We start from the raw sequence: 55,847 nt of genomic DNA, 5'->3' as shown, positions 1-55,847 counted from the left end.
ACGTCCGGTGGTGTGGGCCGGTGGGTGGGCGGGGCGCTCGTCCCGGCGACCGAGAGCGGGCCCGGAGTCACCGATACGGGCTCGGCCGACCAGCGCTGCGCGGCGGTGCCGTCGTCGACCTTGACGACGATGTCCGCCTCCGCCTGCGCCGCGGCGGTGGTGAGCGCGAGTCCTTCGCCCCAGCGGGGCAGCAACTCCCCCTGCGCGCTGATGCCGTAGCGCACGTCGGGGCCCCGCTCGTCACCGGCCTTGGCGCAGGTGCCGAGGACGACCACGCCCGCGTCCGCGTGCGAGTCCAGGCACAGGCCGGGGGCGGCGACGCTGCTCAGCAGCCCGTCGGCCTCCAGCGTCCACCGCTGGTTCCAGGCCGAGGAGCACTCGGCCAGTTCGGTGGCGGCCCCGGCCTTCGGCTCGTCCCGCACGGCCAGGCACAGTCCGGCCGCGACGTTGCGCAGCCGGATCTCGTCGGCCGAAGGGGACGGCACGGTGAAGCGGGGTGTCGCGGAACCGTCGGGCGGGGTGCCGGAGTCGGTGCCGTGCGCCGTGTCCCGCGCGCCGGTGGACGCGGCCGGGGCGGTGCCGTCGCCATGCGACCACAGGCTGACGCCGAGCACGGTCGCGAGCAGTGAGGCGGAGACGAGGCCGAGGCCGGTGCGCAGCGCCCGGGACGACCGCGGGCCGCCGGAGGCTCGGCGGCCCTGCGCGGCGAACCGGGACAGCGGCCAGCCACGGCCGCCGCCGCCCGGCCGTCTTCCACCGTGCCGGCCGGAGCCCTTCGTGCGCGGGGTCTGTCCGGCGCGGCCCGGACGGGAGTCGTAGTATCGGCGGGCGCCCCAGCCGAGCACCGCCTCGGCGAGCAGCACGCCCGGCGCGTTCTCCAGCAGGCCGAGCTGCGCGGCGGCGTCCCGGCAGTAGCGGCAGTCGTCCATGTGCCGCTTGACGTCCGGCAGCAGACCGCCGCCGCGGCGGATCGGTGCCTCCAGCAGCCGGTTGTAATACCGGCAGTCGTCGCCCGTCGCGAGTTCGCGGTGGGCGCGCAGGCAGCCCTCGCGGAACTTGTCCCGGGCCTCTTCCAGCGTGCGGAAGGCGGTCTCCTCGTCCATGCCCAGCAACCCGGCCGGGACATCGAGCGGTTCGGCCTCGACCTCGGTGTGCCACAGCAGGCACCGGGCGGCCGGGACAAGGTTCTCGAAGGACCGCTGGGCGAGCCGGCGGTTGTCCGGGACCAGGGACGCGGCGGCCCGCATGCCCCGGCCGCCGGCGGGTTTGTGCAGCTCGGGCAGCGCGGCGGATATACGGTCCTCGGCGGCCCAGAGCCGGACCGTGTCCCGCACGGTCAGCAGCAGCCGGGGGCGCAGCGCGACGCCGGGCTCGCCCACGGTCAGCCGGTCGAAGACCTGATGGAAGGCGGCCGAGGTCACCATGGCCGCGAGGGGCGCCGACGAGGCGAGGCAGATCACCGCGTAGTCGTGGACGGGTTGCCAGTGGCGCGCGATCAGCAGGGCGACGCAGTGGGCGACTTCCTCGTCGGTGCTGCCGGTGAGCCGGGCGGCGATGGATTCGTCGGGCTCCCCGGGGACCCAGCCGGGCGGCGGGCTGGGGGGACGAGAGGGGTGGGGGGTGGGCACGAAAGACTTCCTTTGGTACGTACCGGTGTGGAGCGGGCCCGCGGGTCTGGCACACGGCCGGCGGACGATTCGGCTCGACTCCCCAACTGTCTCTTCAGAACCGGCCCTTGCCCACGCACGGACCGCTCAGCCTTGCACAGCTCATTGACGCGCAACAAGACATGCAGACAACACGGGCATCATTGACGGAAATTCAGGAAGCGGGACGTCACCGGGGGCATGCGGCAAGGGCTGTCAGATCTCCCAGGAGCGCAGGCGGTCGGCGGCGCCGTAGACGTCGGTCTTGCCGGACATCAGGTCGCGGGTGAGGTCGACGAGGGCGCCGTAGGGCGGGTCGATGCCGACGCCGCTGACGTACATGTAGGCCACGGCCGTCGCGCAGGCGAAGCGGGCGTTGGCCGACGGCAGGGGTTTGAGCAGGGCGAGGGTGTGCAGCAGGGCGGCGGCCCGCCAGGCGGGATCGGAGTCGACGCCGAGACGCGGCGGGTCGACGCGGTGGCGGGCGACGGCGGCCACCAGGGCCGAGAAGTCGTCCACCGCGGGCTGGTCCGGCAGGACTTCCTCGTGCCGCTGGAGCAGCCAGGGCACGTCGATGTGGATGACGGTCGTCATCGGTCAGGCTGCCCGCCCCTCGCCCTTCGTGGCCGTCTCGTCCTCGGGAAAGGCCGTCGCGAACTCGTCCGCGTGTGCGGTGAAGAACCGCCGGAAGGCCTCGGCACCCTCCTGGAGGGCCCGGTGCCGGGCTATGTCCGCGGCGGCGGCCTCGCGCACGAGTGCCTTCATCGACGTGCCGCGTTCCTTGGCGATCTGGCGCAGGTCCTCGAGCTCGCGGTCGCTGAACTCCACATTGAGAGCTGGCATGACCCACACGGTACCGCGCGGGTACTTTCCCGTAAATACCCGCTGGTCACGGCGATGAGACGGTGGTACCGACGGCAGGTCCGCAGCCGTGGGGGGCAGCGCCGCCGCGCCACTGGGGGGGCGCGGCGGCGTTCCTGCTGGTGGTCCGGCCTAGTGGCCCTGGTCCGCCGCGAAGGAGGCCATCCAGGCCAGCGCCGCGTTCCAGTTGATGGCCGTCTCGTTCGTCGACCAGGACTCGATGTCGTCGATGTAGCAGAACTGGCCCACGCAGCCCTGGAGTTTGCCCTGCGCGTACGGGTCCTGGATGCTGGAGTTGGCCCCGCCGGAGACGGTGCCCCTCGGCGGGTTCGGCAGGCTCGGCTCGAGCTCGTGGGCGTACCAGCGGCTGTGCTGGTTGTGGGAGCTGACCGTGCCGTAGCCGGTGACGTAGGAGATGTTGAGGGCGTTGCGGCCCAGGATGTAGTCCATGCTCTGCACCGCGCCGTCGCGGAACTTCGTGGCACCGTCGAGGTCGTAGGCGGCGGCGAGGACACGGGCGTTGTTGAGGATCTGGCTGTTGGAGCCCCAGTCGTACATGTTGCCGGCGGGCGCGTACGGCATGCCGTAGGGCTGCGCCTTCAGTGTGGCCAGGTACTTGCCGGCGCCCTTGATCACCGACTGGCGCACCTTCTCCCGGCCGGGCAGCCTGCTCGGGACGGTGGCGAGGTCGAGGCGGGCGGGCACCGCGGTGGCGGCCCAGTCGAAGCTGACGTTCCCGAAGATGTCGGCCGTGTGCAGGGGCGACTTGGTCACGTAGTCGGCGAACTGCCGCTCACCGGTGGTGAGGTACAGCTCGGCGGCCGCCCAGTAGAACTCGTCGGTGGCGTTGTCGTCGGGGTACGCGCCGCCACCGATGCCGTCGTCCGGGTCGGGGTACACGGCGGGGTGGGCGAGCGCGGCGGACCAGGCCGTGCGCGCGGCCCGCAGGGCCTTCGCCGCGAAGGCGCGGTCGTAGGGCTCGTAGAGGCGGGCGGCCTGCGCGGCGGTCGCCGCCAGGTTCAGGGTCGCCTGGGTGGTCGGCCGGTGCAGTTCGCGCTTCTGCGGGTCCTGGCTGGGCAGCAGCGGCAGCCCCGTCCACTGCTCGTCGTGGACCTTGCTGTGCGCCATGCCGGCCAGCGGCTGCCCGGCCGGCACCTGCATCCTCAGCAGGAACTCCAGCTCCCAGCGGGCCTCGTCCAGGATGTCGGGCACCTTGTTCCCGCTCTCCGGGAGGGCGAGCGTCCGGTCACCGAGGCTCGCGGGCCGGGCGGTGCGCGCGTGCAGGGTGCGCTCGTAGGTGCTCAGCAGTCCCCAGGTGGTGATGCCGCCGTTGACGACGTACTTGCCGTGGTCGCCGGCGTCGTACCAGCCGCCGGTGACGTCCAGTGTGTAGTCGCACAGGCCCGGTTGGCAGGGCACCTTGGAGTCGCCCTGGTTGGGGGCGGCGTTCAGATGGCCGGCCTGGCGGCCGTAGCCGGGCCGCAGGTCCTCGCGGATCGGGATGCCGCTGCGCTGGGTGTAGTAGTACTTCAGCGAGTCCAGGCGGAGCCGGTCGTAGACGCCGTCGCCGATGTCGAACGGGTGGCTCGTCTCGCCGTCGGCGACCAGGGTGAAGCCCTTGCCGCTCCCCCGGTAGGTGCCGAAGTCGATCGAGTGCACCCTCTGCCCGGAGGAGACGTCCGTGCCGCGCGGTGCGCTCCAGCCGTGGGCCACGTCCTTCCCGCGGGCGTCGCGCAGCCGCCAGGGCAGCTTGGCGCCGGCGTCGGTGACCAGCGTGGCGTTCTTCGGCCCGCCGGGCAGATAGCCGACCTGGTTGACCCTCACCCGCGGCCCGGTGTCGGGCTCGTAGACCTCCGGCGCGACCCCGCCGAGGAGTGACACGTCGTCCAGGCAGAAGCGCCAGGGGTCCGGAGTGCCGCCGAGCTGGAAGGCGACCTGACCCTGGGTGGTGTCCACGGGGGACGTGAAGGTGTAGGAGTAGACGTTGCCCGAGACGCTCAGCTGCGGGCTCACCTCGAACCAGGTGTCGTACGGCGCCACGGAGAGCCCCGCGAGCGCCCGCACGACGTGCGCGTCGGGGGTGCCGGTCGCCGAGAACGACAAGCGGTAACTCTCACCCTTCACCAGGGTGATGTCGTTCTGTCCGACGGCGGCGTCCCAGCGGTTGGCGGTGCCGCCGGGCACGTCGGCGCACAGCCGGCCGTCGGAGAGGCCCGCGGTGACGTTGCTGGTCGTCCACCACGGCTCGGTGGTGGTGTCGAAGGTGCCGTTCCTGACCTGCTCGACCTCGTCGGCCAGGGCTTGCGGGGCGGACGGCAGGGTGGCGAGGGCCGCCGCGAGCAGGGCTGCCACGGACAGCAGGGTGGTTCTGCGTCGTTTCACGTCTGGGCTCCTCGGGGGAGGGTACGGAACACCTATGGGAGCGCTCCCAAGGGCGGACGCACCATGCTTGTTGCAGCCATGACATCCGTCAACGGTCCTGACGGGACGTATTGCCTCCGTGCAGGGGGTCGCCGTCCGTACGGCGCCGGTACGCACTAGGCTGGGACGGAAGTGACGCACCTGTTAACTGTGAGTGTGCGCGATGGAGTGGCGACGATGAGCCCCGTGTATCCGTTCGACGACGCGGCCACGGCCCGGGCTGTCGTCGACGAGCACGGCGTCCTCGTCGACTGGAACGAGGGCGCGCGCCGGCTGCTCGGCTGGGCGCCCGAGGAGGTGCTGGGCGAGCGGGCGGCGAATCTGCTGGACGACGGCCCGGTCGTGGCCCTTCCCGACGAGCCCTGCTGGAACGGCACGCTCACCGTGCGGCACCGCGACGGGCGGGCGCTGCCCGTCTGGATCCTGGCCCACCACCGGCGCCCGGAGGACGGCGGCAACTGGCTTCTGGTCACCCCGCTGGAGGGCGGCGGCCCCCCGGACCCCGACGACCCGCTGGCCCGGGCCGAACTCATCCAGTCGCCCTGCGCGGTGGCGATCTACGACGAGCGGCTGCGGCTGCACGGGATGAACGCCGCGATGGCGGACGTGGTCGGGATGCCGGCCGACCGGCTGAGGGGCCTGCGCATCTCCGAGATCGGCGGCCGCCGGCAGAGCGAGGACTTCGAGTGGCACATGCACCAGGTCCTCGCCACCGGCCGGGGCAACGACGTGCGGACGTATGTGCCGATAGGCGGCAACGGAGAGGTGAGCGCCTGGCTGGCCCGGATGTCCCCGATCACCGACCGGCAGGGACGGGTGCGCGGGGTGTGCGTCGCCGCGCACGACTTCACCGAGCAGTACCGGGCACGCGAACGGCTCCAACTGGTCAACGAGGCGAGCGTGCGCATCGGCACCACCCTCGACGTCGCCCGGACGGCGCAGGAACTCGCCGACGTCTGCGTCCCCGCCCTCGCGGACTTCGTCAGCGTCGATCTGCTCGATCCGCCCGAGCACGGCGGGGAACCCCTCACCGGACCGGTGACGACACCGGTCGTGCTGCGCCGGGCCGCCCACGCCTCCATCAACGCGGGCAGTCCCGAGGCACTCGCCGTCACCGGGCGGACCGAGCTGTACCCGGCCACCTCGCCCCAGGGCGCCTCCCTGGTGACCGGTCACTCCGTGGTGATCTCCAAGGAGTCCGGCGACCTCGACAAGTGGCTGTCCTGGGACCCGGTGCGCCGCCTGCACTCCCAGGAACTCGGCGTCCACGCCGCGATGTCCGTGCCGATCCGGGCCAGGGGCGTGACCCTCGGGGTCGCCGTGTTCAGCCGGTTCCGGCAGCCCGCCTCCTTCATGCCCGACGACGTGCTGCTGGCCGAGGAGGTCACGGCCCGCGCCGCCGTCTGCATCGACAACGCCCGCCGCTACTCCCGCGAACGGGAGACCGCCCTCGCCCTCCAGCGCAGCCTGCTGCCCCGCAGCCTGCCGCGCACCGCCGCGGTGGAGGCGTCCTCCCGCTACCTCCCGGCGGCCCGGGCCGGGGTGGGCGGCGACTGGTTCGACGTGATCCCGCTGTCCGGGAGCCGGGTCGCCATGGTCGTCGGGGACGTCCTCGGGCAGGGTGTGCAGGCCTCGGCCAGCATGGGCCGGCTGCGCACCGCCGTGAGCACCCTCGCCGACATCGACCTCGCCCCCGACGAGCTGCTCACCCATCTGGACGACGTGGTGGCCCGGCTGTCCGCCGAGGCCGGGGCCGAGGGACGGCCCGGCGAGGTCGGCGCGACCTGCCTGTACGCGGTGTACGACCCGGTCTCCCGGCGCTGCACGCTCGCCCGCGCCGGGCACCCGCCGCCGATGCTGATCCCGCCGGACGGCCCGCCCCGCCGGGTCGAGCTGCCCTCCGGACCGCCCCTGGGCCTGGGCGGACTGCCGTTCGAGAGCGTCGAGCTCCAGCTGGCCGAGGGCAGTGTGCTGTGCTTCTACACCGACGGGCTGGTGGAGAGCCGCGAGCGGGACACCGACGCCGGCCACCGGCTGCTGTGCAAGGCCCTGGCCGCCCGCGACGGCTCCCTGGAGGAGGCCTGCGACCGCGTCCTGCGCACCCTGCTGCCCGCGGGCAGCGCCTCCGACGACGCGGCGCTGCTGCTGGCCCGCACCCGCGCCCTGCCGCCCTCCCAGGTGGCGACCTGGGACATCCCCGCCGACCCGTCGCTGGTCGCCCCGGTCCGCAAACAGGTCGTCGACCGGCTCGACGACTGGGGTCTGAGCGAGGCGGCGTTCACCACCGAACTGGTCGTCAGCGAGCTGGTCACCAACGCGATCCGGTACGGCACCCCGCCCATACGCCTCCGCCTCATCCACGACGAGGCGCACCTGACCTGCGAGGTGTCCGACACCACCCACACCGCTCCGCATCTGCGCCGGGCCAAGACCTGGGACGAGGGCGGCCGCGGCCTGCTGCTGGTTGCCCAGCTCACCCGGAGGTGGGGCAGCAGGCACACCGCCGAGGGCAAGACGATCTGGGCCGAGCTGGGCCTGCTCGACGACGAGTGAGCCCGGCCGGGTCTCAGGATCCGTCGGCCAGCCAGGGCCGTACCCGCCGGCGCGCCTCGTGCAGCCGCGACTTGAACGTGCCGAGCACAACGCCCGCCCGCTCGGCGGCCTCGGCGTACTCCAGCCGGCAGATGTCCCGGTACACCAGCGGCGCCACCAGATGGGGGTGCTCCCGCTCCAGCCGGTCCAGCGCCTCCAGCAGGTCCACCCGGGAGCCCGCGATGACGCTCGTGGTGCGCGGGTCGGCGTACGTCGCGGGCTCGATCCGCGCGGGCTGCTCGGCGGCGCGGCGCTTGAGCTCCCGGTACTTCTGGCGGCAGCAGTTGGCGACGACCGTGTAGAGCCAGGTACTGAAGAGGCTGCGGCCCTCGAAGGAGGTGATCCCGCGCGCGATCTGGAGCAGTACGTCCTGCGCGGCCTCCTCGGCGTCCTCGCGGCAGGGCAGGAAACGCCCGCAACGCCCGACCACCTCGGGCCGGACCTGCTGGAGCAGGGCCTCCAGCGCGGCGCCGTCACCGGCGGCGGCACGGCGGGCGAGGTCTTCGACCGGCGCGGCGTTCTGCACGACAAGGCCCCCATTGCGTCGATCCCGCGGCAGGCATGATAGTCGCATGCACTCCCTCGAGCGGATCGGCCGCTACCGGCTCGAACGGCGCCTGGGCACGGGCGCCTTCGGCACGGTGTGGCTCGCCCACGACGACGAGCTCGAGGCCCCCGTGGCCGTCAAGGTGCTCGCCGAGAACTGGTCCCACCGCCTCGACGTGCGCGAACGGTTCCTGACCGAGGCACGGCTGCTGCGCCGGGCCGGCTCGTCCCGGGTGGCTCAGGTCTACGACATCGGCGAACTCCCTGACGGCAGACCGTACTTCGTCATGGAGTACGCCGACGCCGGCACCCTCGACGACCTGCTCGCCGCCGGCCCGCTGCCGGTGCCCGAGGCCCTGCGGCTGACCGCGCTGGCCGCCCGCTCCGCACACGCCCTGCACGAGGCGGGCATCGTGCACCGGGACGTCAAGCCGAGCAACGTGCTGCTGCGCACCGCGCCGGACGGCACCCGCCGGGTGCTGCTCGCCGACCTCGGCCTCGCCAAGAGTCTGGCGCAGGCCTCGGGGCTGACCCTGGCGGCGGGTTCGGCCGGGTACCGGCCGCCGGAGCAGGCCGGGCCCGGCGCGGGCATCGACGCGCGGGCGGACGTCTACGGCCTCGGCGCGGTCGGCTACCGGCTCGTCACCGGCACCGTGCCCGCCGAACCCGGCGCGGTGGTACGGCCCGAGCGGCTGCGGCCGGGCCTCGACCCCGGCGTCGCGCGGGCCCTGGCGCGGGCCCTGGAGCCGGACCGCGAACGGCGCTGGCCCACCGCCGAGGCGTTCGCGGACGAACTGGACCGGCTGGCCTCGGCCCGGGCGTCCGCCGTCCGCCCGCGCGGGCGGTCCAGGGCCGCGATGCTCGCCGCCGTGGCCACCGCCGCCGTCGTCGGGGCCGTTTTCGCCCTGGTGGACCTGCCGTCCCCGGCGTCCGGGGTCGACGTCGAGGACGCCACGGGCCGGATCGCGGTGCGGGTGCCGGACGGCTGGGGGCGCCAACTGCGTGACTCCGGCTGGGACCCGGCGGCGCTGGGGCTGCCCGCCGGGCACGAGCCGGGGCTCGCCGTCGCCGTCGACCTGTCCCGGTGGCAGGACCTCGGGGCCGGCGTGAGCGGGGTGTTCGCCGGCCTGAGCGAGCACGGCGACGTCACCGCCCGCGTCGACGCGCTCGGCCATCCGGACTGCCACTACGACGGCGCCCGCGCCTACACCGGCGGGCGGTGGCACGGCCGGGTCCGGACCTGGAGCGAATGCCCCGGCGGCGGCCGGCTCACGGAGACCGCGCTGGTCCCGGCGGGCGGCGGGCAGCCGCAGGTGTACGTGCAGATCCGCCAGCACGGCGGCGGCGACGCGACCGACGGCGTACTGCGCTCCCTGCGCGTCACGTGAACCCGCAGGACCTCGTACGGGCGAGGGCGGCTTGACCCGTTCGGGCGAGAGCCGCCCGGGCTCCGCGCGGGAAGAGTCACGGGGAGAGACGCGCGGGCGGCAGTCACCGGAGAAGGGCGCTGGAAGAAGTCCCGGAAAAAAGGTGCGAACGGTCGCGAACTTTTCGCCCGGTCCGCGCATCGGACACTCATGACGACGCACCCGGCGCCGGAGGCACGCGGTCACCGCGTGCGAGCGACCCAGGAGTGTGGAACATGGCGCACAAGTCCCCGTCCGCGCGCCGGGCGGCCCTGCTCGTCGGTGCGGTCGCCGTACTGGGCCTGCCGCTGACCGCCTGCGGCCACGGCAGCGGCGCGAGCGGCGCTCCGCAAAGGGTGTCCGGCACCGCCGCTCCCGCGACCGGCGACACCACCGCCGGGACGGCCCCCGGTACGGAACCCGGCACGGCACCCGGCACGAGCTCAGCTCCCGGCGTCGGCGCCGCACCCCCGAAGAGCACGGCCACCTCCGCCCCGGGCACCGCCCGGCACACCGGCGGCACCGGTGCCTCCGCCGCGAGCACCCGCTGCCACACCTCCGAACTCAGGGCGTCGGTGGGCCGCGAGAACCCGGGCGCCGGACAGGAGAACTTCCCGGTCGTCCTGACGAACACCTCCGGCCGCACCTGCACCGTGCGCGGCTATCCCGGCGCCGCCTTCGTGGACGCCTCCGGCAGGCAGCTCGGCCCGGACCCGAAGCGGTCCTCGGGCACGCCCACCACGGTGACGCTGAAGCCCGGCCGGAGCGCCTGGGCGGGACTGACCTTCTCCACCCCGGAGTGAGCGGGGCGAGGACGGCGAAGCCCGCGTCGCTGATCGTCACGCCGCCCGACGAACGCGACCACCTCACGGTGAAGTGGACGGCCGGCCAGGTGCCCGTGGGCGGCAACGCCTCCTCGGTGTTCCTCACGGTCTTCAGCCCCGGCACCGAGCCCTGACCCGGCCCGTCCGCGGCGCTCTCGCGCGAAGGTACGGCACGGTCCTTTGCTTTGATGGGCGTGCACCATCGGTCACGTCCTGAGGAACACCGCTCTGAACACCCCGCTGGCCGAGGCACTCTCGGTCGTCCTGCTCGTCGCCGTGCTCGCCTGGGCCGTCGTCCGTCCGTTCGGCTGGCCCGAGGCGGTCATGGCCGTGCCCGCCGCCGGGATCGCCGTCGCCACCGGCGCGATCGGCCTCGACCATGCGCGGGCGGAGGCGGAGCGGCTGGGGCCGGTGGTCGGGTTCCTCGCCGCGGTGCTGGTGCTCGCCCACTTCTGCGACGTGGAGGGGCTGTTCCAGGCCTGCGGGGCGTGGATGGCCCGCCTGTCGCGCGGCCGCCCGGTGCGGCTGCTGACCTCCGTGTTCGCGCTGGCGTCCGCCATCACCGCCGTCCTCAGCCTGGACGCCACGGTCGTGCTGCTGACGCCGGTCGTGTTCGCCACCGCCGCCCGCACCGGCGTACGGCCCAAACCGCACGTCTACGCCTGCACGCACCTGTCCAACACCGCGTCGCTGCTGCTGCCGGTCTCCAACCTCACCAATCTGCTCGCGTTCGCGGCGAGCGGGCTGAGCTTCACCCGGTTCGCGGCGCTGATGGCGCTGCCGTGGCTGGTCGCGATCGGCGCCGAGTACATGGTGTTCCGGCGCTTCTTCGCCCGGGACCTGGTCGCCGCGGTGCCCTCGCCGCCCACCGGTGAACCGCCCGAACTGCCGCTGTTCGCCCTGGTCACCGTGGCCTGCACGCTCGCCGGGTTCGTCGTGGCCTCCGCGTTCGGCGTGGCACCGGTGTGGGCCGCGCTGGCGGGGGCGCTGGTCCTGGCCGGGCGGGCCCTGCTGCGGCGCAGGGCGACCGCGCTGAGCGTGGTGCGGGCCGCGGCACCGGCCTTCCTCGCCTTCGTGCTGGCCCTCGGCATCGTGGTCCGCGCGGTGGTCGACAACGGGCTCGCCGGGGCGCTCGGGCACGTCCTGCCCGGCGGTACGGGGCTGCCCGCGCTGCTCGCCGTCGCCGCGGTGGCCGCCGTGCTCGCCAACCTGATCAACAACCTGCCCGCGGTGCTGGTCCTGCTGCCGCTGACCGCACCGGCCGGGCCGGGGGCGGTCCTCGCCGTGCTGCTCGGCGTCAACATCGGCCCCAACCTCACCTACGCCGGGTCCCTGGCGACCCTGCTGTGGCGGCGGATCGTGCACCAGCACGAACACGGTGTGGACCTAAGGGAGTTCACCCGGCTGGGCCTGCTGGCCGTGCCGGCCGCGCTGGTGCCCGCGGTGGTGGCACTGTGGGGAGCACTCCAGATTCCGTGAGGGCGTAGGAGGGCGAGCGGATGCGTGTGATCACCTGGCTGGTGGAGGGCACCTGGCCCGCCTGCGTGGACGCCGTACGCACCCATGCTCCGCACGCGTCCGACGTCGTCCTGCTGCACGTCAGCGGGCCGGACGTGCCCGCCGTGGCGCACGGGGCCTTCGCCGGGCTGCTCGGCCGCGGCCGAGCCGAACGCGACCCCGGCGACCTGCTCACGGACCTCGGCGGTACGTCGGCGGCCGAACTCCTCGATGCGGCGGCGGCCCGGCTCGGCCGGCCGTGCACCCTGATGGAGCGGCGCGGGCGGGTGGAGCGCGAGGTGGTGGCGGCCGCGGAGGACGCCGACCTGCTGGTGCTCGCCCGCGACGGCGACCGCGCGCGGCTCGGCCCGCACAGTCTCGGCCCGGCCGCGCGGTTCGCCGTCGACCACGCGCCCTGTGCGGTGCTGCTGGTGTGGCCGGAGGCGGCCCCGGACCTCACGACGATGCCCCCTCCCCCGCCGCCGCGCCACCGCTGACGTCGTTCAGCGGCCGCCGCCGTGGTGGCGGTGCCGGTCCGGGTCGTCCCAGGAGCAGGGGTGGCCGTGGGAGGAGCAGCCGCCCGCGGCGGGTGTGCCGGCGTCGGCGGCCGGGGACGGCGGGGTGGTCCGGGGCGTGCCGCCGGCCGGTGTTCGCGGTTCCGCCGAGTCCGTCGGGCCGGGAGCCGGGGCCGGGGGTCCGGCCGGCGAGCCGCCGTCCAGGTCCCAGTTGACCACCTCCATCTGGAGTTCCGGCATGGTGGTGTCCATCGCCCAGCGCTGGGTGTCGCTCTTCACGCGGGTCTTGAGCACGAGGGCGCCGCCGCCGTCGGTGGCGGCGGGCGTCAGGGCCAGGTCCTGGTCGAAGCGGGGTACGAGGGTGCCCTGAAGGGTGAAGTCGTAGCGGATGTTCTTGGCGCCGGACCGGGAGACGTCCACGCAGGGGGCGAGCCGTACCGAGTAGCCGAGGTGGGAGTCCAGGCACAGGGCGGGCGCGGCGCCGCTGCGCAGCAGTCCGTCGGTCTCGTAGACCCATTGCTGGCCGGGTGCCGAGGAGCAGGCCGTCAGCTCGGTCTCGGCGCCTTCGACGGCCTTCTCGCCGACGGGGCCGACGCACAGCCCGGACGCGGCGTTGTGCAGCCGTCCGCGCAGGGTGCCCCTGGCCGCCGTCCCGGCTCCGGTCCAGGACGGTCCGGAGGCGGAAGCGCCGGTGCCGGGCGGCTCGGTGGGCTTCTGCCCTTCGGCGCGCGCGGGGGCCCCGTCCCCGGAGCCGAGCACCGCCCACAGCGCGAACGGCAGCACGACCAGCCCGCTCACCGTCGCCACGGCGATGGCCACGTTCCGCCGCCGCGCTACCCGCCGCGCCGCCTTCCGCGCCACCCGCCCCCGGCGGGCCGTCCCGCCCCCCGGTCCCGCTGCCGCGTCACCGCGCTCCGCCGGGCCCGGTTCCCCGCCCGGCCCGGCCCCCGGACCGCCCGCCGGGGTGACGGTCGGCGGGCCGGAACCCCAGGGCTCGGCGGAGGAGGGGGCCACGAAGGGCACGGCGTCGGACGCCTCCGGGACGAGGTGCCCGCCCGGGGCGGGCGGGGCCTCGTGGAGGGCGCCGGGCGCCGGCGGGCAGGCCTGATCGGCCGCCGGCGGACCGAACGATTCCGGCGGCGCGAACAGTTCGCCCTCAGCTGGTACGCCCGACACGGACTCGGGGTCGCGGGACCCGGCAGGGGAGAGTGGGTTCGCGCCCGGGGCACCACCCTGGCCCGCCGCGCCGGGCCGCCGCCCCTGGTACGCCTCGCCGGCCGCCACCGGACCGGACGGACCCGACGCCAAGAACGGGTCCCCGGCCGACGCGGACTCCGGAGCGGGACGGGTGGTGGGGAGGGCGCCGTCCTGGTCCGTCGCGCCGGGCCGCCGCCCCCGGTACGCGTCGTCGGCCGCCGGTGGGCCGGGCGGGTTCGGGGCGAAAAGGCCGTCACCTGCGGGTGTCCTGGGCCGTGCCGGTGTGAAGGGCTCGCCTGCGGTGGGCGCGGTTCGCTCGGGGGCCGGTTCCGTCGGGGCCGGGGGGCCGGCCAGGCATTGGGCGCGGTAGCCGGCCGCGCCCCAGCCGAGGACGCCCTCGGCCAGCGCGGCGCCCAGGTCTCCGTTGAACTGGGCCAGTTGGTCGGCGGTCTGCCGGCAGTGCGTACAGCCGGCCAGGTGCGTACGCAGGTCGGGGTCGACGTGGACGCCGCCGCGACGGTGGGTCACGTCGAGCAGCCGCAGGTAGAGCAGGCACTCCTGCCGGGGTGCGACCTCGCGGTGGACCTGGAGGCACTCCTCGCGCAACCGCTCCCGGGCACGCTCGAGTTCGAGGCGCGCGTCCTCCTCGTCGAGGCCGAGCAGCCGGGCCGGCACGGCGAGCGGCTCGGCCTCGACCTCGGCGTGCCACAGCAGGGCGCGGGCCGTCTGCGGCAGTCGCTGGAACGCCCGCGACAGCAGCCGCCGGTCGCCCGGCGGCAGCAGCCGCGCGGCGATCCGGTCCCCCTCGGCGTCCGCGGCCCGCAGCTCGGGGTGCAGCATCTCCCGGCGGTGGTCCGTACTCCACTCCCCCGCGATCCGTCGTACGGTGACGAGCAGTTGGGGCCGCCAGGCGGCCGTCGGACCGGACTGCCGCAGGGACTGGCCGAACAGCCGGGTGAAGGCCGCCGTGGTGAGCATGCCCGCGGGATGGGACCCGTCGGTGCACAGCCGTGCGTAGGCGAAGGCCGACTCCCAGTGCCGGTCGAGGAGTTCACCCACGGGCAGCAGCGCGGGCGAGGCGCCCGTCCACTTCCGGAGTTCGGCACTCAACTGCTCGTCCGTGGTACCGAACGGAGCGGGCGACGCGGGGGAATTGGACATGCCCGGGTCTTTCACGGCTGCATTCCTCCATACACACCGCGGACTTGGTCCATACCAAAAGTCCGTGCCGAAGAAGGCGTGCGACATCTCGAACGTCCCCCGCTCAGAGGGAGGACCATGGCCTGCTCGCCGACTGGCCACACCTTTGCACAGGCCAGCGGCGAGCAACAAGGGATCACACGGTTTTGTACATAACGCTCTCGGTGGACCCAGTTGACCTATTGTCAATTCCCGCGGATGGAATGCGATTACTACCCGATGCGCACGGCAATTTCCGCCCTCAGTGACCGCTGACGGCGTGCGGTGTGTAGGGCCCCTCCAGTTCCTCGGCCTCCTTGTCGCTCAGCTCCAGTTCGACGGCGGCCACCGCGTCCCGCAGGTGCTCCGGCCTGGACGCGCCCACGATCGGTGCCGTGACCGTGTCCTGACGCAGCAGCCAGGCGAGGGCGACCTGGGCGCGCGGCACCCCGCGGTCACCGGCGACGCGGGTGACGGCCTCGACGATGCCGCGGTCGCCCTCCGGGTAGAGCCGGCCGCCGAAGGCGTCGGTGGCGCTGCGCTCGGTGGTGGTACCCCAGTCCCGGGTGAGGCGGCCGCGGGCCAGCGGGCTCCACGGCAGTACGCCGACGCCCTGGTCCGCGCACAGCGGAAGCATCTCCCGCTCCTCCTCGCGGTAGAGCAGGTTGTAGTGGTTCTGCATGGAGACGAACCGGGTCCAGCCGTGCAGCAGGGCCGTGTACTGGGCCTTGGAGAAATGCCACGCGTCCATCGAACTCGCCCCGATGTAGCGGACCTTGCCCGCCCTCACCAGGTCGTGGAGCGCCTCCATGGTCTCCTCGACCGGTGTGTGCGGGTCCCAGCGGTGGATCTGGTACAGGTCGACGTAGTCGGTGCCCAGCCGGCGCAGGCTGTGGTCGATCTCCGTCATGATCGCCTTACGGGAGAGCCCGGCGCCGTTGGGCCCCGGCCGCATCCGGCCGTGCACCTTGGTGGCGAGGACGACGTCGTCGCGGCGGGCGAAGTCGCGCAGCGCGCGGCCGACGATCTCCTCGCTCGTGCCGTCGGAGTAGACGTTGGCCGTGTCGAAGAAGGTGATCCCCGCCTCCAGCGCCTGCCGGATCAGCGGGCGCGAGGCCTCCTCGTCGAGGGTCCACTCGTGCGCACCGCGGCCGGGCACGCCGTAGGTCATGCAGCCCAGACAGATCCGCGACACCTCGAGGCCCGTCGAACCGAGCTTCACGTACTGCATCGTTGCTGCTCCTGTCGCTGGTTCCTTGGTGCGGTTGTCCTTGGTGCGGTTGTCCCGGGTGCCTCGGTGCGGTCGCCGGTCACGGGCCGGGACTGCCCGCGGGCGTCCGCGCCACGGGCGTGTCCAGCAGGTCCAGTACCCGTTCCCAGCCGAACTCGGGCCGGCCGCCGTCCGGTGCCGGCTCGCCGGAGAACGGCTCACCGAAGCGGACCCCCATCCCGCGCAGGCGGACGAGGCTGTCCCGGTAGGCGGGGTGGGCGGCTAGGGTGTCGGAGACGCACGGCAGGACCGCGACCGGGACGCCCAGGCCGTACGTCTCGCACAGGGTGGCCAGGGCGAGGGTGTCGGCGATCCCGGCGGCCCACTTGTTGAGGGTGTTGAAGGTGGCGGGCGCCACGGCCACGGCGTCCGGCGGCGGGAACGGGCGCGGGTCGCCCGGCGTGCGCCAGGCCGACCGTATGGGACGGCGGGTCTGCGCCTCGACGGCGGCGGTGTCGAAGAAGCCGCCCATGGCGACCGGGGTCGCGATGACACCGACCTCCCAGCCCCGCTCCTGCGCGGCGGTGATCAGCTTGCTGACGCCCTGGGCGATGCCGGCGGCGCAGACGACGACGTAGAGGAAGGGTTTCCCGGGCGCCGTCCCGGTGTCCTTCGCGGGCGGCGCCCCGGAGGGCTTCTGGGCCTGTTCGCTCACCCGGGAACCCTAGTCAATCAGCCGCCGCCGGGGCCACGGGGCGACGCGACGGGCACCGGACGGGCCGGCCGGCCGCCGCGTCGGCACGGCGCCGCGGCGGCGGACCGGCGGGCGGCGCGGCTCGGCCCCCTACCCGTCCTCGGACAGCGTGATGGCACTCACGGGGCAGGCCCTGGCGGCCTCCCGGACCATCGGGTCGCCGGCGCCGTCCTCCCGGCCGGGCAACAGGTCACTGAAGCCGTCGTCGTCCTGGGTGAACACACCCGGGGCGGTCAGGGCGCACTGTCCGGCGCCGATGCAGCGGTCCTTGTCGATCTCGATGTGCATGACGGCAGCCTCTTACCAGCTGACGGGGAGTTCCAGCATCCCCTGGATGGTGTCGCCGGGTTTGAAGGGGATTTCCTCCGGTGGGGCGGCGAGCCGGAGCGTGGGCAGCCGTTCGAGGAGCGTGCGCAGGGCGATCTCCAGTTCGGTGCGGGCGAGGTTCTGGCCGAGGCACTGGTGGATTCCGAAACCGAAGGCGACGTGGTGGCGGGTCGAGCGGTGGAAGTCGAGGGTGTCGGGGGCCGGGTAGACGTCCTCGTCGCGGTTGATGACAGAGGTGGAGAAGACCACGCCGTCCCCGGCCCTGATGGTGGTCCCGGCGATCTCGATGTCCTCGGTGGCCTGCCGCAGCAGTCCGTCCGCGATGGACAGCATCCGCATCAGTTCCTCGACGGCGGCCGGCAGCAGCGCGGGGTCGGCGCGCAGCTCGGTCAGCCGTTCGGGGTGCAGCAGGAGCGTGTAGGTGCCCAGGGAGATCATGTTGGCGGTGGTCTCGTGGCCCGCGACCAGCAGGATCATCGCCAGCGCGGTCAGTTCCTCCCGGTCGAGCTCGCCTTCGTTCAGACGCTGCTGGACGAGTTCGTCCAGCAGGCCGTCACCGGGCCGGCGCCGCTTCTCGTCGATCAGGTCCTCCAGGTACGCGGCGAGCCGGTCCCGGGCGTCCTGCGTGTCCTCGGCCGCCGGTCCGCGCAGCAGCCGCCTGGACTGGTCCTCGAAGAACTCGTGGTCGGCGTAGGGCACGCCGAGCAGGGCGCAGATCACCATGGACGGCACCGGCAGCGCGAAGGAACGCACCAGGTCGGCCGGGGGTCCCTGGGCGATCATCGCGTCCAGCAGTTCGTCGACGATCTCCTGGATGCGCGGCCTGAGCTCGGTGGCGCGCCTGAGGGTGAAGCTCGGGATCATCATCCGCCGCTGGGTGCGGTGCTTGGGGTCGTCGACGCCGAGGAGCGCCGGCTTGCGGTCGCGGACCGCGGCGAAGCGGGGAGTTGTGGCCGGGAAGCCCGAGCGGGTGCGGTCCGTGGACAGGCGGGGGTCGACCAGCAGGTCACGGGCGACGGCGTGGCCGGTGACGAGCCAGGCGGGGCGGCCGTCGTAGAGCCGGATGCGGGCGAGCGGCCGTTCGGTGCGCAGCGGGTCGTACCCGGTGGGCGGGTGGTAGGGGCAGCTCCGGTCCTGGGGGAAGGAGACGGGATCTGACAGCTCGGTCAGGTCTGTCGTGTCTGTCATGGAAGACCTCGCAGACGAAGGATGCGTCGTGCCGATCTTCATTAGATGCCCGAGGCATCCAGTGCACGACATCAAGTTCGGCCAGATCGGCTACCTGCGGGATCTGGCTGGGAACCATCCATTCCGCATCGTAATTCGGTTGCCGCCGAAACGGTACGGCGTACAGGATCCGGCCATGTCCACGACCCGTGTGCTCCCGCCGCTGCCGTTTGCCGCCGACCTTCCGGCGCGGGACCGGCAGCAGCCCGGCCGTCCCCGGAGGCCCGGTCCGCCGCGGTCGTGAGCGCCGCGCTCGTCGCGGGCCTCCTCGCGGGCTACGGCATCGCCGTGCCCGTCGGAGCCGTCGCGGCCCACCTCGTCACCCTGACCGCCCGTTCGTCCCTGCGGACCGGTGTGTGCGCCGCGCTCGGCGTGGCGACGGCCGACGGGCTCTACGCCCTGCTCGCCACCCTTGGCGGCTCGGCCCTGGCCGCCGCGCTGCGAACGGTGATCGTGCCGCTGCGCTGGGCCTCGGCCCTGCTCCTCGCCACGCTGGCCGTCCGGGGCGCGGCCGGCGCGCTGCGCCGGTACCGGGAGCACCGGACGGCCACCCGGACGGCCCCACCGCCACCGAGCCCGGCCCGCGCGTACCTCGCCCTGCTCGGCCTGACCCTGCTCAACCCCGCCACGCTGCTCTACTTCGCGGCACTGGTCCTCGGCACGCACGCCACCGCACCGTCCGACCGGGCGGTGTTCGTCCTGGCGGCCTTCGCCGCCTCCACGAGCTGGCAACTACTGCTCGCGGGCGGCGGCACGCTGCTCGGCCGCGCCCTGACGGGTCCCCGAGGACAACTGGCGACGGCTCTGGTGTCCAGCGGCGTGATCATGCTGCTGGCGGCACGGATGGCGGCAGCGCCGGGGTGAGCGCACCGTCCCCGTCGCGCCGCCGCGGCCCGCGACGGCGCGATAGGGACGGTGCCGGGATGGATCGGGGCGGCGCCGATGTTGAATGGCGTGCACCATCAGTCACGGTATGCGACGAGAGGATGGCAGGCATGGCTCTTGAGGGTGTGTACGAGCCCAGCCCGGCCCAGTGGGTGCGGGAGCAGGTGGAGCTGTACGAGAGCTCGGGCGGTACCGAGGGGACCACGCTGCTGGACACGGGGCTGCCCGTGATCCTGCTGACCACCGTGGGCGCTCGCAGCGGCAGGATCCGCAAGACACCGCTGATGCGCGTGGAGCACGAGGGACGGTACGCCGTGGTGGCCTCCCAAGGTGGTGCGCCCAAGCACCCGTTCTGGTACTTCAACCTCAAGGCCGATCCCCGCGTCGAGCTCCAGGACGGTCCGGTCAAGCAGGTCATGGCGGCCCGTGAGGTCACCGGCGCGGAGAAGGCGCAGTGGTGGGAGCGGGCGGTGGCCGCGTTCCCGCCGTACGCGGAGTACCAGGAGAAGACCTCCCGGGAGATCCCGGTCTTCGTGCTGGAACCGGTCGCCGCGAACTGAGCCGCGCGGGAAATTCGGGCCGGGAGGCATGAGCCCGTCCCGTCCGGGCATGCGTGTGTCAGGCCCCGCCGCGCTCCCCCGTCGCGGCGGGGCCCCTTCGTGCCCGCACCCGGTCCGCTGTGGCTCACTCCGTGCCGCGGGCGGATTTCGGGGAACGTGTTCACCAGGACGTCCGCAGAGCAGGCCGAGCAGGCCGAGCAGGGAGGACACATGAGCGGCGGGGGCGAGGGCAACAGCGCCTACGGCCACAAGGCCTTCAAACGGTCCAGGAGCCACTTCGCGGACCGGATCACCGCCGACGGGCGGGACGGACGGCCGGTGGAGGCCGGACGGTACCGGCTGGTGGTCAGCCGTGCCTGCCCGTGGGCGAGCAGGGCACTGGTCTCCCGGCGGCTGCTGGGTCTTGAGGACGCCCTGTCCCTGGCCGTCGTGGATCCGATCCAGGACGACCGGAGCTGGCGTTTCACGCTGGACGCCGGCGGCCGGGATCCCGTGCTCGGTATCCGCTTCCTCAGCGAGGCCTACGACCGGCGGGAGACCGGCTACCCGGGCGGGGTGAGCGTGCCCGCGGTGGTCGACGTGCCCAGCGGCGAGCTGGTCACCAACGACTACCAGCAGATCACGCTCGACCTCGCCACCGAATGGAGCGCGCTGCACCGGCCCGGCGCTCCGGATCTGTATCCGCGGGCGCTGCGCGACGAGATCGACACGGTGATGGCGGAGGTCTACGAGGACGTCAACAACGGCGTGTACCGGGCGGGCTTCGCCACGAACCAGGAGGAGTACGAGGCGGCCTGCGTGGGTGTGTTCCGGCGGCTGGAGCTGCTGGAGTCCCGTCTGGCCGGGCAGCGTTACCTCGTGGGCGACACGATCACCGAGGCGGACATCCGGCTGTTCACCACGCTGGTCCGGTTCGACGCCGTCTACCACGGCCACTTCAAGTGCAACCGCTGGAAGCTCGCCGAGAACCCGGTGCTGTGGGCGTACGCCCGGGACCTGTACCAGACGCCCGGCTTCGGGGACACGGTCGACTTCGACCACATCAAGCGGCACTACTACCAGGTGCACTCGGGCATCAACCCGACCCGGATCGTGCCCCTCGGCCCCGACCTGTCCGGATGGCTGAGTCCGCACCACCGCGAGGAGCTCGGCGGGCGCCCCTTCGGCGAAGGGACCCCGCCGGGTCCCGTACCGCCCGGTGAGGAGGTCCCGCCGCAAGGACGGCCCTGACGACGGCCCGCCCCGAAAGCCTCGCCCCCGTACCGGCAAAGGAGACACCGATGGCCAAGAAGAAGCTCAAGCTCCCGCTCGCCTACCGGCCCGTCGGCTTCGTGCTGGGCTGGGCCGGCGGCGCGCTGGCGGGCCTGGCGTTCCGCGCGACGTGGAAGGCCATCCGCCACGAGGACGAGGCGCCCGAGCCGCTCGACGAGAACCGCCGCTGGGGGGAGATCCTGCTCGCCGCGGCCGTGCAGGGCGCCATCTTCGCCGTCGTGCGCGGCGCCGTCGACCGGGCGGGCGCCACCGCCGTCGAACGCTCGATCGGCGTCTGGCCCGCCAAGGTCAGGAACGACCACGACTGACCCGTAGCGCTGTGGAACCCCGGCCACCCTGGCCTGCCGCGGACCGCGACCGGCGCCGCGCCTCCCGGCACGGCGGCCGGCCGTCACCGCCCGCCCGGCCCGGCGCCGGGTGGGGTCAGCCCTGCTTGGGGCCGACCTCGGGGACGCGGCGGAGCGTGAAGGTGTGGCCGGCCGGGTCGGAGCAGCCGCGCTCCTCGTACGGGCCGGGGGCGTCCTTGGCTTCGAGCGGGCGGCCGCCGAGTTCGACGACCCGGCGTTCGGCCGCGTCCAGGTCGTCCACCAGGAAGTCCAGGTGGATCTGGAGCGAGTTCTCCGGGCGCGGCCAGCTCGGCGGTGTCGCGCCCGCGTCACGGCGGAAGGCGAGCCGCAGTCCGTCGGCGGCCCTGATCCGCACCAGGTTCGCGGTCACGTCCGTCTCCCGCGCCTGGAGCAACTCCTTGTAGAACACGGCGAGTTTCTCGGGCTCGGCGCAGTCGAGCACCACGACGCCCGCGTTCACCAGTGGCATGTCTCCTCCGTAGGGTCCGGCGGCGGGACGTGAGTGTCCAGCCGCCCTCCTTCCCGGATATCCCGGCCCCGCGGATTCAGGCCCGCGCGGAGGGCGAGCGCCGGCCGACCTGACCGCCCGCCAGGTCCGAGCAGTGGCAGGAGAGTCCGGGCCGCGGGACGCGCCGCCGGATGAGCGGGCGGGCTCGGGCGGACTGGTTCACCATGAACGGCATGGAGGCGAACGGCATGGAGACGAACGGCACGGGGACGAACGGCACGACGATGCGCGCGATCAGTCAGGACGTCCTCGGCGGTCCCGAGGTGCTGCGGGAAGTCGAGCTGGAGCGGCCCGTGCCCCGGGCCAACGAGGTGCTGGTGCGGGTGCGGGCCGCCGGGCTGAACCCCACGGACTGGAAGCACCGGGCCGGCGGCCTCTTCTTGGGACAGCCGCCGTTCGTACTGGGCTGGGACGTCTCCGGGGTGGTCGAGGCGACGGGCGTCGGCGCCTCCCTCTTCCGACCCGGAGACGAGGTCTTCGGCATGCTCTCGTACCCGTTCGGCCACGGCTCGCACGCCGAGTACGTGACCGCCCCGGCCCGGGTCTTCGCGCCGAAGCCGACCGGGATCGACCACATCCAGGCGGGCGCAATGCCGCTGGTGTCGCTGACCGCGTGGCAGGCGCTGGTGGAGCGGGCGGATCTCCGGGCGGGGCAGCGGGTGCTGGTCCACGCGGCGGCCGGCGGGGTCGGCCATGTGGCCGTGCAGATCGCCAAGGCGCGCGGCGCGTACGTCTTCGGCACCGCGAGCGCCGGCAAGCACGACTTCCTGCGCGGCATCGGCGTGGACGAGCCGGTCGACTACCACTCCACCGACTTCACCGAGGCGGCACGGGACGTCGACGTCGTACTGGACCCCATCGGCGGGGAGACCTCGCTCCGTTCGCTGCGGGTCCTGCGGCCCGGCGGGATCGTGGTGTCGATCGTGCCGGCCGGCTCCGACGACCTCTACCGCGAGGCCGGGCGGCTCGGCGTGCGGGCGGTCCGGATGCTCGTCGACGCCGACCACCACGGCATGCGTCGGATCGCGCGGCTCGTCGACGAGGGCGGGCTGCGCGCCACGATCGCCGGGACCTTCCCGCTGGCCGAGGCCGCCAGGGCGCACGAGGCCGGCGAAACCGGCCGGACCACGGGCAAGCTGGTCCTGCTGATGGACTGACGCCCGGCGTCCGGGCACACCGGTCCGGCAGCGTGCCTGATCAGGTCGAACCGGCGGCGCGCCCGGTCACACCGAGCCGGACGCGGCCCCGTGCTGTTCCAGGGCCGCCTCCAGCGTCGGCTGCGGGGGCAGCAGCCGGGACAGGCCGGTCACCCTCAGGATGCGGAGGGTCAGCGGGTGCGTGCACACGAGGTGCAGCTCTCCGCCGTGGTCGAGGACCCGGCCGCGGGCCCGGTAGAGCAGGCGCAGCCCCGAGCAGTCGAAGAAGTCCACCCGGCTCAGGTCGATCACGACCCGGGCCCCGGGCGGTGCGGTGGCCCGGTCGATGTGGGGGGCGATCTGCGCCTCGGCGACGATGTCTATCTCGCCCCGGAACTCGAGCACCGTGTGCCCTCGGTCCCGGTGGACACGCAGATGCCGGGTGAACGACGGCGCAGGTTCCTGCTGCACGACGACCTTCCCCTCCAGCCGCTCCTCGTACGACGGGCTCGGAGATCACAGCATCCCCCGGTGTTCGAGGCCCAACACCCCTACCCGCTCAGCAAGTTACCCTCGTAAGAGTGAATTCCAGCATGTTCGGTTGACATATGTCTCCGAATTCCGGCCGACTGTGGCTACTCACCGGGCGGCGCATCGAACAGGGCGCTCACCGACTCGCCGTTGTGGATGCGGCGCACGGCCTCGGCGAGGGCCGGGGCGATGGAGAGGATCCGCAGCTTGTCCTTGTGGTCCCGGTACTCCTCGCCCTCCGACGGCACCGGCACGGTGTTGGTGCACACGATCTCCAGGACGTCGCTCTGCTCGGTCAGCCGTTTGAGGGCGCCCGCCGCGAACAGGCCGTGGGTGCAGGCGACGCGGATCGAGCGGGGTCCCAACTCGCGCAATCGATCGAGCAGTTCGAGCACCGTACTGCCCTTGGCGATCTCGTCGTCCAGCACGATGACGTCCCGCCCGGCCACGTCGCCGATGACGGAGCTGATGGTCACCCGGTCGTCGGCGTAGCGCTGCTTGGCCCCGGCGGCCACCCGGGCCCCGATCATCCGGGCGAACGCGGCCGCCTCCTTGGCGTTGCCCAGGTCCGGGGAGACCACGGTGGTGCGGGACAGGTCGTACTGCCGGAAGTGCTCGGCGAGTTCACGCAGCGCGTGCAGGTGGTCAACGGGCACCGAGAAGAAGCCGTGCACCTGCGGGGCGTGCAGCGTCATCGTCAGGACCCGGCTCGCGCCCGCCGCGACCAGCAGGTCGGCCACCAGCCGGCCGCCCAGCGAGATGCGCGGCGCGTCCTTCTTGTCGGAGCGGGCGTAGGAGTAGTGCGGCATCACGACGGTGATCCGCCCGGCGGACGCGCCGCGGGCGGCGTCGCACATCAGCAGCAGCTCGACGAGGTGCTCCTGCACCGGCTTGACCAGCGGCTGGATGAGGAAGACGTCCCGCTCCCGGCAGTTCGCACGGAGCTGCACCTCCAGGCAGTCGTTGGCGAACCGGCTGACCCGCGCCGGGCTGAGGGGTACGCCCAGATGCGCGCACACCTCCGCCGCCAGGTCGGAGTGGGCACTGCCGCTGAACACCGCGATGTCTCGCACGATCCGCTCCTCGCTGATCATTCCGACTCCCGGCTCATGCTACTGATCGCGCGGCGACGGGCCGCGGCACGCCCGCCGCAGGGGCAAGGCGGGCACCCACGCGCCGCGACCGCACCTTGCTTGTCCAACTGGCCGGTCTGCCAGAGGATTTGGCGGGCATTCTGAGGAGGAAGGAAGGAGAACCGTGGGATGACGACTGCCCCCGAGCGAGTCACCCGGCGCATGCCCGGCTGGGCGAAGGCGGTGAGTGCCGTCGTGGTGGTACTGGCGCTGCTGTTCGCCGGTGTCGCGCTGGCCGTGCTGCCCGGCATCAAGGACCTGTTCGGCACCGAGACGCACGACCGCTCGGGCCCCGCGCTGCTGAAGTCGATCCAGGACCTGAGCCGCTACGACGCCGCCTCCGGCAACTTCCAGGTCGTCGTGGACCTGGAGAAGGACACCAAGTACCTGCCCGACGCGATCCGCGGCACCCGCACCCTGTACGTCGGGGCCGGCACCGTGGACGCCTACGTGGACCTCGGCGGGCTCGGTGACCAGGACGTGGCGGTCGACGGCGACCGCACCACCGCCACCCTCCGGCTGCCGCACGCGCGGCTCGGCCGCCCGGCCCTGGACGCGGACCACTCCTACGCCGTCTCCAAGCAGCGCGGTCTGCTCGACCGGCTCGGCGACCTGTTCTCCGACAACCCGAACAGCGAACAGGCCGTACAGCGCCTCGCGGTCGAGCACATCGCCGACGCGGCCAAGGACAGCGGCCTGACGGCCCGCGCCGAGACGAACACCACCGGCATGCTCGAAGGCCTCCTCAAGTCCCTCGGCTTCAAGGAGGTCCACGTCACGTACGGCCCCTGAACGGCCCCCCGGGCCGCCGGGCCGCGCCGGCTGGAGGTTCCGTCACCCCTGCCGCGACTTCGCAAGATGCCGTCCGCACCAGGGACAGAAGTCGATGGTGATACTCGATGTGCCGCCGTCATGGATGATCAGCCCGTAACTCTGGCACTCGGCGCTGTAGTCGATCAGAACATCCGGGCAGGCGTAGGGGTCGTCGTGCACGTCGCAGCGCATGTTCACATGACTGCTCATCGCCTCACAGCAGTGGTTGCTCATGGCCTCGGTTCTCGTGGAGGGGCGGTCGTCGCCGGCATCGGCGCGCGCCTGATCATCCATGGCCACGGCGGGGCGTGAGAAATCCGTCCTTCCCGACGTCCGGTTGGACGATGTCGTCGGCCGGCCGTCCAAGGCCGATCCCGTGGCGTGGGCCCCCCACGGCAGGGCGGGGCATCCTCCGTCGGTTCGCGGGTAACAGGGTTGTCTAGCAAGGGAGTTGGCGTCGGGGAGGAGTGGCATGAGCCGGGTGGCGTTCAATCCGCGTACGGTTTTTCGCTCGCGCGGGGACAGGGGCCGGGCCAAAGCCGACGGGCGGCCGGGCGGCGGCGGCCGTCGGCCCGCGCCCTGGCCGCTGCGGTTGCTGGCGATGCTGTGCGCCTTCGCCTTCATGGTGGCGTTCGCGGTCGTCCTGGCGAAGCTGACGCTGGAGCCGTCGCCCGCTTCGGTGTCCATCGCGCACAGCAATCTGCGCCCGGGAAGCTCGCTCCGGGCCTATCTGGAGGGGGCGCAGACACGGGAGGCGGTCAAGCAGCTCGGCGGGAACGTGCTGCTCGGCGTGCCGTTCGGCGTGCTGGTACCGGTGGTGGCACCGGGGGCGCGCAAAGTCCTGCCAGTGCTGCTGCTCACCGCGACGGTGATGCTGCTCGTGGAGTTCGCGCAGGGCGCGCTGATCACCGGGCGGGCCTTCGACATCGACGACGTCATCCTCAACACCTCGGGCGCGCTGCTGGGTTGGTTACTCCTGGGCCGGCGCATGGGCCGGGCCGTGCACGCGCGCAAGCCGCGTGAGTGATGGCCGGAATTGGTCCGTACCATGTATTGACGCTCCCTTATCTCACTCCTTGAATCAAGGGCGACACATTCACCCCCCACAACGGTCGGCGGCCCGGGCCCGGGCTGCCGCACGGAAGGGAGAGCCGTGGCACGTCCACGCCTGCTCCGCAGATGCCTGTTCGCCGCCCTGTCCGCCGTCCTGGCCGGTTCCGCCGCCATCGGCCCGGCACAGGCCGACTCCCCGAAGGCTGCCGCCCCCACGGCGGCCACCCCGAAGGCGGCCGCCGCCGTCACGTTCTCCGACAACTTCGACGGTCCCGCCGGCGCGGCCGTCGACTCCTCCAAGTGGCAGATCGAGACCGGCGACAACGTCAACAACCACGAGCGGCAGTACTACACGTCGGGCAACAAGAACGCGGCCCTGGACGGCCAGGGCCACCTGGTCATCACCGCGCGTCGGGAGAATCCCTCCAACTACCAGTGCTGGTACGGCACATGCCAGTACACCTCCGCCCGGCTGAACACCTCCGGGAAGTTCTCCGCGCAGTACGGGCACGTGGAGGCCCGGATGAAGATCCCGCGGGGGCAGGGCATGTGGCCCGCGTTCTGGATGCTCGGGACGCCGGTCAACTGGCCGGACTCCGGCGAGATCGACATCATGGAGAACGTCGGTTTCGAGCCGTCCAGCGTCCACGGCACGATCCACGGCCCCGGCTACTCCGGCTCGGGCGGCATCGGCGCGGGCTACACGCTGCCGAACGGGCAGGCCTTCGCGGACGCCTTCCACACCTTCGCCGTCGACTGGGCGCCGAACTCGATCACCTGGTCCGTGGACGGCAACGTCTACCAGCGGCGTACGCCTGCCGACCTCGGTGGCAAGACGTGGGTGTTCAACAAGCCGTTCTTCCTGATCCTGAACCTGGCCGTGGGCGGTTACTGGCCGGGCGACCCGGACGGCTCCACCTTTTTCCCGCAGCAGCTCGTGGTCGACTCGGTCTCGGTGACCACCAGTGACACCGCCGGCGGCGTCCCGATCCGGGGGCTGGCCGGCAAGTGCGTGGACGTGGCCGCGGCGAACTCCGCCAACGGCACCCCCGTACAGCTCTACGACTGCAACGGCAGCGCCGCCCAGCAGTGGACGGTCGGCTCGGACGGCACCCTGCGCGCGCTCGGCAAGTGCCTCGACGTCACGGACCGCGGCACGGCGGACGGCTCCACGGTCCAGCTCTGGGACTGCGGCGGCGGTGCGAACCAGAAGTGGGTCGTCTCCTCCGCGCACGACATCGTGAACCCACAGGCGAACAAGTGTCTGGATGTCACCGGCAACAATTCCGCCAACGGCACCCGGCTGCAGATCTGGACCTGCACGGGCGGCGCCAACCAGAAGTGGACGGTGGGCTGAGCCCCGGGACCGGCACTGGCGGCAGGTACACGCGGTCGGCGCACGCCGCTAGTGCACGGTCCAGGTGAACTTGTCGCCGCCGACCCAGCGGATCACGTCCGGATCGTCGAGGTCGTGGACGCTGATGCCGAAGGCGGCGGCGGCTGTCAGTACGTCGATGACGGTCTTCGCCTCACCGACCACCTCGCCGTCGATCTCCACGATCCGGAAGGGCGGACTGCCCGGCTGCACGGCCAGCACAAGGATCCGCGGCCGCGAAATGTAGGGCGTAGCGACTTCGGTCATGTCATCCAGCCTAGGGCCTGTTGCGAAAGTCCCGCCTGCCCCACGACGCCATGCACGCTCCCCCAAGCTCTTCGAGCAGGGGGGACCCCCAGAGCACGCACCTGACGCCGCGAGGCCCGCGCTCCGGGCGGACGACGCGACTTTCGCAACAGGCCCTGGAACGCCGACCGCGGCGACGGGCTTTCCGGTGCCGTCGGGCCTCCGCGTGATGCGGGCCCGGCGGCACCGGGCAACCCTGGGGTTGGAGGTGGCGATGGACCCTGTCGAGGCACTGGACCGGATCGCCTTCCTGCTGGAGCGGTCCCTGGCGCCGACCTACCGGGTACGCGCCTTCCGCACCGCCTCCCGGGTGCTGTCCGGGCTGCCCGGGCAGGAGGTGACCGACCGGGCCGCGGCCGGGACGCTCGAGTCGCTCAAGGGCGTCGGCCCGAAGACCGCCCAGGTGGTGCGGGAGGCGCTGACCGGGCAGGTGCCCGGTTATCTGCGCGCACTGGAGGACGAGGCCGGCGAACCGCTCGCTCAGGGCGGCGAACGGCTGCGGGCGCTGCTGCGCGGTGACTGCCATCTGCACTCCGACTGGTCCGACGGCGGCAGCCCGATCGAGGAGATGGGCCGGACCGCGGCGCGCCTCGGACACGAGTGGGCGGTGCTGACGGACCACTCGCCGCGGCTGACGGTGGCCCGCGGGCTGTCCGCCGAGCGGCTGCGCGAACAACTGGACGTGGTCGCGGAGCTGAACCGGACCTGGGCCCCGTTCCGGCTGCTGACCGGCATCGAGTGCGACATCCTCGACGACGGCTCGCTCGACCAGGATCCCGGGCTGCTGGAGCGGCTGGACGTCGTGGTGGTGTCGGTGCACTCCAAACTGCGGATGGACGCCCGGTCGATGACCCGCCGCATGGTGGCCGCCGTACGCGATCCGCGCTCCGACGTGCTCGGCCACTGCACCGGGCGGCTGCTGACCGGGCGGGGGCGTCCGGAGTCGGAGTTCGACGCGGACGCGGTGTTCGCCGCGTGCGCCGAGACCGGCACGGCCGTGGAGATCAACAGCCGCCCGGAGCGGCTCGACCCGCCGCGGCGGCTGCTGCGCCGGGCCGTCGAGGCCGGTGTGCTGTTCTCCGTCGACACCGACGCCCACGCGCCCGGCCAGCTGGACTGGCAGATCCACGGATGCGCGAGGGCCGAGGAGTGCGGCGTGCCGCCGGAGCGCGTGGTGACCACGTGGACAGGGGACCAGTTGCTGGACTGGGCCCGCGAGCGCCGGACGCCGTGAGGCGTGCCGGGCGGTCCGGGTCCGTGCGGTCCGCGTCGGCCGGCCGGGACCGGGTACTCGGTGGTGCGCACTGTCAGCCGCCGCCGAGAGGAGCCGAAGGTGAGCAGCGCTTCGGGCAGCCGGGTCGTCGTCACGGGCGCCACCGGCAATGTCGGCACGAGTGTCGTACGTGTCCTGTCCGAGGATCCGGAGATCGGGTACATACGGGGACTGGCCCGCCGGATCCCGCAGTGGTCGCCGCCGAAGACGCAGTGGTCGGCGGTGGACGTGTCCTTCGAGCAGTCCGGGCTGGCCGGGGAGTTCGCGGGCGCCGACGCGGTGATCCATCTGGCCTGGGCCTTCCAGCCCACGCACGATCCGGCGGCCACCTGGCGCACCAACGTGCTGGGCAGCATGCGGGTCTTCGAAGCGGTGGCCGCGGCGCGGGTGCCGGTCCTGGTGCACGCCTCGTCGGTCGGCGCCTACTCACCGGGGCCGAAGGACCACGCGGTGGACGAGTCGTGGCCGACCCACGGCTGGCCGGACGCCGCGTACTGCCGGGAGAAGGCGTATCTGGAACGGGCCCTGGACACCTTCGAGCGGGACCATCCGGATGTGCGGGTGGTCCGGATGCGCCCGGCCTTCCTGTTCAAGCGGGAGTCGGCGAGCGAGCAGCGGCGGATCTTCGCCGGGCGGTTCCTGCCGGGGCAGCTGGCCCGGCCCGAGCTGATGCCGTTCCTGCCCGACATCCCGGGCCTGCGGGTGCAGGCGCTGCACACGGACGACGCCGCCCGGGCCTACCGGCTGGCGCTCACGAACGAGGTACGGGGAGCGTTCAATCTGGCCGCCGAGCCGCCGCTGGACGCGCGGGTGCTGGGTGAGCTGCTCGGCTCCCGGCCCGTACGGCTGCCGCGCACCGCCGCCCGTTCGGCGATCGCCGCCGCGTGGGGGCTGCGGCTGCTGCCCGCCTCGCCCCAGTTGTTCGACGCGGTCCTCCACCTGCCCCTGATGGACTGCACCCGAGCGCACGTCGAGCTGGGCTGGCGGCCGGAGCGTACGGCGACCGAGGTCCTCCAGGAGTTCCTCCAGGGGTTGCAGCGGGGCGAGGGCGAGGACACGGAGCCGCTGCGGGGCCGCAAGGTGGGGTGAGCGGCGTGCGGGCCGGCCCCGGGGCTGTCAGCCGTGCGCGCGCAGCGCCCGCATCTGTTCCTCCAGCGGACCGAGTCCGACGTCCCGGCGGCGCTCGTCGAGGGTCTGCGGGCGGCGCACGGGGTACGGGCGGAGGGTGGCGGGGTTGATCCGCGTGCCGTAGAACTGCGGCTCGCCCAGTTCGACGGCGCAGTGGTCGGCGATGTAGGCCAGGTGCACGGCGGGGCAGCGTCCGTCCGCGGTGGCCTGCGCGATCAGATCCCGGCAGCGCAGCCGGAAGTCCAGGTCAGGGGCGTGCAGCAGGATCATCAGAGCGGCCGTCGAAGCGGCCCCGCCCACGGCCTCCACGGTCGGCCAGCCGTGCCGCCGCACGATCACCACGAGGGCCTCGGCGTTGCCCCGCCGGCACTCCGCCACCTTCCGCCGCCGCTCCGCGGTGGGCGCTGACCCCGCCTCCCTCGTCACCTCCCGATCAGCCTCGGCCCGGCACACGAGCTCGTCCGCCACAAGAGAGGCAGCCTCCCCGGCCAACGCCACCACACCATGACCACCGACCGCCACCACGTCCTGCCCGCCCGACGCCAAGACCACGTCCCGCTGCCCGCCCGGCCGGACCGCATCCTGCCCGCCCGAGTGCGCTGCGCCTCGCCCCACGTGCGGCACCGCGCCTTGCCCCACCGGCGGCACAGCGTCCTGCCCACCCGAGGATCCCGCGCCTGGCCCGACCGGCGACACCAGCTCCTGCCCGCCCGACGCCAAGACCGCGTCCCGCTGCCCGCCCGGCCGGACCGCATCCTGCCCGCCCGAGGGCGCTGCGCCTCGCCCCACGTGCAGCACCGCGCCTTGCCCCACCGGCGGCACCACACCGCGCCCGCCTGGCGGCAGCACATCCTGCCTGCCCGACGACACCGGGCCCTGCCCCACCGTACCTCGCCCACCCGGCGGCACCACCCCTTGGCCGCCCGACGACCCCACGTCCCACCCACGCGACAGCATGCTCTGCCCGACCGACGGCAACACGTCCTGGTCACCCGGCGACACCGGGTCCTGTCCCACCCGTGGCATCGCACCTTGCCCGTCCGACGACACCAGGGCCTGCCCGTCCGAGGGCAGCCTGTCCAGCGGCACCGCGCCTCGCCGGACCGGCGACGCCACACCGCGCCCGACCGGCGGCACCACGTCTTGCCCACCCGGCGACACCGAGTCCTGCCCAACCGGCGGCAGCACCACGTCCTGCGTGCCCGGCGACGCCGCGACGCCCCTGCCCGGCGGCGTCGGCCCGGCCTGATCCGGTGTCGGGCCGACCGAGGTTGTGGGGGCAGGCGGGACCGTGTGGGGTGTCGGGGTCGCGGGGCCGCCGGTCGGGCCGCGGGGTGTCCTGGGCGTGCCCACGGGGTGGTCCGGGGTGGCCGTCATGGGGACGGGCTTCCTTGGTGGCGCAGGGTGAACCAGACTCTCTTGCCGGGGCGGCCCGGCTCGGGTGGGGACATGCCCCAGTCGTCGGCCAGGGCGGCCACGATGGCGAGTCCGCGGCCCGACTCCGCGGTCGCGTCGGCCGGTCGTGGGCGGGGCAGCACCGGCGAGGAGTCCGCCACGGTCACGCGGAGGGCGTGAGCGCTGCCCTCCACGGTCACGGTGACCGTGTCGTCCGGGTCGGTGCGCGCGTGCTTGACCGCGTTGGCGAACAACTCGTCCGTGGCGAGCACCGCCCCGTCGCGCTGATCGGCCGACAGCGGCAGCCGGGCGAGCTGCCCGGCGACCAGGCGCCGTACGGCCGCCGCCCAGGAGGGGTCGGCGGGCACGGTGGAGCGGATGCGGAAGGGGTCGTCCGAGCCGGTCCCGGCGGGGCCCGCGGCGACGGCCGGCCGGTGCCCGGCGTCCGCCGGGGCGGGCGGCGGTCCGGGACGCCGGGCGCCGGATGCCGTCATCGGTCCGAAGGCGGCACCCTGCGTCCGGACGGCCGCGCTCGTCCGCGCGCCCCGGGCGGGTCCGGGGTCGTCCGGGCTCCTCGACTGTCCGTCGGTCACGGTGGCCATCCAGGTCTCGCGTCGCATGCCCGTGCGGGGCCGGGCATTCACATCTGGCGGTATGTCAATTCAGCTTGCTGAACAGGGCAGTTGGCCGCCCCGACGGCCCGCTGCACGACGGCTCACCCTGTCACTATGGTGTCGGACACATGCGGCCCGCAACCTGCGTTCTGATAATTTCAGAACGTTCACCAACACCCTGTCTGCGTCGTCGATGACATGTCACACTGCACGCGACGATGGCCGTTCGGGAGGTAGGACGTGAGGGAGAACCGCTCAGGCGGGAGCGCGCCCACCGTCCTGCGGATGGTCCTCGGCAAGCGTCTGCGGCACCTGCGGGAGCGGGCCGGGGTCTCCTTCGAGGACGCGGCACGGGCCATCGAGGTCACCCCCTTGACGGTCCGCCGGATAGAGAAGGCAGAGGTCGGCCTGCGCATCCCGTACGTCAGGGAGCTGTTGCGCACCTACGACGTTCCCGTACGGGAGATCGACGACTTCGTCACCCTGGCCCGCGAGGCCAACCGGCCCGGCTGGTGGTACAAGTACCGCGACGTGCTGCCGGAGTGGTTCAAGGCGTACGTGAGCCTGGAGAGCGAGGCCAGCGTCATCCGCCTCTACGAACCCCATTACGTGCCCGGCCTGTTGCAGACCCGCGAGTACGCCACCGCGCTCATGCGGGTCGGCTTCCCCAACGAGTCGAAGGAGGAGATCGCCCGCCGCGTCGACCTGCGCCTGAGACGTCAGGACCTGCTCGCCAAGCCGGACGGCCCGGCCGTGTGGGCCATCCTCGACGAGACCGTGCTGCGCCGGCCCGTCGGCGGTCCCGAGGTGATGCGGGCCCAGCTCGACCGCATGGTCGAGGTGCTCCGGATGCCGAAGGTCAGCGTGCAGATCATGCCCTACTCGGTGGGGGCCCACCCGGGCGCCTTCGGCCCCTTCCACCACTTCCGCTTCGGCTTCTCCGAACTGCCCGACGTCGTCTACACCGAGAACCTCGCGGGCTCGGTGTACTACGACCGGCCGGACGACGTCGTGACCTATCTCGAAGTCCTGGACCGGATGTCCGTGCAGGCGGAACCGGTCGCACGCACCAGGGACGTCCTGGGCGAACTGCTTGAGGAGTTGTGATACATGGCATCCGACACCCCCCTCCACAGCGGCATGCCGGCCGCCGACCTGGGCGCCGCGGGCTGGCACAAGCCCTGGAGCGGCACCAACGGCGGCTCCTGCGTCGAGGCCAAGCGCCTGCCCGACGGGACGGTGGCCCTGCGCCAGTCCACCGACCCCGAGGGACCCGCGCTGCTCTACAGCCGGGACGAGATGATCGCGTTCCTCCGGGGCGTCAAGGCGGGCCAGGCGGACTTCCTGGTCGACTGAGCCGGGACCGGAACCGGACCCCGGAGCGAACCCGGACCGGGATCGGAAGGTCCCGGTCCGCGGCGGTGGCGGCCCTCGGACCCCGGGTCCTGCAGCCCCCGACACCCCCGGACCCCCACCCGGCCCCGCACTTCCCCGTCAGCCTGCTGAACTCAGGCCGCGCGTACGGATGTTGACGCTAGGTTGAAGTCAGACACCGACCGCGGCACCCACAGCAGGAGACCCCCCATGGCAGACGGCGAGCTCACCCCGGACCAGGACGCGCTGTCCAAGATCGACACCACGGTGCCGCACTCGGCCCGCATCTGGAACTACTGGATGGGCGGCAAGGACAACTACGAGGTCGACCGGATCGCGGGCGACGCCTACCGCGAGCACGCGCCGACCATCGGGACGATGGCCCGCGCCTCCCGCCAGTACCTGATCCGCGCCGTGACCTACGTGGCCGGCGACCTCGGCATCCGCCAGTTCCTCGACATCGGCACCGGACTGCCGACCTACGACAACACCCACCAGGTCGCCCAGCGCATCGCCCCCGAGTCGCGCATCGTCTACGTCGACAACGACCCGCTGGTGCTGCGCCATGCCCAGGCCCTGCTCACCAGCACCCCCGAGGGTCTGACCGAATACATCGACGCGGATCTGCACGACCCCGAGGCGATCATCGAGCGGGCCGGCAAGATCCTCGACTTCGGCCGGCCGGTCGCCCTCATGCTGATGGGCATCCTCGGCCACATCCAGGACTACGAGGAGGCCAAGTCGATCGTCCGCCGCCTCCAGGCCGCCCTGCCCTCCGGCAGCTGCTTCGTGCACTACGACAGCACCGACACCGACCAGGCGCTCAAGGAGGCCCAGCAGGGCTACGACGACACCGGCGCCGTCCCGTACGTGCTGCGCAGCCCGGAGCGACTGGTCGCCTACTACGAGGGACTCGAGCTGTTCGAGCCCGGCATCGTCTCCTGCCCGCTGTGGCGTCCCGAGCCGGGCACCAGGCCCGAGCCCACGGACATCCACGGCGGCGTGGCCCGCAAGCCCTGACCCCCGGGGAGGCGGAACTCGCGGGCCGCTCCCCGGCCTACGGCGCCGTGCGCAGGAAGTCCGCGAGCGCCTCCAGGAGCCGGTCCACGTCCTCCTCGTCGTTGTACGGGGCCAGCCCGATCCTGAGGCCGCCGGTGTCGCCCAGACCGAGCCGACGGGAGGCCTCCAGGGCGTAGAACGCGCCCGAGGGCACCGCGACGGAGCGTCCGGCCAGGTGACGGTAGGCGTCGACGGTGCTGCGGCCCTCGACGGTCAGCAGCAGGGTCGGGGTGCGCTCGGCCGCGCGCGAGTGCACGGTGATCCCCGGGAGGCGGGACAGCCCCTCCTCGATCCGGCGGCGCAGGACGTCCTCGTGCCGTTCGAGCGAGCCGAAGGAGGCGAGGAGCCGCTCCCGCCGGGTGCCGCCCGCCGATGCATCCATCCCGGCGAGGAAGTCCACGGCGGCCCGGGTGCCGGCCAGCAGTTCGTAGGGCAGGGTGCCCAGTTCGAAGCGCTCGGGGACCGCGTCGGACGAGGGCAGCAGCTTGTCCGGGCGCAGGGTCTCCAGCAGGTCGGGGCGGCTCGCCACGACGCCGAGGTGCGGGCCGAGGAACTTGTACGGGGAGCAGGCGAAGAAGTCCGCGCCCAGGGCCGCGAGGTCGACCGGGACATGGGCGGTGAAGTGCACGCCGTCGACGTAGAACAGGGCGCCGCGCTCATGGACCAGGGAGGCGATCGCGGGCAGGTCCGGGCGGGTGCCGATCAGGTTGGAGGCGGCGGTGACCGCGACCAGCCGGGTGCGGTCGGAGAGCTGGTCGGCGATGTGCCCGGCGGTCAGTTCGCCGGTCGCCGGATCGAAGTCGGCCCAGCGCACGACGGCTCCCACGGCCTCGGCGGCCTGGACCCAGGGCCGGATGTTGGCGTCATGGTCGAGCCGGGTGACGACGACCTCGTCGCCCGGCGCCCACGTCCTGGCCAGGGCGCGCGAGAAGTCGTACGTCAACTGGGTGGCGCTGCGCCCGAAGACGACCCCTGACGGCTCGGCGCCCAGCAGGTCCGCCATGGCCTGCCGGGCGGCGGCGACGCAGTCCTCGGCGTTGCGCTCGCCCAGCGTCGTCGACCCGCGGTTGGACAGCGGACCGGCCAGCGCCTCGGCGACGGCGTCGATGACCGGCTGCGGCGTCTGGCTGCCGCCCGGACCGTCGAAATGGGCCCACCCGGCCTTCAGGGCCGGAAACTGCGCGCGGACACCGGCGATGTCATACGTCACGGAACACTCCTTCGCACACTCCTGGTGAGGGATGCGTCCCCATGATCCATCGCCCCGCGCCCCGGCGACAGCCCCTACGACCTGCGTTCTTCCAGGGCCGTCTGCCAGGCGGGGACCGGTTCCTTGGGGGCCGGTTCGGCGCGGCGGCCACCGCGGGTGAAGAAGTCGGCGAGGGGCAGGATCGCGGCGCCGACGGTGACCGCGTCCGGGCCCAGTCTGCCCAGGTCGATGGTCACCCGCTCGGCGGGGTGCCGCAGGGCGTAGGCGGTCGCGTGGCGGCGTACGGCGGGCAGGAAGCGGGGGCCGAGCTGGAGGCCGGCCCAGCCGCCGATGAGGATGCGCTCGGGCTGGAACAGGTTGATCAGGTCGGACAGACCGGCGCCCAGGTATTCGGCGGTCTCCTCCAGCACGGCGACCGCCACGGGGTCGGCGGCGGTGCCCTCGGGCGGGTAGGCGGCGGCCAGCAGGGCGGTGAGCGCGGTCTCCTCGTCGGTGCCCCGCGGCGGCCGGCCGCCCTCCTCGCGCCAGCGGGCGAGCAGGGACTCCGCACCGGCGTACGCCTCCAGGCAGCCCAGGGCGCCGCAGCGGCAGCGGCGTCCTCGTACCCGTACCGTCAGATGCCCCCACTCCACGGCCCGGCCGCGTTCCACCTCGGGGGTGACCAGGCAGGCGCCGACGCCGGAGCCGAAGAGCACCACGACCGCGTTGCGGGCGCCGCGTCCGGCGCCGAACCACATCTCCGCCTGGCCCAGCGTCTTGGCGCCGTTGTCGATGAAGTACGGCACGCCGTCCGGCAGCCGGGACCCGGCACGCAGCAGGGACTCCAGGGGTACCGCGTCCCAGCCGATGGTCTGCCCGTGCACGACCGCACCGCGGTCGGGGGTGGGCTCGACGATGCCGGGGACGCCGATGCCGACCCCGAGGAGGCGCTCCGGGGGCAGGCCGGCCACGGCCAGGACCTCGGCGATCCCGTCCCGGATGTGCCCGGTGATCACCTCGACGTCGTAGCCCTGGGACTCCAGGGGCCTTTCGGTGCGTGCCAGTTCGGTGAGGGTGAGGTCGAACAGCTCGACGCGGACCCGGGTCTCGCCGACGTCCACGCCGATCATGTGGCCGCTGCCCGGCGCGACGCGCAGCAGGGTGCGCGGGCGGCCGCCGTCGGAGTCGACGCTGCCGGCCTCCTCGACGAGGCCGTCGGCGACCAGGTCGGCGACGACGTTGCTGACCGAGCCGGAGCTGAGGCCGGTCGCGGGGCCGAGCTCGAAGCGGCTGAGCGGGCCGTCGAAGTAGAGCCGTTGCAGTACGGCCGAACGGTTGCCCCTTCTGAGATCGCGCACCGTGCGCCCGTTCCGCCCCGCCATGTGGCTCCCTCCCGAACCGTACCCGAGCTGCAACATACCGCCGCGGGCCGTCCGGGCGCGACTTCTGGCGGTCCTTAGTCCACGCAATAAATTAAGAGGTGACGGCAAGTCGGCCGATCTCCTCGACGGCGGCGGACAGTTGGGGGGCGACATGGTCGCGCACCCAGTGTTCGTGATCCGGCCCCAGGGCGCGCGGAATCGTCTCGGTGAGCATGATCAGGTAGAGGTAGCTGCGGTACAGCGCGAGCCGCATGCGGGCGGTGCGGCCGAACTCGGCCCGGCCGCCGGCCGCGCGGTAGCCGGCGAGGAACGCCTCGTCCTCGCGGATGTCCCCGAGCAGGGCGAGCGAGACGAAGTCTGCCGCCGGATCGCCCCAGAACATGCGCTCGCCGTCGATCAGGCCCCCGATGCGGACGCCTGCCTCCGAGCGGTCGAGCAGGACGTTGCCCGGCCACAGGTCGAAGTGGACCAGGCGTGGCACGGCGATCTCGTCCAGGGCGCCGTACGCGGCCTCGGCCGTACCTGCGATCTCGTCGGCGGGCCGGGGCAGCGGGGCGCCGTGGCGGCGGGCGTCGTCGAGGACGGCGGCGTACATGGCGGTGAAGGCGGTGCGCCAGTCGGGGGCGAGCGGGCCGAGCGCGCCGGAGGGGTAGCCGAAGCCGGGGCCGGTCACCCGGTGGAGCCGGGCCACCTGGCCGCCGAGGCGGGCGCGCAGGCCGGCCGCTTCGGCGTCCGTCACCGACGCGTCCCAGGGCTCGCCTGGGCAGGCGGTCATCAGCAGGTGGCGCCGGCCCGCGTCCTCGCCCTCCGCGACCACGCGCGGCGCGGGCACTCCGGCCCGTACAGCCGCGCGGCAGAACTCGGCCTCGCCGACGAGGAGGTCCCTCTCGTAGCGCAGGCCGGGCGCGGTGGAGGCGGGCGGGACCTTCAGCACGTACCGGGTGCCGTCGGCCAGGCACAGCTCCTCGACGCTGTTGTACGTGCCGCCGCCCAGCGCGCGGAGCCGGGCGAGCCGGTCCGGCGGGACGCCCGCGGCCCGCAGCGCGCGCCGGGCCCGCTCCCAGGACCGCGCCGGCCGCGCGTCCGGGTCACCGAAATCCATTGGACCCCCCTTTCGGTTCCTGCTTACCCTAGCCGCAAAACTAATCCCCTTAGGCAACTTGTGCTGTCATTTCCGGAGGCCCCCATGAGATCACTGACCGAGCAGGACGTGCGCGACTCGTTCGTGAACTGCTCCAAGGGCGAGGCCAAGCGCCTGTCGGTCCCCCGGGACCTCGGTGACCGCCCCTGGGACGATCTGGACTTCCTGGGCTGGCGCGATCCGGGAGCGCCCGACCGCAGCTATCTGGTCACCGAGCGGGAGGGCCGGCTCATGGGCGTGACCCTGCGCTTCCCCGCCTCGCAGCGCGGGTTCCTGCACCGCAGCATGTGCTCGCTGTGCCTGACCACGCACCGCGGGGGCGGGGTCTCGTTGATGACCGCCCGCAAGGCCGGAGCGGCGGGCCGCGAGGGCAACTCGGTCGGCGTGTACATGTGCACCGACCTCGCCTGCTCGCTCTATGTGCGCGGAAAGAAGGTCCCGGACTCCGGCGCGCGCTTCGAGGAGAGCCTCACGCTGGAGCAGCAGATCGCCCGCACCACGGCCAACCTGGCGGCCTTCCTCGACAAGCTGTACGTCTGACCGCACCGCCCGGTCACGTTCGGCCCCGCGCGATCGGGGAACTGCGCAAGGGATGCGGAAGGTACGTGACTGGACCCCGTCCCTGGCTCGGGTGGTGAAGCGGCACCGGGACCCCGTGGTCGTACAGGCGCTGCGCTCCACGACCGCCGCGACGATCGCGTATGTGATCGCGTTGCGGCTGAGTCCGGAGCCCGCGCCGCTGACCGCGCCGCTGACGGCTCTGCTCGTCGTCCAGGTGACCCTCTACTCCACGCTGACCACCGGAATCCGCCGGGTGAACTCGGTGGTGGCCGGGGTGCTCGTGGCCATCGCCTTCTCCCTGCTGGTGGGGCTGACCTGGTGGAGCCTCGCCCTGGTGATCCTGGCGGCGCTGGCGGTCGGGCACCTGGTGCGGGTGGACGAGTTCGTGCCCGAGGTGGCGATCAGCGCGATGCTGGTCCTCGGCGTCACCGCCGTGGGCAGTACCGCCTCGGCGCGGGTCGAGGAGACGCTGATCGGGGCGGTGGTCGGCCTCGGCTGCAATCTGCTGCTCGCTCCCCCGGTGTGGACCGAACAGGCCGGAGCGTCGATCGAGGGCCTGGCCCGCCGCGTGCGGCAGCTGATGCTGCGGATGGCCGAGGAGGCGGCCGGGCATCCGCCCGTGGAGCGCGCCGCGGAGCAGCTGCACGAGGCCCGCCGTCTGGACCACGACATCTCCGAGGTGGACGCCGCCCTCAGGCAGGCCGAGGACAGCCTGCGGCTCAATCCGCGGGTGCGCGAGGGCCTGCTGCACCGGGTGGTGCTGCGCACCGGACTTGACACGCTGGAGATCTGCACGGTCGTGCTGCGCGTGCTGGCGCGCACCTTCACGGACCTGGCGAAGCAGCGGGCCCCCGAGCCGATGTTCTCGCCGCAGACCGGTGCCCTGGTGCAGGAGCTGCTGTGCGAGATCTCCGACGCGGTGGTCAGCTTCGCGGTGCTGGTCACCACGGACGTCAGCGTGAGCGCGGAGGAGGCCGAGTCCCGGCTGGCCGCGCAGCTTCGGCAGACCTCCGCCGCCCGCGACAAGGTGGCCCGGCTGCTGCTGGAGGAGGTGCAGCGGGACGCGAGCCAGTGGCAGCTGTACGGCGCGGTGATCACCGAGGTGGACCGGATCATCGACGAGATGGACACCGAGCACCGTTCCCGCCGGCTCCTGGAGGAGCTGGACCGTTACACCCGCGCCCAGCGCGAGCGCGCCCCGCGGCTGACCCGGCTCGGGGACCGGCTGGGCGCGCCGGTCCGGCAGCGGCGGAACCGCGCGGGCGTCGCGGAGCGTTCTGTGCGTCAGGGGCGCGGTCGCAGGACGGCGCGGTCCTGTGAGGGAGGGGAGCAGGCATGACCGGATCGACGGTGCGGATCGACGGGAACACGCTGCGGCTGCCGGGCGGTGTGGCGGTGCGGTTCATCCGCACCCTGCGGCTGCCGGAGAAGGGTACGCATCCGCTGCCGCCGGGGCTGGGCGAGTTCCCGGTCCGGCGGGTGGCCGACTACGCGGACTCGGTGCCCGAGCAGTGGCGGGCGCACGGCGGCGTGATGCTGCCGGTGTATCTGCGCGAGGCGATGTGGCTGAGCTTCGCGGGCACGACCGAGCCGGCCGCCCTTCAGGTCGGCGTGGGCAAGGTGTGCGCGGTGTCGGGCCGGCCGTGGAGCGACCGGCTGTCCCGCGACCCGCAGAACTACGTGGTGCTGCCCCGCCAGCCCTGGCTGGACGGCATCAACTCCGGCAAGGGCACCGTGCGCCAGTTCGTCGCCGTGCCGCTGGGCCTGGGGGCGAGCGTCGAGGGCCAGGTCACGGGCGAGGAGGTGTGGGGCGGCGTCCAGTTGCAGACGTTCCCGCTGAACGACGCCGAACTGGCGCGGTGGCGCGAGGAGGAGCGGCAGCGGCGGGAGGCGGACCGGTCGACCATGATCTGCGGCGGCGCCCCCATGGCGGCAGGCGCGGCGCCCGCGCCCGGCGCCGCGCCTGCCGCGCCCCGCCGGGCCGCGCCCGCCATGGGGCTCGGTGTCGGCGGCTCCATGCGCCAGGAGGTGTACCGGGACGACCGGCCGCCGGGCGCCTGGTCCGGGCGGCGCGCAGGGCGGGTGTTCGTGCACCTGGTGACGCCTCCGCAGTGGCGCCGTATCACCGGCGAGGCTCCCCCGCCGTCGCCCGTGGACCGCGCCGCGTACACGAGCGCCGGGCTGCCCTGGTTCGACTACTACGACCAGGACGCCGAGGACCTCTCCCCCACCGACACGCTGTCGGCGGTGCGCCCGGCCGGCGACTGGCTCGGCGACGACCACGAGCCGTGGCAGGAGCCGTCACCGCACCAGGTGCGCCCCCTGAAGGACGCGCCGGGCAAGCCGGTGGAGGACGGGGACTGGTAGACACACGAGGCTGCCACCGAACGGATCCGGAACGCGCCGAAGAGAGCGTGCCGCAAGCCGCCACGCGTGGGTGCGGCGGCCCCGGCGCGCACGATGGTCGCCCCCGCGCCTCGGTGCGGCCGACCCCAGCGCGCACGGCAGTCGCCCGGTCCCGCCCGTTCGCCGCCCCGGCCGGAACCGGCCCGGGCACGCCGCCCCTGCCGACCGCCCCCGCTCTGTACGGAGCACCGGGCTGCCGCCGTACTCATCCGGGACGCATCGGCGCAGGCGATCCGCGAGCCGCCACGCGTGCACCCGGACCCGGCCGACCGTCGTGGCCCCTGCGCGGAGCACCGGGGTCCGGCCGCCTCATGTCGGAGGACGCCGCTCGCGACCCGAGGGGCCGGTTCCGGGCCCGGTCGGGGACGGCCTGGGCGCGGCGGCGGTCGCGAGAAGCCGCCGTTGCCCGGCCGCGACCGGGCCCAGGGGCCGGCGGACCAGGCGCGTGCGGCGGTCCGCCGGTGCCGTTCGCCGGCCCGGCCGAGGGCCGGAGCAGGGGCGCCGCTCTGGTGGCGATGGCGGCGTCGCCATCAGGCCTCGGGTGTTCGGCGGCCGGGCGCCGCGTTTGCGTGGGAGCGGTGGTGCGCGTCAAGGTGGCAGTTCACGACCGGACAGGCCGACGACCTTGAGGTGCGGGCATGGACAGTGGTGCGAGGGCGTCGCGACGGGGGTCTCCCCCGCTCGGGCGGCGCCGGAAGGCCGGGACAGGCTGGAGCAGGCGGCAGTTCGTCGGGGCGCTGACGGGAGCCGCCGCCGTGCTGGCGGTCCCGGCGCCCGCGAAACCCCGGTCCGGCTCCACGCCCGTGAGCGCGCCGGAGGCCGCCGAGAGCCCTCGGCAGCCGGCGGCGAGGCCGCCCGGTCGCCGGCCCCTGTACCTGGGCACCTACACGTCCGTGCCGGGCGGCGGCAAGGGCATAGGTCTGGCGGTGTACGACCCGGTGTCGGGCGCCGTCGGCGGCCGGGGCGCCATCACCGGGGTCGCCGACCCGTCGTACCTCGCCGTGCATCCCGACGGCCGCACGCTGTACGCGGTCGACGAGCGGCAGGACGGCGGCGTGACCGCGGTGCGGCTCGCCGACCGCAGGGTCCTCGGCACCCGGAGCACCGGCGGTTCGGGGCCCTGCCATCTGTCCGTGCACCCGAGCGGGCGCTGGCTGCTCAGCGCCAACTACGGCTCCGGCAGCGTGGCCGTGCACCCGATAGCCGCCTCGGGCGCCCTCGGCGAGCGCGCCGACCTGGTCACCCACACCAGCCCCAGGCCCGGCCCCGGACAGCAGGGGCCGCATGCCCACCAGGTCATCACCAGCCCCGACGGCGGCCATGTCCTCGCCGTGGACCTCGGCACCGACACCGTCTACACGTACCGCCTGAACACCCGCACGGGCCGCCTCACCGAGGTCTCCCAGGCGCACACCCGGCCCGGCGCCGGACCGCGTCAGCTGACCTTCCACCCGGGCGGCCGGTACGCCTACCTCGCCAACGAGGTCGACAACACCCTCGCGGTGTGCGCGTACGACCGGCCCACGGGCCGGCTGACCGTCGGCGCGACACAGTCCACGGGCGGCGGCGCGGGCAGGAACTACCCGTCGCAGGTCCTGGTCACGGCCGACGGCAAGTTCGCCTACCTGGCCAACCGGGGCCACAACACCCTGGCGCGCTACGCCGTCGCCGCGGACGGGGCCCGGCTGAAGCTGCTGGGCACGACGCCGGTCGCGGGCGACTTCCCGCGTCAGATCGCGTTCTCTCCGAACGGCGCGCTGCTGTTCGCCGCGAACCAGAAGTCGAACACGGTCAGCGTCTTCCACGTCGACCGTGCGAACGGCTCGCTGCGTCTGGCGGGTACGCCGTTCCCCTCACCGGTCGCCGTCTGCGCGCTGCCGCTGTAGGGCGCGCGGGCAGGAGGCGGCGCCCGCCTGGAGCAGCAGGACGTGCATACGTTCGGTGAGCGCGGTGAGGTCGTCGGCGGGCGCGTGGAACGGCAGGCGTACGTCGCCGTGGGTGCGGGCGCGCTCGATGCGCAGAGTCAGTCCGTGCCGGTCGACGGCGAGCGGCTGGACGCGCACCGCGCCCTGCAGGCTGTCGGGTCCGACCAGCCTGGTCAGCCGCTCCACCGCCTCGGGATGGGCGTCGGCGAGGTGGGTGAGCAGGCCGGCCTCCGCCAGGGCGAGCGGGTCGGGCGCGGAGGCGGTGAACTCCTCGGCGCCGACGACGACCGCGCCGGGCGGCTGCCGCAGCACGACGCGCGTGGGGTGGAACACCAGGTGCTCCGCCTCGGGGACGAGCCGGCCGGCGAGCCAGAGCCGGGCGCGGATCCGGTTGCGCACGGGGACGGGCGCGACGTCGGCGAACTCCAGGACGGCGGACGGCTCGCCGCGCGGCACGAGAAGGGCGGCGGCGCGCAGGGCGCTGTCCCCGGGCACGTGCAGCAGGACGCGGCCGTCCTCGCGCACGGTGTGGGCGCCGACGTACTCCTCCCGTCCGCCCTCCGCGGTCACCGCGCAGGACCAGGCGGCGGCGAGCACGGACCGCGCCCGCTGTGCCGCTCCGGGCTCCGCCGTCCAGGTCTGGCTTTCGTCCATCCCTCAACCTCCTTCTTAGGTAAGGCTTGCCTAACCTATCGAAGATCGGGGGGTGTGCCAACCAGGCAGGGCGTGTCGACCGGGCGGGCCGCGACCGGGAGGCGGCGTCGAGTCAGCTCTCCGCCGTCCAGTGAGCGGGGCGGGAGAGCGATCCGGGCAGCCGGGTGGCGGCGCTGCCCCGGGCCGCTTCGAGCTGCGGCTGGGTCAGGAAGAACGCGCCGGTCAGATCGGCGCCCGTCAGATTCGTGTTCCGCAGGTCGGCGCCTATCAGATCCGCGTCCCGCAGATCGGCACCGGTGAGGTCGGCGGCTATCAGGCAGGCGCCGCGCAGACTGGCTCCGCGCAGGTCCGCGCCCTTCAGCCGGGCCCCGACCAGGTCGGCTCCCCGCCGGTCCTTCGGCTTCCCCCTCCCGCGCCGCGCCCCGGCGCGCACCAGCTCACTGGTGCGCAGCAGCAGGACGTTGACCTCCTGGCGGTGCGCGCCGACGTCCAGCGCGACGAGTTCGCCGGGCGGCAGAAGGGTGAGCTGTTCGGTCCGCTCCAGCGCCCGGCGCAGCTCGCCGTGCACCGGGCGGGCGGCGCTCAGGTCGAGCGCCTCGGTCACGTACCACAGCAGTTCGTGGAGCTGCCGCACCACCGGGAAGACCTCGAACATCAGCCGGGCGTCCTCCCCGGAGCCCGTGCGCCAGTCCTGTCCGCCGAAGACGACCTGCGAGACCTTCTGTCCCGCGCCGAAACAGTCGTAGACCGTGCACCCGGTGAAGCCCTGCTGCCGGAGCCGTGTGTGGATACCGCACCGGTGGTCGTCCCGGAGGTTCGGGCACGGCTTCCCCGCGGGCTTGTCCAGGGCGAAGTCCGCGGAGGCGGCGAAGGGCAGGGCGACACAGCAGAGCCCGAAGCAGCGTGCGCAGTCGCCGCGCAGTCCGCTGCGGTCGTGCCGGGTGCCTTTCTGATCTTGCATGATGTTCAGCCTACGAGGAGGACTGAGCCGGCACACCACCTTTTCCGCCGTTCCCGGATGCGATCGCCGACTTCTACAGGGAGTTGTCGCGGAGCCAGGTCAGTACCTGGTCGGCATGTTCGTTCGGGGGGAAGACCGGATAGAAGACGTGCTCGACCACGCCGTCGCGGATGATCAGAGTCAGCCGCTTGTAGAGCGTCAGCCCACTGGTCTCGAATGTGGGCGGGCCGAGTTCCCGTGCCAGGCTCCGTGCGGGGTCGGAGAGCATCTGGAACGGCAGGTTGAGCCGCTCGACGACCTCACGCTGATAGTCGGCCTCCTGGCTGGAAAGGCCGAACACCCCGTCCGCGCCGGCGGCGAGGAGACCTTGGTAGTGATCGCGGAAGCCGCATGCCTCAGGGGTGCAGCCGCGTGCACCGGGGATCGAGTCCCAGCCGTCGGGCAGGTCGACGCCCGGGCGTCCGGTGAGCGGGTAAATGTAGATCACCGTGCGGCCCGCGCCGAGCGCGTCGAGGCGGACGGCCGTGCCGCCGGTGCTCCGGAGTTCCAGGTGCGGCACCTCAGTGCCGAGCAGATGTGCGGCTGCGCCGTCGTCCTCGGGTACGGGCAGGCCGGCGGGCAAGCTCGTGTAGTCGGTCATCAGGTCCTCTTCTCCGTTGGCCGGTGAGACGCGGCTGCCGCGGTGGGCGGCCTGACGCAGGTGCGCGACCAGTACCGCCCGACGGGCCGTGAGTCCCTCGATCCGCTGGGTGAGCTCGGCGATCGCGTCCCGGTAACCGGCCAGCGAGGCCGGACAGTCGTCGCCGTGTCGATGGCCGGCCGTGAGGCACTCCAGGAACGGGCGGGTACGCTCAACAGGAATTCCGAGACTGCCCAGCGCTCTGATCTCCTGCGTGAGTCGTACGTCGTGCTCGTCGTAGTCCCGGTAGCCATTGGCCAGCCGTCCGGGCGTGAGCAAGCCCAGCGATTCGTAGTAGCGCACCGCTTTCGTCGTCACGCCCGCCCGGCGAGCCAGCTCACTGATCCGCATGCCTCTCACCTCGAAGAACGCTAAACCTTGCCCTCGAGGGTAAGGTCAAGCCGGGCGAGGTCGGGCGTGACCTACCAGCTCGGGAACCTGATCGCCGCTCTCAACCTGCCGCTCCAGGAGGCCATCGCCCGGCATCACGGCTGTCCGGCGGCGCCGGCATGGACAGTGGTGCCCGCCTTGACTCTGGTGATCCTGCTGAGCGCGGTCGGCAAGGAGGCCAAGGTCAAGAGGGGCCGTCGCCCGTCGGGCAACCGGATTTCGGGCCGCGGCCGTTCAGCCCGCCCAGGCTGCGGTCAGGTCCAGGTGCCCGAGCCGTTCGGGGTCGGCCAGGATGTAGAGGTGGGTGATCCGGCCGTCGGCGACGACGACGCCCATGACGGAACGCGGCCCGCCCTCGGGGGCGTTGGCCACCCCGACCGAGCCGTTGACCAGCACCAGGCGGGCCGTCCCCGCGTACTGCGCGAAGGTGAGGGCCTGCGCGGCCACCGTCGTCGCACCGCGGACCACCTTGGAGGCGGCCGCGCCCCGGACGAGCGCGCCGGCGTCGACCCGCAGCACCACGTCCGGGTGGAGTACGGCCACGAGCGCCTCGAAGTCGCCGCCGCGCGAGGCCGCGAGGAAGGCGTCGAGCACCTGCTTCTGCCGGGCCAGGTCGGCCTCGGCGGACGGGGTGGCGCCCTGCACCCGGCGGCGGGCGCGGCTGGCAAGCTGCCGGGTGGCGGTGGCGCTGCGCTCCACGACCGGCGCGATGTCGTCGAAGGGCACCGCGAACAGGTCGTGGAGCACGAACGCCAGCCGCTCGTCGGGCTGAAGAGTCTCCAGGACGACTAGCAGGGCGAGCCCGACCGAGTCGGCCCGGACCGCCTCCTGCTCCGGGTCGGCCGGGGTCAGGGGCCGGATCACCGGGTCCGGGACGAAGGTGTCGTCGATCGGCTCCTCGCGGCGGGCTTTCCGCGAGCGCAGCAGGTCGAGGCAGACCCGGCCCGTCGCGGTGGTGAGCCAGGCGCCGAGGTTGCGGATGGAGCCGGTGTCCGTGCGGGTGAGCCTCAGCCAGGCCTCCTGGACGGCGTCCTCGGCCTCGGGCACCGAGCCGAGCATGCGGTAGGCCACCGCCCGCAGTTGCGGGCGGTGCTCCTCGAAGCTCCGTGCCAGGACTTCCTCGTCACCCGTACCGGACATCGCTTCCCCACCCCGTTCCCCCGCACCTCCCCGGCATCCTAGTGCCGCGGCAGGTGAGGGGCCCCGGACCGGCCGATCCCGCCGGCGTCAGACGTCGCCGTGGACGAGCCCGAGCAGCCGGTCCAGGACGCGGGGACCGCCCGCCCTGACGCCGTCGTGCTCGAACTCGTCGGTGACCCAGGTGCGCAGGCCACCGATCGCGCGGGCGGTGGCGAGGGCGTGGGCCGTGTCGACGTACATGTCGTCGTGGTAGACGGCCGCGACGACCGGGACCTCGTTGGCGGCGAGGCGGGCGGGGTCGTACAGGGGCCGCCAGTCGGTGCGGGCGGCGAGCAGTTCGGCGGTCTCGCGCAGCGGGCGCAGCGCCGGGTCGCAGTCGAACATCCAGGGGTGCACGGTCTCGCCGGTGAACAGCACCGGCCCGTCGCCGGCGAGGGCCTTGGCGGCGTCGAACTGCGGGAACTCCGCGCGGACCCGCTCGGCCGACCATGCGGTGGGGCGGGTGTCCTGGCCGTAGATGGCCTCGTGGACGAGGGCGTACAGCGGGTGGCCCGCGTACGACAGCAGGCCCTGGACCTCCTCCTGGAAGGCGTCGGACAGTTCCGGCCCGCCCGGGGTGCGGACGAAGGCGTGCTCGAGGAGGAAGTGGAGTCGGTGGCTGCCGTCGCCGCCGCCGAGCATGATGCCGAGCGACTGGAAGGCCTCGACGGTCAGCCGGTAGCCGTTCGGGAGCACCACGTCGTGGGTGAGCAGGTGGTCGGCGATGCGGCGGGCGCGGTCGACGTCCTGCGGGTAGCGGGCGTAGTGGGCGGCGACCTTGCGCTCGATGCGCGGGTAGGCGGCCCGGTAGACGTCGTCGGCGTGGGCGTCGAGCGAGGGCAGGCCACCGGTGATCAGGGCGGCGGCCATGCCCTCGGGGTGCGTGGACAGGTAGTTCACGGTGCAGAAGCCGCCGAAGCTCTGCCCGAGGACGGTCCAGGGAGCGCCGCCGGTCACCTCGGGGCGGATCGCCTCGCAGTCGCGGACGATCGAGTCGGCGCGGAAGTGCGTGAGGTAGTCGGCCTGTGCGGCGGCGTCGCCGCACAGGGGCAGCGTCTGGCGGTTGGCGGGCGTGGAGTGGCCGGTGCCGCGCTGGTCGAGGAGCAGGACCCGGTAGTCCTCCAGGGCCCGGCCGAACCAGGCCTGCCGTCCGATGAAACGGTTCGCCCCGAAGCCGGGACCGCCCTGGAGGTAGATCAGCCACGGCAGGTCCTGGCCGGCCTTGTCCCGCGCGACGGCCTCACGTGCGTAGAGCTCGATCGTCTCCCCGGCGGGGTCGTCGTGGTCGAGCGGCACGGTGAAGGTGCGGTCGGTGAGGACGACGCCGGGGTGGCGGTAGCTGACGGTCAAGGGTTCTCCCGGGACGGAGGGTTTACGGCCGCGTCCCAGTTCAGCACATGTTCCTCCGCCGCCCGACCGCGGGGACCGGGAATTCGTGCGGAGCGCGCGGTGGACGCGTCACTGGGCGGCCGGTGGTCGCCCGGGCAGGCTGGAGCTGCGTACCACCAGTTCCGGCTGGAGCACCACCCGCCGGTGCTCGTGCGCCGCCGGCTGCCCGGTCTCCTCCAGCAGCAGCTCCGCCGCCAGGGCGCCCATGGTGACGGCGGGCTGGCGGACCGAGGTGAGCGGCACGGCCGCGGCGGCGGCGAACTCGATGTCGTCGTAGCCGACGATGGCGAGGTCCTCGGGGACCCGGACCCCGGCCGCGTACATGGACTGCAGCACGCCGAGGGCGAGGAGATCGTTGGCGCAGAAGACGGCCGTGGGCCGGCCGGCGAGGCCGAGGAGGCGGGCGCCCGCGTCTCGTCCGGCGGCCACGTCGAGGCGCTCGGTGGGCAGCTCGCGCAGCGCGTCGGGTCCGAGTCCCGCCTCGGCGAGGGCGTTCTGGGCGCCGGTACGGCGGTCGCGCACCTGGTTCAGGCCGGGCGGGCCGCTCACGTAGGCGAGGGAGCGGTGCCCCGCGTCGACCAGGTGCCGTACCGCGAGCGCGCCGCCCGCCACGTCGTCCACGGAGACCGAGCACTCGGTGGCGCCCTCGGCGACCCGGTCGACCAGGACGAAGGGGATGCCGTGGCGGCGGAGGGCGGCGATGTTGCGGCCGGTGGTGTCGGCGGGGGTGAGCAGGACGCCGCGCACCCGCTGTTCGGCGAAGAGGGACAGGTACTCGGCCTCCTCGCCGGGGCTCTGCGCACTGTTGCAGACCATCACGCCGAGCCCGGCCGCGCGGGCCGCCCGCTCGGCGCCCCGGGCGACGTCCACGAAGAAGGGGTTGCCCATGTCGAGGACGAGCAGTCCCATGATCCGGCTGCGGCCGGCCCGCAGTTGGCGCGCGGACTCGCTGCGGACGTAGCCGAGCCGGTCGATCGCGGACTGCACGCGGGCCCGGGTCTCGGTGGCGACGGTCTCCGGACGGTTGATGACGTTCGAGACCGTGCCCACGGAGACACCGGCGGCGCGTGCGACGTCCTTGATACCCACCGATGGGGCCATCGAGCGGAAACCTCCAGGAATGCGAGGGGCGGCGGCGGGCCTTCACATTACCGTCACGGCACCGCACATCTGCGCGGGTCACGGGCGGGGGGACGAGGCGCGCTCGGTGACACTGGTGCCCCGGCGCTAGAAGTGGAACTGGTCGATGTTCTTGCTGTCGAAGACGGTCGGCTTGCCGAGGTTGATCAGGCCGTCCCTGCCGATGGTGTACGAGCCCATGGCGCCGGCCTTGAAGGTCTCGCCCTCCTTGCCGGTGATCTGCCCGGAGGAGAGGGCGACCGCGGTGTACGCGGCCAGCTCGCCGAGCTTGGCCGGGTCCCACAGCTCGAAGGCCTCGACGGTGCCGTTCTTGACGTATGTGCGCATGTCGTTGGGGGTGCCGAGGCCGGTCAGCTTGACCTTGCCCTTGTACTTGGAGCCGGACAGGTACTGGGCGGCGGCCTTGATGCCGACGGTGGTCGGGGAGATGATCCCCTTCAGGTTCGGGTACTGCTGGAGCAGGCCCTGGGTCTGCTGGAAGGACGCCTGCGCGTCGTCGTTGCCGTAGGCGACCTTGACCAGTTCGACGTCCTTGTACTTGGGGTCCTTCAGCTCCCGCTTCATGTAGTCGATCCAGGTGTTCTGGTTCGTCGCGGTCTGCGCGGCGGACAGGATCGCGATCTCGCCCTTGAATCCGATCTGCTGCGCGAGCAGTTGCACCTCGGTGCGGCCGAGGTCCTCGGCGGACGCCTGGGAGACGAAGGCGTTTCGGCAGTCGGGCTTGGTGTCGGAGTCGTAGGTGACGACCTTGATGCCGTTCTTCATGGCCTGCTTCAGCGCGGTGCACAGGGCGCCCGGGTCCTGCGCGGACACGGCCATCGCGTCGACCTGCTGCTGGGTGAGGGTGTTGACGTAGGAGACCTGGCCGGAGGTGTCGGTGGCGCTGGACGGTCCGACCTCCTTGTATTTCTCGCCCAGTTCCTCCAGGGCCTTTTTGCCGCCGTTGTCGGCGGACGTGAAGTAGGGGTTGTTGACCTGCTTGGGCAGGAAGCCGACGGTCAAACCCTTCTTGGTCGGGGCGTCCGGGTCGGCCTGGCCGGCCGAGGAGGCGGCGGCGCCGCTGTCCTTGCCGACGTCGTTCTTGGTGGTGCCGCCGCAGGCGGTGGCGGCCAGGGCGAGGGAGGTCGCGGCGGCGAGGGCCGCGCAGGTGCGGCGGATCGTCGACGTGCGCATGGTGAAGTCCTTTACGGGGGCGGCGGGGTGGGCGGAGCGGGCTACGAAGTCGGTGTGGTCACCTTTGACTTGGGTGGCTCGGGCGCCGAGGCCGCTCGGCGCGCGCTCCTGGCGGCGGAGACCTGGCGCGCGACCCGCGGGCCGAGCACGGAGACGACGAGCAGGACGCCGGTGACGACGATCTGCGACTGGGCGGAGACGTTCAGCAGGCTCATCACGTTCTGCAGCGCGCCGAGCAGGAAGACACCGGCGACGGCGCCGCCGAGCGTGCCCCTCCCGCCGTCGAAGTCGATGCCGCCGAGCAACACCGCGGCGACGACGGAGAGTTCGAGTCCCGTGGCGTTGTCGTAACGGGCGCTCGCGTAGTGCAGGGCCCAGAAGACGCCGGTCAGGGCGGACATGAAGCCGGTGGCGACGAACAGGATCAGCTTGTCGCGCCTGACCCGGATGCCGGCGAACCGGGCCGCCTCCTCGCCGGCGCCGATCGCGAACAGCGCTCGCCCGAAGGGGGTGGCGTGCAGGGTGATGACGGCGATCGCCAGCAGGAGCAGGAAGGGCAGGAACGCCTGCGGCAGGAAGGTGTTGCCGACGCGTCCGGCAGCGAAGTCCAGGTACTGGTCCGGGAAGTCGGTCACCGCGTCGGAGCCGAGCACGATCTGCGCGATGCCGCGGTAGGCGGCGAGGGTGCCGATTGTCACCGCGAGGGACGGCAGTCCGAGCCTGGTCACCAGCAGGCCGTTGGCCAGACCGCACACCGCGCCCAGCAGCAGGCACAGCGGGATGATCGTCTCGATCGCCATGCCCTGGTTCCACAGGGCGCCCATCACCGCGCCGGACAGTCCGGCGGTGGAGGCCACCGACAGGTCGATCTCACCGGAGACCACCAGCAGGGTCATCGGCAGGGCGATCAGCGCGATCGGCAGGGTGTTGCCGATCAGGAACGACAGGTTGAGGGCGTTGCCGAAACCGTCGACGAGGCCGAAGGAGAACAGCAGGACCACGACGAGCAGGGCACCGACGACGGTGTCCCAGCGCACGGCTCGCGAGAGGGCGGAGTCAGCCATGGCGGACGTTCCTCTTCTTCAGGGCCGAGGCCACGCGCAGCGCGACGACCCGGTCGACCGCGATGGCGAGCAGGAGCAGGACGCCGTTGATCGCCAGCACCCAGACGGAGCTGACGCCGAGTGCGGGCAGCACACTGTTCACGGAGGTCAGCAGCAGGGCGCCGAGGGCCGCGCCGTACACGCTGCCGGAGCCGCCGTTGAAGACCACGCCGCCGACCACCACCGCGCTGACGACGGTGAGTTCGTATCCGCTGCCGGTGCCGGAGTCGACGCTGCCGAACCGGGCCAGGTACATCGCCCCGGCGAGACCGGCGAGTCCGCCGCAGAAGGTGTAGGCGGCCAGGACGCGCTTGCGCACCGGGATGCCGGCGAGGCGGGCGGCCTCCGGGTTGGAGCCGAGCGCGTACAGCTCGCGGCCGCTGCCGTAGTGCTTGAGGCAGTACGCCGTCGCCACCAGGACGGCGAGGGCGATCAGCGCCAGGTACGGCACCATCCGGATGCCGCCGGAGCCGAAGTCGACGAAACCGCCGGGCAGGTCGGCCGCGGTGATCTGGCGGGAGCCGACCCAGACGGAGTCGATGCCGCGGATGATGTAGAGCGTGCCGAGGGTGACGACGAGCGCGGGTACCTGGCCGAGGCTGACGAGCAGTCCGTTCAGCAGGCCGAAGCCGACCCCGGTGAGCACCGCGAGGACGACGGCCACCACGGAGTTCCCGCCGCCCTGCAGCCATGTACCGGCGGCGAAGGCGCTGATGCCGAGCGTGGAGCCGACCGACAGATCGACGTTGCGGGTGATGACGACCAGGGACTGGCCGGTGGCGACGAGCACCAGGATGGTCGCGTTCAGCAGCAGGTCCTTGACGCCCTGCTCGGACAGGAACGCGCTGTTGCCCGCCTGGGCGACGGCGATCAGCGCCAGCAGGACGACCAGGATGGCGAGTTCACGCATCCTGAACACCCGGTCGACCAGGCGGGTGCCGCTGGACCGGTGCGCCTCGGCGGTGGGGGCGGGGTCAGGGGCGGTCGTGGTCACGCCGCCCTCCCCGTGGCCGCGGCCATCACGGCTTCCTCGGTGACGTCGGAGCGGGGGATCTCGGCGGTCAGCCGGCCCTCGTGCATCACGAGCACCCGGTCGGCCATGCCGAGGATCTCGGGCAGGTCGGAGGAGATCATCAGGACGGCGACCCCGTCGGCGGCCAGTTCACCGAGCAGCCGGTGCACCTCGGCCTTGGTGCCGACGTCGATGCCGCGGGTCGGCTCGTCGACGATGAGCACCCTGGGGCCGGTGGCGAGCCACTTGGCGAGGACGACCTTCTGCTGGTTGCCGCCGGAGAGCGTGGAGACGGCGTCGGCGATCCTGGCGTACTTGACCCGAAGCCTGACCGCCCAGTCCAGGGAGCGGCTGCGTTCCGCGCCGCGGTCCATCAGTCCGGCCCTCACGGTCGTCCGGAGTCCGGTGAGGCCGATGTTGCGCTCGATGGACATGTTCATCACCAGGCCCTGGGCGCGCCGGTCCTCGGGGACCAGGGCGAGCCCGGCGGCCATCGCGAGGGACGGGGCGCCATTGGTGAGCCGGCGTCCGTCGACCTCGACCTCGCCGGCGTCCCACCGGTCGATGCCGAAGACGGCGCGGGCGACCTCCGTGCGCCCGGCGCCGACCAGTCCGGCCAGGCCCACGATCTCGCCGCGCCGCACGTCGAAGGAGACGTCGGTGAAGACGCCCTCGCGGGTCAGCCGGCGCACGCTGAGCGCGATGCCGCCCGGTGTCACGTCCTGCTTGGGGTAGAGCTCGTCGAGGTCGCGGCCGACCATGCGCCGCACGAGGTCGTCCTCGGTCATGCCGTCCAGCGGCTCGACGGCGATCCGGGCGCCGTCGCGCAGGGTCGTCACCCGCCGGCAGATCGCGAAGATCTCCTCCAGGCGGTGCGAGATGAACAGCACCGCGGCGCCCTGGTCGCGCAGGGCGCGCACGACGCCGAACAGGCGGGCGACCTCACTGCCGGTCAGGGCCGCGGTCGGCTCGTCCATGATCAGGACGCGGGCGTCGAAGGAGAGCGCCTTGGCGATCTCGACGATCTGCTGGTCGGCGATGGACAGTCCGCGCGCGGGACGGTCGGGGTCGAGGTCGACACCGAGCCGCCCCATCAGGGCTCGGGTGGCCTCACGGGTGGCGTCGTGGTCGATACGGCCCAGAGCCCGCCGGGGCCTGCGGCTCATGAAGATGTTCTCGGCGATCGACAGATCGGGGAAGAGCGTCGGTTCCTGGTAGATCACGGCGATACCGGCGTCCCGGGCGTCTCCGGGACCGTGGAAGACGACGGTTTCGCCGTCGAACAGCACCTGGCCGGCGTCGGGCCGGTGCACCCCGGCGAGGATCTTGATGAGGGTCGACTTGCCCGCGCCGTTCTCCCCGGCGAGGGCGTGCACCTCTCCCGGAAGCAGTTCCAGGGACACGTTCCTGAGGGCACGCACCGCGCCGAAGGACTTCGAGATGTCCCTGAGCGCCAGCACCGGGGCCGGACCCGTGTCGGACGGGTGAGTCATGGGGGCTCCTCGACGACGCCGGCGGAGTGCCGCCCCACGTCGTGAAAGGTTTCAACCTGGTGGCCGGGACGTTAGGCCGGGAGCGGATGTCACGTCAATGGGTGCGGATCGAAAACAGTGCGGGATCGACAACCGGGTGCAAGCTCAGGGCATTACGGTGCGTCGCCCCTACCGGAAGGGTTGACACCCTCACCGGCGGCTCATAGCTTCAAATTGCTGAATCGATTCATACGCACCGGTTGCGGGAGCCGGCTCAGACCTCGTTCGGAGCTGGTTCTCGAAGCCGTCCCAAAAGCCGTCACAGGAGCCTCGCAGTGACCGACCTCGCCGCGGTGAAGGCCGCCCTCAGGACCCAGGCCGTCGAGACGCCGTCGTGGGCGTACGGGAACTCGGGGACACGCTTCAAGGTGTTCGCGCAGGCGGGCGTGCCGCGTACGCCGTGGGAGAAGGTGGACGACGCGGCCCAGGTGCACGCCGTCACCGGTGTCGCGCCGACCGTCGCCCTGCACATCCCGTGGGACGAGGTGGACGACTACGCGGCGCTCGCCCGGCACGCCGAGGACCGCGGTCTGAGGCTCGGCGCGATCAACTCCAACACCTTCCAGGACGACGACTACCGGCTCGGCAGCATCTGCCATCCGGACGCGGCGGTGCGGCGCAAGGCGGTCGGCCATCTGCTGGAGTGCGTCGACATCATGGACGCCACCGGATCGAACGATCTGAAGCTCTGGTTCGCCGACGGCACGAACTACCCCGGCCAGGACGACATACGGGGACGGCAGGACCGGCTGGGCGAGGGGCTGGCCGAGGTGTACGAGCGGCTCGGCGAGGGTCAGCGGATGCTGCTGGAGTACAAGCTCTTCGAGCCGGCCTTCTACACCACGGACGTCCCGGACTGGGGTACGGCGTACGCGCACTGCCTGAAGCTGGGCCCAAAGGCGCGGGTCGTGGTGGACACCGGGCACCACGCGCCGGGCACGAACATCGAGTTCATCGTCGCCACCCTGCTGCGGGAGGAAAGGCTCGGCGGGTTCGACTTCAACTCCCGGTTCTACGCCGACGACGACCTGATGGTGGGCGCGGCCGATCCCTTCCAGCTCTTCCGG

At 73.0% G+C, this 55,847-nt stretch carries 52 protein-coding genes and 1 pseudogene (1 of these 53 running past the window's edge); 23 read left to right on the top strand and 30 right to left on the bottom strand.

Annotated elements, in window-relative coordinates; genetic code table 11:
* The 4 genes from CG719_RS27465 to CG719_RS27450 form a co-directional block, all read right to left on the bottom strand.
* Positions 1-1,628 carry the 5' portion of an RICIN domain-containing protein gene (locus CG719_RS27465; protein ID WP_100571385.1) on the bottom strand. The gene continues 10 nt to the left of window position 1, outside the view, so only the first 1,628 of its 1,638 coding nucleotides appear in the window; the start codon lies at positions 1,626-1,628; its stop codon lies beyond the left edge, outside the window.
* A gap of 234 nt (positions 1,629-1,862) precedes the next feature.
* Entirely contained in the window at positions 1,863-2,240 is a 378-nt protein-coding gene (locus CG719_RS27460) for a toxin Doc (protein WP_100571384.1), read from the bottom strand.
* 3 nt (positions 2,241-2,243) lie between these two features.
* Positions 2,244-2,489, bottom strand: coding sequence for a hypothetical protein (locus CG719_RS27455; protein WP_100571383.1), 246 nt, complete (start codon positions 2,487-2,489; stop codon positions 2,244-2,246).
* A 150-nt stretch (positions 2,490-2,639) separates the two neighbouring features.
* Entirely contained in the window at positions 2,640-4,889 is a 2,250-nt protein-coding gene (locus CG719_RS27450; protein ID WP_100571382.1) for a glycoside hydrolase family 9 protein, read from the bottom strand.
* 216 nt (positions 4,890-5,105) lie between these two features.
* Here CG719_RS27450 and CG719_RS27445 point away from each other — a divergent pair, with 216 nt between their 5' ends.
* Positions 5,106-7,481 carry a SpoIIE family protein phosphatase gene (locus tag CG719_RS27445; protein ID WP_100571381.1) on the top strand — a complete coding sequence of 792 codons (2,376 nt, stop codon included), beginning with the start codon at positions 5,106-5,108 and terminating at the stop codon, positions 7,479-7,481.
* A gap of 13 nt (positions 7,482-7,494) precedes the next feature.
* On the opposite strand, the gene CG719_RS27440 is transcribed toward CG719_RS27445, so the two are convergent.
* Positions 7,495-8,046 (bottom strand): RNA polymerase sigma factor, encoded by a 552-nt coding sequence (locus CG719_RS27440; protein WP_100571380.1) that lies wholly within the window; start codon positions 8,044-8,046, stop codon positions 7,495-7,497.
* A 46-nt stretch (positions 8,047-8,092) separates the two neighbouring features.
* Between CG719_RS27440 and CG719_RS27435 the strand changes: the two genes are divergently transcribed.
* The 4 genes and pseudogenes from CG719_RS27435 (at position 8,093) to CG719_RS27420 (ending at position 12,290) form a co-directional block, all read left to right on the top strand.
* Complete coding sequence (locus tag CG719_RS27435) at positions 8,093-9,454, top strand: serine/threonine-protein kinase (protein ID WP_100571379.1); 1,362 nt, start codon at positions 8,093-8,095, stop codon at positions 9,452-9,454.
* A gap of 254 nt (positions 9,455-9,708) precedes the next feature.
* Positions 9,709-10,430, top strand: a pseudogene (locus tag CG719_RS27430) (DUF4232 domain-containing protein).
* Positions 10,431-10,572: 142 nt separating this feature from the next.
* Positions 10,573-11,775, top strand: a complete 1,203-nt coding sequence (locus tag CG719_RS27425) for an arsenic transporter (RefSeq protein WP_442802748.1) — start codon at positions 10,573-10,575, stop codon at positions 11,773-11,775.
* Positions 11,776-11,795: 20 nt separating this feature from the next.
* The gene (locus CG719_RS27420) at positions 11,796-12,290 is read left to right on the top strand and encodes a universal stress protein (protein WP_100571377.1); all 495 of its coding nucleotides are present in this window, start codon (positions 11,796-11,798) and stop codon (positions 12,288-12,290) included.
* A 6-nt stretch (positions 12,291-12,296) separates the two neighbouring features.
* On the opposite strand, the gene CG719_RS27415 is transcribed toward CG719_RS27420, so the two are convergent.
* The 5 genes from CG719_RS27415 to CG719_RS27395 all read right to left on the bottom strand — a co-directional run bounded on the left by CG719_RS27415 (position 12,297) and on the right by CG719_RS27395 (position 18,163).
* Positions 12,297-14,666: an RICIN domain-containing protein gene (locus CG719_RS27415; RefSeq protein WP_100571376.1), complete on the bottom strand. Its 2,370-nt coding sequence runs from the start codon at positions 14,664-14,666 to the stop codon at positions 12,297-12,299.
* A gap of 280 nt (positions 14,667-14,946) precedes the next feature.
* Positions 14,947-15,915: an aldo/keto reductase gene (locus tag CG719_RS27410; protein ID WP_100571375.1), complete on the bottom strand. Its 969-nt coding sequence runs from the start codon at positions 15,913-15,915 to the stop codon at positions 14,947-14,949.
* Between the two features lie 79 nt (positions 15,916-15,994).
* Positions 15,995-16,609, bottom strand: coding sequence for a flavoprotein (locus CG719_RS27405; protein ID WP_100571374.1), 615 nt, complete (start codon positions 16,607-16,609; stop codon positions 15,995-15,997).
* A 129-nt stretch (positions 16,610-16,738) separates the two neighbouring features.
* A complete protein-coding gene (locus tag CG719_RS27400) occupies positions 16,739-16,936 on the bottom strand; it encodes a ferredoxin (RefSeq protein ID WP_100571373.1) in 198 nt (65 codons plus the stop codon).
* Positions 16,937-16,948: 12 nt separating this feature from the next.
* Positions 16,949-18,163, bottom strand: a complete 1,215-nt coding sequence (locus CG719_RS27395; RefSeq protein WP_199836798.1) for a cytochrome P450 — start codon at positions 18,161-18,163, stop codon at positions 16,949-16,951.
* A 279-nt stretch (positions 18,164-18,442) separates the two neighbouring features.
* Between CG719_RS27395 and CG719_RS27390 the strand changes: the two genes are divergently transcribed.
* The 4 genes from CG719_RS27390 (at position 18,443) to CG719_RS27375 (ending at position 21,227) form a co-directional block, all read left to right on the top strand.
* Complete coding sequence (locus tag CG719_RS27390; protein ID WP_100571371.1) at positions 18,443-19,066, top strand: LysE family transporter; 624 nt, start codon at positions 18,443-18,445, stop codon at positions 19,064-19,066.
* A gap of 131 nt (positions 19,067-19,197) precedes the next feature.
* Positions 19,198-19,647: a nitroreductase family deazaflavin-dependent oxidoreductase gene (locus tag CG719_RS27385; RefSeq protein ID WP_100571370.1), complete on the top strand. Its 450-nt coding sequence runs from the start codon at positions 19,198-19,200 to the stop codon at positions 19,645-19,647.
* A 210-nt stretch (positions 19,648-19,857) separates the two neighbouring features.
* Positions 19,858-20,877, top strand: coding sequence for a glutathione S-transferase family protein (locus CG719_RS27380; RefSeq protein ID WP_100571369.1), 1,020 nt, complete (start codon positions 19,858-19,860; stop codon positions 20,875-20,877).
* Positions 20,878-20,927: 50 nt separating this feature from the next.
* Entirely contained in the window at positions 20,928-21,227 is a 300-nt protein-coding gene (locus CG719_RS27375; RefSeq protein WP_100571368.1) for a DUF4235 domain-containing protein, read from the top strand.
* 115 nt (positions 21,228-21,342) lie between these two features.
* Here CG719_RS27375 and CG719_RS27370 read toward each other — a convergent pair whose 3' ends face one another.
* The gene (locus CG719_RS27370; protein WP_100571367.1) at positions 21,343-21,735 is read right to left on the bottom strand and encodes a VOC family protein; all 393 of its coding nucleotides are present in this window, start codon (positions 21,733-21,735) and stop codon (positions 21,343-21,345) included.
* Positions 21,736-21,962: 227 nt separating this feature from the next.
* Here CG719_RS27370 and CG719_RS27360 point away from each other — a divergent pair, with 227 nt between their 5' ends.
* Entirely contained in the window at positions 21,963-22,931 is a 969-nt protein-coding gene (locus CG719_RS27360; protein ID WP_100571365.1) for an NADP-dependent oxidoreductase, read from the top strand.
* Between the two features lie 66 nt (positions 22,932-22,997).
* Here the strand turns inward: CG719_RS27360 and CG719_RS27355 are convergent, their stop codons facing one another.
* Entirely contained in the window at positions 22,998-23,381 is a 384-nt protein-coding gene (locus tag CG719_RS27355) for an anti-sigma factor antagonist (protein WP_100571364.1), read from the bottom strand.
* Positions 23,382-23,545: 164 nt separating this feature from the next.
* A complete protein-coding gene (locus CG719_RS27350) occupies positions 23,546-24,514 on the bottom strand; it encodes a ribose-phosphate diphosphokinase (protein ID WP_100571466.1) in 969 nt (322 codons plus the stop codon).
* A 189-nt stretch (positions 24,515-24,703) separates the two neighbouring features.
* Between CG719_RS27350 and CG719_RS27345 the strand changes: the two genes are divergently transcribed.
* A complete protein-coding gene (locus tag CG719_RS27345) occupies positions 24,704-25,366 on the top strand; it encodes a DUF4230 domain-containing protein (protein ID WP_100571363.1) in 663 nt (220 codons plus the stop codon).
* A gap of 42 nt (positions 25,367-25,408) precedes the next feature.
* On the opposite strand, the gene CG719_RS27340 is transcribed toward CG719_RS27345, so the two are convergent.
* On the bottom strand, positions 25,409-25,681 hold the full coding sequence (locus tag CG719_RS27340; RefSeq protein WP_234375785.1) for a DUF6980 family protein: 273 nt from the start codon (positions 25,679-25,681) through the stop codon (positions 25,409-25,411).
* Between the two features lie 178 nt (positions 25,682-25,859).
* Here CG719_RS27340 and CG719_RS27335 point away from each other — a divergent pair, with 178 nt between their 5' ends.
* Positions 25,860-26,414 carry a VanZ family protein gene (locus tag CG719_RS27335; protein ID WP_100571362.1) on the top strand — a complete coding sequence of 185 codons (555 nt, stop codon included), beginning with the start codon at positions 25,860-25,862 and terminating at the stop codon, positions 26,412-26,414.
* A 126-nt stretch (positions 26,415-26,540) separates the two neighbouring features.
* Positions 26,541-27,797, top strand: coding sequence for a ricin-type beta-trefoil lectin domain protein (locus tag CG719_RS27330; protein ID WP_100571361.1), 1,257 nt, complete (start codon positions 26,541-26,543; stop codon positions 27,795-27,797).
* Positions 27,798-27,845: 48 nt separating this feature from the next.
* Here the strand turns inward: CG719_RS27330 and CG719_RS27325 are convergent, their stop codons facing one another.
* A complete protein-coding gene (locus CG719_RS27325) occupies positions 27,846-28,082 on the bottom strand; it encodes a hypothetical protein (protein ID WP_100571360.1) in 237 nt (78 codons plus the stop codon).
* Between the two features lie 253 nt (positions 28,083-28,335).
* Between CG719_RS27325 and CG719_RS27320 the strand changes: the two genes are divergently transcribed.
* Positions 28,336-29,355 (top strand): PHP domain-containing protein, encoded by a 1,020-nt coding sequence (locus CG719_RS27320; RefSeq protein WP_100571359.1) that lies wholly within the window; start codon positions 28,336-28,338, stop codon positions 29,353-29,355.
* Positions 29,356-29,454: 99 nt separating this feature from the next.
* Entirely contained in the window at positions 29,455-30,483 is a 1,029-nt protein-coding gene (locus CG719_RS27315; protein WP_100571358.1) for an SDR family oxidoreductase, read from the top strand.
* A gap of 27 nt (positions 30,484-30,510) precedes the next feature.
* Here CG719_RS27315 and CG719_RS27310 read toward each other — a convergent pair whose 3' ends face one another.
* On the bottom strand, positions 30,511-30,990 hold the full coding sequence (locus CG719_RS27310; RefSeq protein WP_234375784.1) for a DUF6624 domain-containing protein: 480 nt from the start codon (positions 30,988-30,990) through the stop codon (positions 30,511-30,513).
* Positions 30,991-31,895: 905 nt separating this feature from the next.
* Positions 31,896-32,537, bottom strand: coding sequence for an ATP-binding protein (locus tag CG719_RS27305; RefSeq protein WP_234375783.1), 642 nt, complete (start codon positions 32,535-32,537; stop codon positions 31,896-31,898).
* A gap of 279 nt (positions 32,538-32,816) precedes the next feature.
* Between CG719_RS27305 and CG719_RS27300 the strand changes: the two genes are divergently transcribed.
* The 3 genes from CG719_RS27300 to CG719_RS27290 all read left to right on the top strand — a co-directional run bounded on the left by CG719_RS27300 (position 32,817) and on the right by CG719_RS27290 (position 34,925).
* Positions 32,817-33,638 (top strand): helix-turn-helix domain-containing protein, encoded by an 822-nt coding sequence (locus CG719_RS27300; protein WP_100571357.1) that lies wholly within the window; start codon positions 32,817-32,819, stop codon positions 33,636-33,638.
* A 3-nt stretch (positions 33,639-33,641) separates the two neighbouring features.
* Positions 33,642-33,887: a DUF397 domain-containing protein gene (locus CG719_RS27295; protein WP_100571356.1), complete on the top strand. Its 246-nt coding sequence runs from the start codon at positions 33,642-33,644 to the stop codon at positions 33,885-33,887.
* Positions 33,888-34,115: 228 nt separating this feature from the next.
* Positions 34,116-34,925 carry an SAM-dependent methyltransferase gene (locus CG719_RS27290; protein WP_100571355.1) on the top strand — a complete coding sequence of 270 codons (810 nt, stop codon included), beginning with the start codon at positions 34,116-34,118 and terminating at the stop codon, positions 34,923-34,925.
* Between the two features lie 37 nt (positions 34,926-34,962).
* On the opposite strand, the gene CG719_RS27285 is transcribed toward CG719_RS27290, so the two are convergent.
* From CG719_RS27285 to CG719_RS27275, 3 genes are all read right to left on the bottom strand, one after another.
* Positions 34,963-36,174 (bottom strand): cysteine desulfurase-like protein, encoded by a 1,212-nt coding sequence (locus CG719_RS27285; protein WP_100571354.1) that lies wholly within the window; start codon positions 36,172-36,174, stop codon positions 34,963-34,965.
* Positions 36,175-36,248: 74 nt separating this feature from the next.
* Positions 36,249-37,535: an ROK family transcriptional regulator gene (locus tag CG719_RS27280; protein ID WP_100571353.1), complete on the bottom strand. Its 1,287-nt coding sequence runs from the start codon at positions 37,533-37,535 to the stop codon at positions 36,249-36,251.
* Positions 37,536-37,626: 91 nt separating this feature from the next.
* Positions 37,627-38,637, bottom strand: a complete 1,011-nt coding sequence (locus CG719_RS27275) for a phosphotransferase family protein (RefSeq protein WP_100571352.1) — start codon at positions 38,635-38,637, stop codon at positions 37,627-37,629.
* 84 nt (positions 38,638-38,721) lie between these two features.
* Here CG719_RS27275 and CG719_RS27270 point away from each other — a divergent pair, with 84 nt between their 5' ends.
* From CG719_RS27270 to CG719_RS27255, 4 genes are all read left to right on the top strand, one after another.
* On the top strand, positions 38,722-39,216 hold the full coding sequence (locus tag CG719_RS27270) for an FBP domain-containing protein (protein ID WP_100571351.1): 495 nt from the start codon (positions 38,722-38,724) through the stop codon (positions 39,214-39,216).
* 52 nt (positions 39,217-39,268) lie between these two features.
* Complete coding sequence (locus tag CG719_RS27265; protein WP_100571350.1) at positions 39,269-40,576, top strand: FUSC family protein; 1,308 nt, start codon at positions 39,269-39,271, stop codon at positions 40,574-40,576.
* Complete coding sequence (locus CG719_RS27260; protein WP_100571349.1) at positions 40,573-41,604, top strand: hypothetical protein; 1,032 nt, start codon at positions 40,573-40,575, stop codon at positions 41,602-41,604. Before CG719_RS27265 ends, CG719_RS27260 begins: the two co-directional genes overlap by 4 nt.
* A gap of 776 nt (positions 41,605-42,380) precedes the next feature.
* Positions 42,381-43,529, top strand: coding sequence for a lactonase family protein (locus tag CG719_RS27255; RefSeq protein WP_100571462.1), 1,149 nt, complete (start codon positions 42,381-42,383; stop codon positions 43,527-43,529).
* Here the strand turns inward: CG719_RS27255 and CG719_RS27250 are convergent.
* The 10 genes from CG719_RS27250 to CG719_RS27200 form a co-directional block, all read right to left on the bottom strand.
* Positions 43,497-44,222, bottom strand: coding sequence for a DUF2470 domain-containing protein (locus CG719_RS27250; protein ID WP_100571348.1), 726 nt, complete (start codon positions 44,220-44,222; stop codon positions 43,497-43,499). The genes CG719_RS27255 and CG719_RS27250 overlap by 33 nt on opposite strands.
* Positions 44,223-44,334: 112 nt before the next feature.
* A complete protein-coding gene (locus CG719_RS27245) occupies positions 44,335-45,183 on the bottom strand; it encodes a pentapeptide repeat-containing protein (RefSeq protein WP_100571347.1) in 849 nt (282 codons plus the stop codon).
* Between the two features lie 73 nt (positions 45,184-45,256).
* Positions 45,257-46,213 carry a redoxin family protein gene (locus tag CG719_RS27240; protein ID WP_100571346.1) on the bottom strand — a complete coding sequence of 319 codons (957 nt, stop codon included), beginning with the start codon at positions 46,211-46,213 and terminating at the stop codon, positions 45,257-45,259.
* Positions 46,214-46,486: 273 nt separating this feature from the next.
* Entirely contained in the window at positions 46,487-47,392 is a 906-nt protein-coding gene (gene sigJ, locus CG719_RS27230; RefSeq protein ID WP_100571345.1) for an RNA polymerase sigma factor SigJ, read from the bottom strand.
* Between the two features lie 87 nt (positions 47,393-47,479).
* Entirely contained in the window at positions 47,480-48,781 is a 1,302-nt protein-coding gene (locus CG719_RS27225) for an alpha/beta fold hydrolase (protein ID WP_100571344.1), read from the bottom strand.
* Positions 48,782-48,889: 108 nt separating this feature from the next.
* Positions 48,890-49,921: a LacI family DNA-binding transcriptional regulator gene (locus CG719_RS27220; protein ID WP_100571343.1), complete on the bottom strand. Its 1,032-nt coding sequence runs from the start codon at positions 49,919-49,921 to the stop codon at positions 48,890-48,892.
* Positions 49,922-50,047: 126 nt separating this feature from the next.
* Positions 50,048-51,133, bottom strand: coding sequence for a rhamnose ABC transporter substrate-binding protein (gene rhaS / locus CG719_RS27215; protein ID WP_100571342.1), 1,086 nt, complete (start codon positions 51,131-51,133; stop codon positions 50,048-50,050).
* Between the two features lie 41 nt (positions 51,134-51,174).
* A complete protein-coding gene (locus tag CG719_RS27210) occupies positions 51,175-52,197 on the bottom strand; it encodes an ABC transporter permease (RefSeq protein ID WP_100571341.1) in 1,023 nt (340 codons plus the stop codon).
* Positions 52,190-53,230, bottom strand: coding sequence for an ABC transporter permease (locus tag CG719_RS27205; protein WP_100571340.1), 1,041 nt, complete (start codon positions 53,228-53,230; stop codon positions 52,190-52,192). The genes CG719_RS27210 and CG719_RS27205 overlap by 8 nt, the downstream gene beginning before the upstream one ends.
* The gene (locus CG719_RS27200; protein WP_100571339.1) at positions 53,227-54,741 is read right to left on the bottom strand and encodes a sugar ABC transporter ATP-binding protein; all 1,515 of its coding nucleotides are present in this window, start codon (positions 54,739-54,741) and stop codon (positions 53,227-53,229) included. The genes CG719_RS27205 and CG719_RS27200 overlap by 4 nt, the downstream gene beginning before the upstream one ends.
* Positions 54,742-55,055: 314 nt before the next feature.
* Between CG719_RS27200 and CG719_RS27195 the strand changes: the two genes are divergently transcribed.
* A partial coding sequence (locus CG719_RS27195) for a TIM barrel protein (protein ID WP_234375782.1) occupies positions 55,056-55,847 on the top strand: 792 nt, incomplete at its 3' end.

This window comes from Streptomyces sp. CB01373 (assembly GCF_002803075.1).
Classification (GTDB): domain Bacteria; phylum Actinomycetota; class Actinomycetes; order Streptomycetales; family Streptomycetaceae; genus Streptomyces.
The sequence above is the reverse complement of the archived record's forward strand: the minus strand, read 5'-3'. Positions and strand labels throughout refer to the sequence as shown.

What these genes read in the sequence shown, in the direction of transcription:
- CG719_RS27460 (WP_100571384.1), bottom strand. Translation starts at nt 2,240, where the DNA reads ATGACGACCGTCATCCACATCGACGTGCCCTGGCTGCTCCAGCGGCAC.
- CG719_RS27455 (WP_100571383.1), bottom strand. Translation starts at nt 2,489, where the DNA reads ATGCCAGCTCTCAATGTGGAGTTCAGCGACCGCGAGCTCGAGGACCTG.
- CG719_RS27445 (WP_100571381.1), top strand. Translation starts at nt 5,106, where the DNA reads ATGAGCCCCGTGTATCCGTTCGACGACGCGGCCACGGCCCGGGCTGTC.
- CG719_RS27435 (WP_100571379.1), top strand. Translation starts at nt 8,093, where the DNA reads ATGCACTCCCTCGAGCGGATCGGCCGCTACCGGCTCGAACGGCGCCTG.
- CG719_RS27420 (WP_100571377.1), top strand. Translation starts at nt 11,796, where the DNA reads ATGCGTGTGATCACCTGGCTGGTGGAGGGCACCTGGCCCGCCTGCGTG.
- CG719_RS27415 (WP_100571376.1), bottom strand. Translation starts at nt 14,666, where the DNA reads ATGTCCAATTCCCCCGCGTCGCCCGCTCCGTTCGGTACCACGGACGAG.
- CG719_RS27410 (WP_100571375.1), bottom strand. Translation starts at nt 15,915, where the DNA reads ATGCAGTACGTGAAGCTCGGTTCGACGGGCCTCGAGGTGTCGCGGATC.
- CG719_RS27400 (WP_100571373.1), bottom strand. Translation starts at nt 16,936, where the DNA reads ATGCACATCGAGATCGACAAGGACCGCTGCATCGGCGCCGGACAGTGC.
- CG719_RS27395 (WP_199836798.1), bottom strand. Translation starts at nt 18,163, where the DNA reads ATGACAGACACGACAGACCTGACCGAGCTGTCAGATCCCGTCTCCTTC.
- CG719_RS27385 (WP_100571370.1), top strand. Translation starts at nt 19,198, where the DNA reads ATGGCTCTTGAGGGTGTGTACGAGCCCAGCCCGGCCCAGTGGGTGCGG.
- CG719_RS27380 (WP_100571369.1), top strand. Translation starts at nt 19,858, where the DNA reads ATGAGCGGCGGGGGCGAGGGCAACAGCGCCTACGGCCACAAGGCCTTC.
- CG719_RS27375 (WP_100571368.1), top strand. Translation starts at nt 20,928, where the DNA reads ATGGCCAAGAAGAAGCTCAAGCTCCCGCTCGCCTACCGGCCCGTCGGC.
- CG719_RS27370 (WP_100571367.1), bottom strand. Translation starts at nt 21,735, where the DNA reads ATGCCACTGGTGAACGCGGGCGTCGTGGTGCTCGACTGCGCCGAGCCC.
- CG719_RS27360 (WP_100571365.1), top strand. Translation starts at nt 21,963, where the DNA reads ATGGAGACGAACGGCACGGGGACGAACGGCACGACGATGCGCGCGATC.
- CG719_RS27345 (WP_100571363.1), top strand. Translation starts at nt 24,704, where the DNA reads ATGACGACTGCCCCCGAGCGAGTCACCCGGCGCATGCCCGGCTGGGCG.
- CG719_RS27340 (WP_234375785.1), bottom strand. Translation starts at nt 25,681, where the DNA reads ATGGATGATCAGGCGCGCGCCGATGCCGGCGACGACCGCCCCTCCACG.
- CG719_RS27335 (WP_100571362.1), top strand. Translation starts at nt 25,860, where the DNA reads ATGAGCCGGGTGGCGTTCAATCCGCGTACGGTTTTTCGCTCGCGCGGG.
- CG719_RS27325 (WP_100571360.1), bottom strand. Translation starts at nt 28,082, where the DNA reads ATGACCGAAGTCGCTACGCCCTACATTTCGCGGCCGCGGATCCTTGTG.
- CG719_RS27320 (WP_100571359.1), top strand. Translation starts at nt 28,336, where the DNA reads ATGGACCCTGTCGAGGCACTGGACCGGATCGCCTTCCTGCTGGAGCGG.
- CG719_RS27305 (WP_234375783.1), bottom strand. Translation starts at nt 32,537, where the DNA reads ATGCGACGCGAGACCTGGATGGCCACCGTGACCGACGGACAGTCGAGG.
- CG719_RS27300 (WP_100571357.1), top strand. Translation starts at nt 32,817, where the DNA reads ATGGTCCTCGGCAAGCGTCTGCGGCACCTGCGGGAGCGGGCCGGGGTC.
- CG719_RS27295 (WP_100571356.1), top strand. Translation starts at nt 33,642, where the DNA reads ATGGCATCCGACACCCCCCTCCACAGCGGCATGCCGGCCGCCGACCTG.
- CG719_RS27290 (WP_100571355.1), top strand. Translation starts at nt 34,116, where the DNA reads ATGGCAGACGGCGAGCTCACCCCGGACCAGGACGCGCTGTCCAAGATC.
- CG719_RS27280 (WP_100571353.1), bottom strand. Translation starts at nt 37,535, where the DNA reads ATGGCGGGGCGGAACGGGCGCACGGTGCGCGATCTCAGAAGGGGCAAC.
- CG719_RS27275 (WP_100571352.1), bottom strand. Translation starts at nt 38,637, where the DNA reads ATGGATTTCGGTGACCCGGACGCGCGGCCGGCGCGGTCCTGGGAGCGG.
- CG719_RS27270 (WP_100571351.1), top strand. Translation starts at nt 38,722, where the DNA reads ATGAGATCACTGACCGAGCAGGACGTGCGCGACTCGTTCGTGAACTGC.
- CG719_RS27265 (WP_100571350.1), top strand. Translation starts at nt 39,269, where the DNA reads ATGCGGAAGGTACGTGACTGGACCCCGTCCCTGGCTCGGGTGGTGAAG.
- CG719_RS27260 (WP_100571349.1), top strand. Translation starts at nt 40,573, where the DNA reads ATGACCGGATCGACGGTGCGGATCGACGGGAACACGCTGCGGCTGCCG.
- CG719_RS27250 (WP_100571348.1), bottom strand. Translation starts at nt 44,222, where the DNA reads ATGGACGAAAGCCAGACCTGGACGGCGGAGCCCGGAGCGGCACAGCGG.
- CG719_RS27245 (WP_100571347.1), bottom strand. Translation starts at nt 45,183, where the DNA reads ATGCAAGATCAGAAAGGCACCCGGCACGACCGCAGCGGACTGCGCGGC.
- CG719_RS27240 (WP_100571346.1), bottom strand. Translation starts at nt 46,213, where the DNA reads ATGCGGATCAGTGAGCTGGCTCGCCGGGCGGGCGTGACGACGAAAGCG.
- sigJ (WP_100571345.1), bottom strand. Translation starts at nt 47,392, where the DNA reads ATGTCCGGTACGGGTGACGAGGAAGTCCTGGCACGGAGCTTCGAGGAG.
- CG719_RS27220 (WP_100571343.1), bottom strand. Translation starts at nt 49,921, where the DNA reads ATGGCCCCATCGGTGGGTATCAAGGACGTCGCACGCGCCGCCGGTGTC.
- rhaS (WP_100571342.1), bottom strand. Translation starts at nt 51,133, where the DNA reads ATGCGCACGTCGACGATCCGCCGCACCTGCGCGGCCCTCGCCGCCGCG.
- CG719_RS27210 (WP_100571341.1), bottom strand. Translation starts at nt 52,197, where the DNA reads ATGGCTGACTCCGCCCTCTCGCGAGCCGTGCGCTGGGACACCGTCGTC.
- CG719_RS27200 (WP_100571339.1), bottom strand. Translation starts at nt 54,741, where the DNA reads ATGACTCACCCGTCCGACACGGGTCCGGCCCCGGTGCTGGCGCTCAGG.